This is a genomic window from Bartonella taylorii (assembly GCF_023920105.1).
In the GTDB taxonomy this organism is placed as follows: domain Bacteria; phylum Pseudomonadota; class Alphaproteobacteria; order Rhizobiales; family Rhizobiaceae; genus Bartonella; species Bartonella taylorii.
In genome coordinates this window covers 170,172-227,842 of record NZ_CP083693.1, presented here as the reverse complement: position 1 = coordinate 227,842, position 57,671 = coordinate 170,172, and the positions used below count along the sequence as shown (strand labels likewise).

Annotated in this window: 21 protein-coding genes, 1 tRNA gene and 1 pseudogene (1 of these 23 only partly in view); 13 read left to right on the top strand and 10 right to left on the bottom strand. The window is 38.8% G+C overall.

Annotated elements, in window-relative coordinates:
• A protein-coding gene (locus LBE40_RS00900; protein WP_004861057.1) for a hypothetical protein crosses the window boundary here: on the bottom strand, positions 1-61 show its beginning. 287 nt of this gene lie to the left of the window's left edge; only the first 61 of its 348 coding nucleotides appear in the window; it begins with the start codon at positions 59-61; its stop codon lies beyond the left edge, outside the window.
• Between the two features lie 715 nt (positions 62-776).
• On the opposite strand from LBE40_RS00900, the gene LBE40_RS00895 reads away from it, so the two are divergent.
• The 3 genes from LBE40_RS00895 to LBE40_RS00885 are packed head-to-tail and all read left to right on the top strand — an operon-like array spanning position 777 to position 3,543.
• The gene (locus LBE40_RS00895; protein WP_004861054.1) at positions 777-1,520 is read left to right on the top strand and encodes a creatininase family protein; all 744 of its coding nucleotides are present in this window, start codon (positions 777-779) and stop codon (positions 1,518-1,520) included.
• A 12-nt stretch (positions 1,521-1,532) separates the two neighbouring features.
• Positions 1,533-2,561: a CobW family GTP-binding protein gene (locus LBE40_RS00890; protein WP_004861052.1), complete on the top strand. Its 1,029-nt coding sequence runs from the start codon at positions 1,533-1,535 to the stop codon at positions 2,559-2,561.
• A gap of 10 nt (positions 2,562-2,571) precedes the next feature.
• Positions 2,572-3,543, top strand: coding sequence for a WD40 repeat domain-containing protein (locus LBE40_RS00885; RefSeq protein WP_004861048.1), 972 nt, complete (start codon positions 2,572-2,574; stop codon positions 3,541-3,543).
• 716 nt (positions 3,544-4,259) lie between these two features.
• Here LBE40_RS00885 and LBE40_RS00880 read toward each other — a convergent pair.
• The 7 genes and pseudogenes from LBE40_RS00880 to LBE40_RS00830 form a co-directional block, all read right to left on the bottom strand.
• Complete coding sequence (locus LBE40_RS00880; protein ID WP_252615233.1) at positions 4,260-7,520, bottom strand: autotransporter outer membrane beta-barrel domain-containing protein; 3,261 nt, start codon at positions 7,518-7,520, stop codon at positions 4,260-4,262.
• A gap of 155 nt (positions 7,521-7,675) precedes the next feature.
• A complete protein-coding gene (locus LBE40_RS00875; protein ID WP_252615232.1) occupies positions 7,676-10,861 on the bottom strand; it encodes an autotransporter outer membrane beta-barrel domain-containing protein in 3,186 nt (1,061 codons plus the stop codon).
• A 122-nt stretch (positions 10,862-10,983) separates the two neighbouring features.
• Positions 10,984-13,546 (bottom strand): annotated as a pseudogene (locus LBE40_RS08445) (autotransporter outer membrane beta-barrel domain-containing protein).
• A gap of 116 nt (positions 13,547-13,662) precedes the next feature.
• Positions 13,663-17,058, bottom strand: a complete 3,396-nt coding sequence (locus LBE40_RS00845) for an autotransporter outer membrane beta-barrel domain-containing protein (RefSeq protein WP_252615213.1) — start codon at positions 17,056-17,058, stop codon at positions 13,663-13,665.
• 477 nt (positions 17,059-17,535) lie between these two features.
• Positions 17,536-22,773 carry an autotransporter outer membrane beta-barrel domain-containing protein gene (locus LBE40_RS00840; RefSeq protein WP_252615212.1) on the bottom strand — a complete coding sequence of 1,746 codons (5,238 nt, stop codon included), beginning with the start codon at positions 22,771-22,773 and terminating at the stop codon, positions 17,536-17,538.
• Between the two features lie 477 nt (positions 22,774-23,250).
• Complete coding sequence (locus tag LBE40_RS00835; RefSeq protein WP_004861619.1) at positions 23,251-26,652, bottom strand: autotransporter family protein; 3,402 nt, start codon at positions 26,650-26,652, stop codon at positions 23,251-23,253.
• Between the two features lie 687 nt (positions 26,653-27,339).
• A complete protein-coding gene (locus LBE40_RS00830) occupies positions 27,340-34,524 on the bottom strand; it encodes an autotransporter outer membrane beta-barrel domain-containing protein (RefSeq protein WP_252615211.1) in 7,185 nt (2,394 codons plus the stop codon).
• Positions 34,525-34,761: 237 nt separating this feature from the next.
• Here LBE40_RS00830 and LBE40_RS00825 point away from each other — a divergent pair, with 237 nt between their 5' ends.
• From LBE40_RS00825 to LBE40_RS00805, 5 genes are all read left to right on the top strand, one after another.
• On the top strand, positions 34,762-35,700 hold the full coding sequence (locus LBE40_RS00825; protein ID WP_040297146.1) for a siderophore ABC transporter substrate-binding protein: 939 nt from the start codon (positions 34,762-34,764) through the stop codon (positions 35,698-35,700).
• A gap of 96 nt (positions 35,701-35,796) precedes the next feature.
• A complete protein-coding gene (locus tag LBE40_RS00820) occupies positions 35,797-36,753 on the top strand; it encodes an ABC transporter permease (protein WP_004861299.1) in 957 nt (318 codons plus the stop codon).
• Complete coding sequence (locus LBE40_RS00815) at positions 36,746-37,696, top strand: iron chelate uptake ABC transporter family permease subunit (RefSeq protein WP_004861296.1); 951 nt, start codon at positions 36,746-36,748, stop codon at positions 37,694-37,696. The genes LBE40_RS00820 and LBE40_RS00815 overlap by 8 nt, the downstream gene beginning before the upstream one ends.
• Positions 37,693-38,451: an iron ABC transporter ATP-binding protein gene (locus tag LBE40_RS00810; protein ID WP_004861293.1), complete on the top strand. Its 759-nt coding sequence runs from the start codon at positions 37,693-37,695 to the stop codon at positions 38,449-38,451. The genes LBE40_RS00815 and LBE40_RS00810 overlap by 4 nt, the downstream gene beginning before the upstream one ends.
• A gap of 87 nt (positions 38,452-38,538) precedes the next feature.
• A tRNA-Gln gene (locus LBE40_RS00805) sits at positions 38,539-38,612 on the top strand.
• Positions 38,613-39,370: 758 nt separating this feature from the next.
• Here the strand turns inward: LBE40_RS00805 and LBE40_RS00800 are convergent.
• Positions 39,371-40,501 (bottom strand): metallophosphoesterase family protein, encoded by a 1,131-nt coding sequence (locus LBE40_RS00800; RefSeq protein ID WP_040297145.1) that lies wholly within the window; start codon positions 40,499-40,501, stop codon positions 39,371-39,373.
• 493 nt (positions 40,502-40,994) lie between these two features.
• Here LBE40_RS00800 and LBE40_RS00795 point away from each other — a divergent pair, with 493 nt between their 5' ends.
• The 5 genes from LBE40_RS00795 to LBE40_RS00775 all read left to right on the top strand — a co-directional run bounded on the left by LBE40_RS00795 (position 40,995) and on the right by LBE40_RS00775 (position 55,971).
• Entirely contained in the window at positions 40,995-44,306 is a 3,312-nt protein-coding gene (locus LBE40_RS00795) for an autotransporter outer membrane beta-barrel domain-containing protein (protein WP_004861288.1), read from the top strand.
• A 723-nt stretch (positions 44,307-45,029) separates the two neighbouring features.
• On the top strand, positions 45,030-48,317 hold the full coding sequence (locus tag LBE40_RS00790; RefSeq protein ID WP_004861286.1) for an autotransporter outer membrane beta-barrel domain-containing protein: 3,288 nt from the start codon (positions 45,030-45,032) through the stop codon (positions 48,315-48,317).
• A gap of 700 nt (positions 48,318-49,017) precedes the next feature.
• Positions 49,018-51,327, top strand: coding sequence for an autotransporter outer membrane beta-barrel domain-containing protein (locus LBE40_RS00785; RefSeq protein ID WP_004861283.1), 2,310 nt, complete (start codon positions 49,018-49,020; stop codon positions 51,325-51,327).
• A 146-nt stretch (positions 51,328-51,473) separates the two neighbouring features.
• Complete coding sequence (locus tag LBE40_RS00780) at positions 51,474-52,721, top strand: autotransporter outer membrane beta-barrel domain-containing protein (RefSeq protein WP_004861279.1); 1,248 nt, start codon at positions 51,474-51,476, stop codon at positions 52,719-52,721.
• Positions 52,722-52,860: 139 nt separating this feature from the next.
• Positions 52,861-55,971: an autotransporter outer membrane beta-barrel domain-containing protein gene (locus tag LBE40_RS00775; RefSeq protein ID WP_004861275.1), complete on the top strand. Its 3,111-nt coding sequence runs from the start codon at positions 52,861-52,863 to the stop codon at positions 55,969-55,971.
• A 351-nt stretch (positions 55,972-56,322) separates the two neighbouring features.
• Here LBE40_RS00775 and LBE40_RS00770 read toward each other — a convergent pair whose 3' ends face one another.
• The gene (locus LBE40_RS00770) at positions 56,323-56,733 is read right to left on the bottom strand and encodes a hypothetical protein (RefSeq protein ID WP_004861272.1); all 411 of its coding nucleotides are present in this window, start codon (positions 56,731-56,733) and stop codon (positions 56,323-56,325) included.
• Positions 56,734-57,671: the final 938 nt, after the last annotated feature.

Below are 57,671 nucleotides of genomic sequence, written 5' to 3'. Positions count from 1 at the left end.
AACAAAGAATAAACGCTGTAAAAATACATAAATACAGGCGATTTTTAAATAATTTAAACATAGCTTTCTTTGCTCCTCTTTTCTTTACTGAAAAAGTAAAAAAATATTCAAAGCTATATGTATTTTAACATATATAATACAATACGATATGTTATATAATACATTATGTATTTCATGTAAATATACAAAAAACATAATTTTTAAAAGAAAAAGAAAATTAACTATAAACTATGAAGAACTCTACTAAAAAACTCGATTTCTTAAGTAAAAGCGCAAACAAAACAAGTTCTTTTGAAAAAATCAGAACATCATAAAAGACCTATATTGAAAAGAACTCAAGCATAGAAACCAAGTTCATATTATCAAAATACTACAGAATCAAAATAAACACTCTTGCTTAGCTATACAGAAAAAGGGATATTCGTAGCTTCATATGAGTTTGAATTTTTAAAAGACAAGTGAGAAGATTTATTTTCATGATGTGATAGAGTATTTAATATCTCTCAATATGTACTTTTAAAAACAGCAGCATTCATCAGAAAACCTCACAAAATATACCTACTCTTTGAATATTTATAACCTCATATTATATCAAAAATTGAGGTCATTTTTCTCAATGAGATCTTCACCGTTTTTAACAAATTCCTCACTTGTGTTGTACACATATTTGATGCAAAATGCTCTTGTTTGCGTTTTTCCTATATATAGCTTAAAATCGGGAAAAATGACTTTACAATTTCATATTGATTAACTTTTCTTTTTTGACAAATAAGTTTATGATATCCGATACGCCTTTCCTCGCTCTTTTGCCCTTGGGCGCGCACGAATATCACGGAAATCATCTTCCTTTTGAAACCGATTGGATTATTGCTGAAGCTTTTGCAAAAGCACTCACTTTACAAACACAAGAGCAATTTCATATAGCGCTCTTACCGGTGGAAAAAATTGGCTATTCGGTGGAACATATGGACGTCACTGGTACACAAACCCTCACCTTTTCTGAAGCAATAGAGCGCTGGATAAACATAGGTGAAAGCTGCTATCATAAAGGAATTAAACGCATTCTCCTTCTTAACGCGCACGGAGGAAATTCACCTTTAATGAGCATTGTCATCACCGAACTACGAAGACGTTTTTCAATGCTTGCAGTAGCGACAAGTTGGACTCGTTTTGGCTTACCAGAAGGCTTGATGAAACCGTCTCAACACCATCTTGATATCCATGGAGGATTTATTGAAACCTCCTTAATGCTTTATTTAGCACCAGAAAAAGTACACATGGAAAAAGCAGAAAATTTCCATAATAAGCAATCTGATATGATTGCCAATTATCGCTATTTACGCGCCTATGGTCCTCATGCCTTTGGGTGGACAATGCGGGATCTGAACACACAAGGAGCAGTAGGCAATGCAAGTGAAGCAACACCGCAAGCAGGTGAAGCAATTTTTTCTCATGTTCTTTGCGGACTTCGTGATTTACTTGATGATATCAACCGGTTTAAAATAAATGCATTACAATAAAAGGCGTAAACCATGGAAAAAAAACAAAAAACGCTCAACAAAATCCCCGTTACGGTTCTTACAGGCTATCTTGGCTCAGGAAAAACCACTCTTCTCAATCGCATTCTCAGCGAAAACCATGGAAAACGTTATGCCGTCATTGTCAATGAATTTGGTGAAATTGGCATCGACAATGACCTTATTATTGAATCAGACGAAGAAATTTACGAAATGAATAATGGTTGTGTTTGCTGTACCGTGCGTGGCGATCTTATTCGTATTTTGGAAAGTCTGATGCAACGCTCTCATCGATTTGATGCCATTATTTTAGAAACAACAGGACTTGCTGATCCCATTCCTGTTGCGCAAACTTTCTTTATGGATGATACTGTCCATGAAAAAACTGCTCTCGACAGTGTCATCGCAGTCGTTGATGCAAAACATTTTCCACTCCAACTTAAAAAAAGCCGTGAAGCTGAAGATCAAATTGCCTTCTCTGACATCATTTTGTTAAATAAAATTGATCTTGTTAGTGCAGAAGAATGTGCACATGTGCAATCACTTATTCTCGCAATTAATCCTCGAGCCATACTTTATGCAACAGAACGCGCCAATATCCCACTTAATAAACTCCTAGACCGTGGTTCATTTGACCTACAACGCACACTAGACAACGATCCCCATTTCCTCGATCACCAACATTCAAACCATGTGTGTGGTCCAGATTGCAATCATCATCACGTACATCACCATACTGCCACCATTCATGATATTACGATAAGTTCCATAAGTTTAAAAACAAGTGCTCTTCATCCAGAAAAATTTTTCTCTTGGATCCAACAAGTAACTCAGCAACAAGGCCCTGATATTTTGCGTTTAAAGGGTATTATTGCATTTCAAGGAGACGATGACCGTTATGTCATTCAAGGCATACATATGATCCTTGAAGGACAACATCAACGTCCATGGCGTGAAAATGAAAAACGTGAAAGCCGACTTGTTTTCATTGGTCGCAATCTTGATCCCGACAAGCTTAAAACTGGTTTTGAAAATTGTGCATAAGTGAGTGACAATGCCAAGCATTACCCATTACGATCTCCAAAGTTATTGCCTTTCCTGTGGCTTTATTGAGAATAAACCAACCTTCGTCTCCGTAGAAGGTTTAATTGTTTTTTTAGAATCTCCCCCCAAAACCATTAAAGTTCACCAAGGAATAATTTCAAGCCATTTTGCACATGATAACACAGCTATCATCACAGGTGGAGAAGATGGAAAGGTCTGTCAAACAACAGCAGATGGTCGTACAGAATTGCTAAGCAAACAAGAAAGCAAATGGATAAATAACGTTGCTTTTGGACCACAGAAAATTTATGCCTTTTCCTCCTCACGTCGAACATGGGCAAATGTTGGTAACGGACTACAAGAACTCCTCCATGAACGGTGTGTAGAAGGGCTTGCTTTCGCTCCAAAAGGTTTACGACTTGCCGTTGCCCATTACAATGGTGTGACCCTTCATTGGTTATCAACGCAAACAACACCAACTACGCTGGTATGGAAAGGAGCACATTTTGGTGTCACTTTCTCACCAGACAACCGCTATGTGATTTCTACTATGCAAGAAAACGCTCTCCATGGCTGGCGTCTCATTGATAATCAACATTTACGCATGAGTGGCTATCCGAGCAAAGTCAAAAAATGGTCTTGGAGTGCAAAAGGAAAATGGCTAGCAACATCAGGTGCATCAGCGGCCATTGTTTGGCCCTTTCATGCGAAAGATGGTCCCATGGGGAAAGCACCATTAGAACTCGGCACACAAGCAAATGCGCTTGTCAACACCGTTGCATGTCATCCAAATAAAGAAATTGTAGCAATAGGCTTCAATGATGGAATGATTTTGTGTGCATATTTTCACGATGGAAAAGAAGTCCTTCTAAAAGGTTGTGGAACAAGCGCCATCTCAGCTCTAAACTGGGATCAAACGGGTCACAACCTCGCCTTTGGAAGCGAAAGCGGTGAATGCGGTATTATCAACATCATTCTTTAAGAAAAGCACCAACAATAGCTATCATCGCAGATAAAAATAGCTGTACAATTCTCCAGAAACAATTAAGCACCAAAACTCTCTTTCTCTCTAAAGAAAAACTAAACACATCAAATAAGAAAATGTCTTTAAAATGTCTGAGCTGTTTACCCTTGAACGTTGCTATCTTATCCAGCCAAGAATAGAAGGATCCCACCCTAAACAAACCATAAGCGAATAACCCGTTCCTATAAAACCCGTATCATGCTACAGTCTTTCATAAAAAGCACAACCCCTTAACACTCTTTTGTTTAAGATCAGCTCAACAAAGTGGAAGAAAAATTTCATAATGCTTGAAAATAAGCCAGTAAAAAACGCGTAAAAGAGCTTTTCAAAAAAATCTTTGAAAAAATATCAAACATTATTCCAACTACAACGCCAGCACTTACTTCTCAAAATCTCTGGTTATAAACGCTCTCTTTTCCAACACTGTTATTTGAAAATGATGATTGCGACACGCAGTGCCTTGACATCTACAATTTGCAAAAAAGAAAAAACATAACTATAGAAACACAGTAAAGTATATCTTTTAAAACATCTTCAGCATAACTTTACTTAAAATTCCCTTCCCCCTTACTTAAAATACCAGTATTGCTCAAAAAAACAGCCAATTTTCAATTACAAATCAAAGAAAACCCATATTGTGACCTTTTTCACCAATGAAAGATACATCTGCCTTGTCAAAAAAGGTGCCGCAAACCAGCAGAGAAACTTGCTCCTGAAAACCCTCCTTTAGTAAGCCGATGCTGATAGGTGACATTTCCATGCAATACAAATTTCGCAGATAATCGGGTATTAAAACCAATCCCTGCTTCTAAGGAAGAACCAAAAGCTCCTAACTGGAAATCTTTTTTAAAAGAGACAAGCTGTTTATCTCCAAAACTATGCAAAAGATAAAGCTTACTATAGAAAGAAATAACATGCCCCTCTTCAGAGCCCGCAAACATCTTAGTCAAACGCCCACCAAAACGCGCCGTCCATTGATCAAATTTTCCCATATCAACATCAAGATCATCAACATCACGCACGCGATTAAACTGAAGATGCTGATAAACAAGCTGAACCTGCGGATCAAAAACAACACCATTATGCCCTATTATAAATGTTTTACCACTTGTCAAAGAAGTACTAAGCTGTTTACCTTTTAATGTTGCTGCCTTACCTCGTGCAAGAGTGAAAACATCACCCCTAAACAGACCGTAAGATAACAGCCCATCCATATAAAAACCCGTATCATGTTGCAGGCTTCCATAAGCAGAAACGGACCATTTATCAAATGTACTCTTTTTACTTTGCTCAACATTTAGAGGATATAGAGAAAGGTTTCCATAAGTTCCCGTGACCCCAAAGAATGTATGATTGTATAAATTCTCTATTTCTTTCAGCAAAACACCTGCTTCCAGCGCAGTATAATCAAGTTCGGCTCCATAGCCATATTCAAAAATAGACAGATTTGAAGCATAATGATGACTTCCACCATAACCACGAATAAAAAATGCTGGGTTCTCATCGCTTTTCAAAGAGTTTTGAGAAACACTTCGTATTGCCTCCAATTTCTTATTTTGAGTGCTAAGATCCAACAAACCAGCATGGAATAAAGCATTTGGCAGAAGGAGATAAGTTGGTAACTGCGGAACCACAGCCCTAATTCCCAGTTCTGGCTGAATATCAGGCTTAATAGGAACAGGCGGAGTAGGAGAAGGTGAAAGATCTGTAGGTATAGGATCACTTGGATCAGACGCAGAAGGCGTAGGTGAAACAAAAGGAGACGGAGGAGTGGGTGGTGGATCTGTAGGTGCAGGTTCACTCGGATCAGGCAGCACAGACGAAGAAGACACAGATGTAAATGGAGTGGGTGCTGGATCTGGAGGTACAGATTCACTTGGATCAGGCGGTACAGACGAAGAAGATGCAGATGTAAATGGAGTGGGTGCTGGATCTGTAGGTGCAGGTTCACTCGGATCAGGCAGCACAGACAGAGAAGATGCAGATGTAAATGGAGTGGGTGCTGGATCTGGAGGTTCACTTAAATCAGACGGCACAGATGGAGAAGATATGACAGGCATAATCTCAGAAGAATCTGATTCAGGATTAACATAGATACCTTCAAGACGGAAATCCCAAAACTTTCCATCACCTTCAACTAATCTTTGCGTAGCATCCGCTTCTCCAAAAGAAGAACCTGGTCCATAGCCACGAAGACGATATTGATAAGGAAAACCATTAACTGTAGTATAACTATTGGCCAGCTTAAAGGAATCTTCCTGTGCCATCCCAGAAACTTGAATCAATGAAAGGCTCTGATCTTTTCCATCACGTATCTCTTTACCTGAAGTTGTGAGAAAATTTTGCATATGAACAAGAGTCGTTCCAGAAACGTCACCATAGATCAAAATACGATCCGTTTTTTGAGGATCAAACAAACCCTCATCATCCAAAAATGCACTAAGCTTAACCTGAGCATTCCCCTCTGCACTATAAGCTTTTTTATAAGCTGACAATACTACTTTATCTCCTTCATTTATATCCGTCCTTTTTCCAATGCGCAGCGTTTGATAACCATTCGATATATCTTCATCATCAAAAATAAGTGTACTATCAGAAAGGCTTAGAGATGAAAGTGATGAAACAGATTCCTGTAAACCGTTGTATTTACTTTTGGTAAGATACCAAGTCGAACCATGCGTTAATTCTAATCTAGCAGTAGAGGTATCTTCAACGTGCATACCCCCTGTAAGGGAAGAAGCGCTTGCCTTCACCAATAGAGAAGAATTATTTTCAGCTTTTAGCAACAAATCACCAGAAATCTTTGTTTCATTCGATAATTCAAGAATACCTTCAGCCCTATAGCCTTTATCCCCCGTTGCATAAATCGCGATACCATCCGGAACTGTTATATTTGTCTGTGATAAAGAAACAAATGCCTTCCCCGTGATAACTGTTTGGGTATCTAAAATTTTTTCATCATCTCGTTGCCTAGTCATTTTAGCAAGCTCTTCTGGAGCTAAAACATTAAAATACAATCCATATACTCCCTCCCCTTTCACAGAAATATCGTTTTTTTCTATCTTAATACTTGTATTCTTAAAACCATCTGGTGAAACATATTTTTGAATTAATTTGCCATTGTTGTCCACATAACCTGAGAAATTTTTAATCAAGAATGCATGCATATTGTTAAGATGAATAAAACCTTTTTTCAAATAAACATCACCACCTTGAAAAACCTCAAAAGCTTCCGGCAATACCCCCATAGCTCCATCACCATCTGTTATAGATTCCTCTCTCCTTCCTTTCCCCGTAACAAACATAGTATCAAGAAGATAGCGCCCCCCAAACCGTGTTGAAAATGAGCCAATCTGGTTAAAATTAACGGTACCGTCTGACATTCTAACCATTGCATCAAAACCACTCATAATACCGATCCCCTTTGTCTTCAAATTATCTGGCTGAATATCGATATCCACACTCTCTAAAGCAATATCCGTTTCTCTCCCCCATGCATAAACAGCATGTGAAACGCCCTTAATTTCCCCTACTGTCATGCTAATAACTGCATTTTGAGCACGAAGACCCGGTATGTTCTTAAAATCTGCAAATGTTAGATTAAGTTTTCCACCATTTCTTACATACGCCCCATAGGCAGATATTTTATCTGGATTATCGCCATAAACTGTTATATGAGAGGCATTAACAATAGTGCCTGTTTTTTCTACATATATAGCTGCAATAGGCGCAGTACGAACAGACGCCTCCTGAGAATTTTTTAAGTAATAAACTTTATCTACGAGAAGGTGTGTTTTTCTATCATCGCGTTTATAAAATGCCTCTCCTGCATCACTTGAATTTCCAGCAGCTTCAAGATGGGCAATTTGCAAAAAATAAAGAATAGCTGTTGTAAAAGTGCATAAAAATGTACGATTATAAAATAAATTAACCATCATTCTTCTTAACCCTTATTTATTAATGAAGAACAATCGCATAATGTATATTATAATATTCCTAAAATAAAATAAATATACAATAAATAGTTAATTTAATGATTAATATAATGTATATATACTTATCTATAAATCATTCTATAATTTATAGATAACTAAAAATGATAGTGTAAGTTACCAGAAAAGCTTATTCCTGAAAACCCTGCTTTTGTCAGTCTATGCTGATAATTTATATCTCCATGCAATACAAATTTCGCAGATAATCGGGTATTAAAACCAATCCCTGCTTCTAAGGAAGAACCAAAAGCTCCTAACTGGAAATCTTTTTTAAAAGAGACAAGCTGTTTATCTCCAAAACTATGCAAAAGATAAAGCTTACTATAGAAAGAAATAACATGCCCCTCTTCAGAGCCCGCAAACATCTTAGTCAAACGCCCACCAAAACGCGCCGTCCATTGATCAAATTTTCCCATATCAACATCAAGATCATCAACATCACGCACGCGATTAAACTGAAGATGCTGATAAACAAGCTGAACCTGCGGATCAAAAACAACACCATTATGCCCTATTATAAATGTTTTACCACTTGTCAAAGAAGTACTAAGCTGTTTACCTTTTAATGTTGCTGCCTTACCTCGTGCAAGAGTGAAAACATCACCCCTAAACAGACCGTAAGATAACAGCCCATCCATATAAAAACCCGTATCATGTTGCAGGCTTCCATAAGCAGAAACGGACCATTTATCAAATGTACTCTTTTTACTTTGCTCAACATTTAGAGGATATAGAGAAAGGTTTCCATAAGTTCCCGTGACCCCAAAGAATGTATGATTGTATAAATTCTCTATTTCTTTCAGCAAAACACCTGCTTCCAGCGCAGTATAATCAAGTTCGGCTCCATAGCCATATTCAAAAATAGACAGATTTGAAGCATAATGATGACTTCCACCATAACCACGAATAAAAAATGCTGGGTTCTCATCGCTTTTCAAAGAGTTTTGAGAAACACTTCGTATTGCCTCCAATTTCTTATTTTGAGTGCTAAGATCCAACAAACCAGCATGGAATAAAGCATTTGGCAGAAGGAGATAAGTTGGTAACTGCGGAACCACAGCCCTAATTCCCAGTTCTGGCTGAATATCAGGCTTAATAGGAACAGGCGGAGTAGGAGAAGGTGAAAGATCTGTAGGTATAGGATCACTTGGATCAGACGCAGAAGGCGTAGGTGAAACAAAAGGAGACGGAGGAGTGGGTGGTGGATCTGTAGGTGCAGGTTCACTCGGATCAGGCAGCACAGACGAAGAAGACACAGATGTAAATGGAGTGGGTGCTGGATCTGGAGGTACAGATTCACTTGGATCAGGCGGTACAGACGAAGAAGATGCAGATGTAAATGGAGTGGGTGCTGGATCTGTAGGTGCAGGTTCACTCGGATCAGGCAGCACAGATGGAGAAGATATGACAGGCATAATCTCAGAAGAATCTGATTCAGGATTAACATAGATACCTTCAAGACGGAAATCCCAAAACTTTCCATCACCTTCAACTAATCTTTGCGTAGCATCCGCTTCTCCAAAAGAAGAACCTGGTCCATAGCCACGAAGACGATATTGATAAGGAAAACCATTAACTGTAGTATAACTATTGGCCAGCTTAAAGGAATCTTCCTGTGCCATCCCAGAAACTTGAATCAATGAAAGGCTCTGATCTTTTCCATCACGTATCTCTTTACCTGAAGTTGTGAGAAAATTTTGCATATGAACAAGAGTCGTTCCAGAAACGTCACCATAGATCAAAATACGATCCGTTTTTTGAGGATCAAACAAACCCTCATCATCCAAAAATGCACTAAGCTTAACCTGAGCATTCCCCTCTGCACTATAAGCTTTTTTATAAGCTGACAATACTACTTTATCTCCTTCATTTATATCCGTCCTTTTTCCAATGCGCAGCGTTTGATAACCATTCGATATATCTTCATCATCAAAAATAAGTGTACTATCAGAAAGGCTTAGAGATGAAAGTGATGAAACAGATTCCTGTAAACCGTTGTATTTACTTTTGGTAAGATACCAAGTCGAACCATGCGTTAATTCTAATCTAGCAGTAGAGGTATCTTCAACGTGCATACCCCCTGTAAGGGAAGAAGCGCTTGCCTTCACCAATAGAGAAGAATTATTTTCAGCTTTTAGCAACAAATCACCAGAAATCTTTGTTTCATTCGATAATTCAAGAATACCTTCAGCCCTATAGCTTTTATCCCCCGTAGCATAAATCGCGATACCATCCGGAACTACAAAAGTTGTCTGTGATAAAGAAACAAATGCTACTCCTGCAATGACTTTTTTGGCTTCTGAAGTTTTGCTATAGTGTAGATTCAACATTTTGGCAGACTCGTCTGGACCTGCCACATGAAAATACAAACCACGTGCCCCCTCTTCCTGTACAGAAATATCGGATCTTTCAATCTTAATATTTGTATTCTTAAAACTATAAGGTGAATCATAATTTTGAATCAACTTACCATTATCATCTGCATAACCTGAGAAGTTTTTTATCAAAAAACCACGCATATCTGTAAGCTGAATAGAATTGCCCCTCAAATAAACATCACTCGCTTGAAATACCTCAAAAGCTTGTGGTAACATAGCCGCATTTTTATTACCAACTATAGAATCCTGCTTTTTCCCTTCACCTTTAATGACCACACTATCAAGAAAATAGCGCCCTCCAAACCGTGTTGAAAAAGAACCAATCTCATTAAAAGTGACAGCACTATCTGACATCCTAACCGTTGCTCCAAAACCACTAACAATAGCAATCCCCTTTGTCTTCAAATTATCCGGCTGAATATCGATATTCACATTGACTAAACCAATATCTGCTTCTTTCCCCGATGCATAAACAGCATGCGAAGTCCCCTTAATTGACCCTCTTGTCATACTAATAACGGCATTGTGAGCACGAATACCGGGTGCATCCTTAAAATTTGAATCCGTTAGAATAAGCTTTCCTCCATATCTTACATATCCACCGTATGCAGATATCGTATCCGGATTGTCACCCAAGACAGTTATCTGAAACGCCTCAACAACCGTATTCTTTCTTTCTACATATATAGCTGCAATGGGAGCGGAATCAGAACGAACACGCCAAGAATTTTTTAAATGATAGGTTTTATTTTTGATTATGTGCCTTTTACCATCACCGCATTCATAAAACGGAGCCTCTGGATCACATAAATTTCCAGCAGCGCTAACATAAGCAACCTGCAAAAAATAAAGAATAGCTGTTGTAAAAGTGCATAAAAATGTATGATTATAAGATACATTAACCATCATTCTTCTTAACCCTTATTTATTAATGAAGAACAATCGCATAATGTATATTATAATATTCCTAAAATAAAACAAATATACAATAAATAGTTAATTTAATGATTAATATAATGCATATATACTTATATATAAATCATTCTATATTTTATGGATAAATAAAAATGATGGTGTAATTTACCAGAAAAGCTTATTCCAGAAAACCCTGCTTTAGTAAGTCTATGCTGATAGATGACATTTCCATGCAAAGCAAATTTTGAAGATAATTGAGCATTAAATCCCCCTCCAACTTCTAGAGAAGAGCCAAAAGCTCCTAATTGAAATTCATCTCCAAAATGCACAAATTGTTTTTCTCCAAAATTATGAGCAAGACGAAGCTTCCCATTGAAAGAAACAAAGCGCCCCGTTTGGGATGCCGTAAGAATCTTAGTCATACGTCCCCCAACACGCATCACCCACTGGTCATGTTTCCCCATTTCAATATCAAAGCCATCGATATTAGACGTTTTATCAAATTGCAGATTTTTATAAATAACCTGAACCTGTGGATCAAAAACAAGACTTTCGTACCCTGTCATCAACGCTTTACCAGAAGTCAATGAAGCGCTTAGAGATTTTCCCTTTTAATGTTGCCGTCTTTCCCCTTACAAGAGTAAGAACATCACCTTTAAACAAACCATAAAATAACAGACCACTTATCAAATGCACTTTTTTTGTTTTCAACAACATCTTGAGGCTGTAGAGAAATTTTTCCATACGTCCCCATAATTCCAAAGGTTGTTGTACGATGCGCGCTCTCAATTGCTTTTAGCAAAGCGCCTACCTCTACAGCATTATAATCAAGATTGCCTCCATAACCATATTTAAGAGCAGAGAGATCTGAGGTATAATGATGGCTTCCACCGTACCCGCGCATAAAAAAGGCAGAATTTTTGCTGCTTGCTAAAAAAATCTCCTGAAGCAATGCGTAATGCTTCCAACTGCTTGTTTTGATTACTAATATTCATAAAACCAGCATGAAACAAAGCATTTGGAAAGAGCAGATAGGTCGGAACTTATGGCACAATTGCCTGAATTCCCACTTCAGGATAAAAGATAGAAGCCTCAGAATCAGCTACAATGTAATTATGACCAACGCTAAATCCAATAGAACAAGGTATACGGCGACTAGAAAGATTGTTCGTCAACTGAGATGTTTTTAACTGAGAATGGCGAGAAGAACGCTGCATATACTCAGCTTCAAGGCGGAAATCCCAAAAATCTCCAGCAGTACTTTTAATCAATCTGTGCTTATCTTCTGCTTTCTTTTGATCTTTTGGACCATAAGCACGAAGACTATACCAATAAAGTGCTCCTCTTAGAGCTACGTAATTAGTCGCCAATTTAAAAGAATCTTCCGCCGACTTTCCATAAACCTGAACGACTGAAACACCACTGTGTGCATCTCTTTGCGCATCTTGACTACGGCTTTTTTTTCCTTGAATTTACTGAAAATTCCACGACATGCACTTTGGTTTTTCCATAAACATTGCCATAAATTAAAAGTTTATCTGCCCTTACCCTCTTATTTTGACTATCTGTAGCAAGAGATGCATTTACAAAAAGGCGCGCATCACTCGCAACATAAGTATAATCTAAGGTATCACCAGCTAATTTCCCGATATGAAGTGTCTGATAATTACCACCTGTTGCTTTCTTAAAAACAATAGAACTGTCAATGAGCCTCATAAATGAAAGCGACGAATCTGTAGATTTTTAGTTCTGCTGATTATTATTTCCTGGCGTCACAATCCATTGCGATTTATTAGACAACTCAAGTTCGACATAAGAATTCTCATCAACGTGTGCTCTCCCTACCAGAAAAGAAGCATCAGCTTCAATCCCGACATACGCGTTATTCTTAGTCTCTAATAACAGATCAGCAAAAATATGTGAGCGCTCCCGATACGATATAAGGGTATCTTCTGCTATCATCGATATAAATAGCCATACCATCTGGAACTTTAAAGGTGGTTTTCTTAAATTGAAACTCCCCTAACTTAACAAGTTGTTCTCCCTCCATACATCTACCCTCCGAGGAACCACCCAGAAAATACAAACCTCGAGCCCCACGCCCCTTAATGAGAATATCTGAATTCTCAACAACAATCTCAGACATATTTTGTGGAAAGCCATCATGAGAAAAAATTGCTGGTGCACTTTCTCCTACTAAACCATGCACATGATTAACATTAACCTTATTATCCTCAACAAAAAGAGAGCTACCTTGTTTCACCCAAAAAACTGCATGAGGTAGATCACCACTTCGTATCTTTTGACCACTTCCAATAACGGAAAGTTTCTTTCGAATAATCACAAAATCTAATGTAAACACCTCTGATGTAATCATTTTAGAGTTCTTAAATTGTAAAAGTCTTATCAGATATTGAATTTTTCTTCTTTCCAGACTCAATGACTATTTTCCTAGAATTTTGGAAGTCAGCAGCCAAAACAGAACCTGTATCAACGGAATGTATATGAAATCTGCCATCACCCCCCATGCTTCCCACCAAAACTACATGGATATGACTTAAAAAGGGAACTACACGAAGGCTCATCCTGTGCATGAACATCTATATTGGGTACAAATAAAAAAACAGACGTTGAAAAAGCACATAAACATACATGGTTTTTTAAGACTTTAATTATAATTTACTATAAACTTTCTTTTCTCACTCTCATTAAAAACCGAGGAAATACATCTACCTATTGTTCTATTATGTGTCGTTTTAGTAATTTGTTTTGGATTATACGTAAAGTAAAAATCAAAAATGATAGCTTAATCCGCCAGAAAAATGCGTTCCAGAAAAACCAGCTTTGGTAAGTTTATGCTGATAAATTAAATCACTGTGAAATGTAACCTTTGGAGATAGTTGTGCATAAACGCCAAAGCCAGCTTCTAGAGAAGAGCCATAAGCACCCAACAGAAAACTATCTCCCAAATGCACACGTTGTTTATCACTAAAATCACGAACAAAATGAAGTTTTCCATAGAAAGAAACAACATGCGCTTCTCTAATCACAGCCAGTGCTTTAGTTAAACGTCCCCCAATACGCATTACCCAATAATCCGGTTTTTTCATTTCAATATTAAAGTTGTCAACATCATGTGCCGTATTAAATCGGAGGTGTTGATAAACAAACTGTATCTGGGGCTCTAAAACAAAATTTTTACACTTCATCATAAACGCTTTACCAGTAGTTAACGAAACACTCAGAGGTTTCCCCCTTAATGTTACCGTCTTGCCCCGTGCAAGGGTAAGGACATCCCCATTAAACAGACCATAAGATAACAGACCATCCATATAAAAGCCTGCATCATGCTGCATGCTGCCATATGCTGTCACCGTCCATTTATCAAATGTACTTTCTCGGCTTTGTTCAACATTCAAAGGCTGCAAAGAGACTTTTCCATACGTCCCCATAACCCCAAAAGATGTAGTACTGTATGCACTCTCGATATTCTTCAACAAAGTTCCAGCCTCTATAGCATTATAATCAAGCTCGCCTCCATAACCATATTCAAGTACAGATAAGTTTGAAACATAACGATGATTACTGCCATAACCACGCAGAAATAAAGCAAAATTTTCATCGTCTTTCAAAGATCGACGAGAAACATTCCGTAGTGTTTCCAACCACTTATTTTGATTACTGATATCCATCAGACCAGCGTGGAATAAACTATTGGGCAAAAGGAGGTAAGTTGAAACTTGTGGGACAACAGCCCTCACATTTTGCTGAAAATGAGAAGAAAGCTCAGAAGCAAGAACAACCTTAGCTATAGCAGACACACGATCTCGCTCGGATCCAGCAGCCCCCTCCTCCGGCGTGACAAGAACAGATGCAAGAGTAGATTTATCATTTGGCACAGTAGTAAGAGCAGAAGGATGTTTCTTCACAGTATCAGTGTCAACAGGTCTAACGTATGGAGAAAAAGTAGCACTAGATGCAGTAGAAATAGAACGAGAAGCAGACGAATGACTCAAAACCTTAAGTTCATTGACAGCAGCTCCAACGGGTGTAACAATAGGAGAACTTGGTACAGTAGGAAGAAGAGGAGAAAGGCTTGAATTTTCAGAACTTTTCTCAAGTTCAACGAAAGTAGGCTCATCTCCGACAACATCAGGAAGCAAATCTGGAAAAGAAGAGGAAGTATTGTCAGGAGATGTAGGACGAGAAGCAGACGAATGACTCAAAACCTTAGGTTCATTGGCAGTAGCTCCAACGAGTGTAACAATAGGAAAACTTGGGACAGTAGGAAGAAGAGAAGAAAGTTTTGAATCTTCAGCACTTTCCCCAACTTCAACGAAAGTAGACTCATCTCCAACAATATCAGGAAGCAGATCTGAAAAAGAAGAGGGAGTATTTTCAGGAAGAGTATGACCAGACACGGGGAGATAACGAATAAGAAACAAATCCGTGGTATCAGAAGAGGTAGGCTGAATCTCTTCACTCTCTAAGCGGAAATCCCAAAATTCCCCTTCGCCCTTAAGCACTCTTTGAGATGAATTAGCTCCCCCTAAAGAAGAACTTGGGCCATAAGCATAGAGGCTATACCGATAAGGCGAACCTTGCGATGTAACATAACCACCATTTAGCTGAAAAGAATCTTCATTCGCTGTTCCATAAACTTGAATAATGGAAATCCCCTTGCTATTTCCCCGCTCTCCCGTATATTCCCCCCGACTCCCCAAAGCGTCTCGCACATGTACTGTCGTTGTTCCAGAAACGTCACCATGGACTAAAAGCCGGTCCGTTTTTTGATCCTGAAGAGCCCCCCCTTTATCCAAATATGTATTGAGATAAAGATGCGCATTGCCTTGCGCATGATAAACCTTGCCTGAACCTTTTCCAACAAGAAGTGTGTTATAAGTATCACCTGTTTTTAGTTCTTTAAAAAAAAGAGAACTATCAGAAAGATCTAGCGATGAAATAGATGAATATTCACCTAATTGAGGACCAGAAGAAGCAGAATCTTGCAGTTTTTCATATCTTGGTCGCAATAAAGTCCATTTTGAATTATTCTTTAATTGTAACGCAGCAGTAGAATTTTTATCAACATGAGTTCCCCCTATAAGGGTAGAAGCATCAGCTCTAATCTTTACAATGGAGTTTTCCTCAGCCCTCAGCAATAAATCTCCAAAAACTGTTGAACCTTGTGAGAGTTCAATAGAACTCTTAAATTGGCGACTATAAATAGCTGTACTTTCTGGAACCATAAAAGAAGCCTTTGTCAAATGGACAGCCCCTCGTCCAGACAAAACTGTTTTTCCCCCCCCATTAAATGCTGCTTCCCAAAAAAAGCGCATACCATTAAATGTCTGATTCCTTACCATAATAGTGGAGTTTTTTATATGAGCAGCATTATTATCATTCCCCTGGAATGAAAGACCATGTGCATTGGTAATATTAACTCTGCCTTTCTGAAAAGTAATAGAACCATCTCCTTGAAGCATTTGAAAAGCAGAATTTTCACTATGACTACCTGTATTTGTCGCCTGTTTTTCTCCTCCCGTAATAGAAACACCATCTAAAATAACTTTACCCCCTCCTGCTGTTTGAACCCCGATACCATTTGTAAAATCAATCTTCCCCGCTTTCATCTCAATCTTCGCATTACCTTGGCTAAAAAGACTTATCGCACCAGTACTTGTCTTAATTTCTGTATTGCTTAAAAAAATAAAAGATTGTTCACCGGCTACGCTGATGCCCATTCGGATTGCATTAATCACTCCGTCTCGCATCTCAAAAGCTCCCCCATCATCAACATCTGCACCTATAGACACATTATTTAAGATGGATTTGAATAGAGCAACACTTCCTTCCGTTGATGCTTTTACACCTGTTGTCCAAGAGCTTTTTCCTGAATGATCCTTTGCATACGAAACGCCATTAATGATTATACTGTCTGCCTCAATTACTGTATCTTCCCCTGATGCCTCTACGGCTGCACCATGACTTTCACCAGTGAGTTTATAAGTTTTTTGAGAGATTTCATGCGCTTTACCATCATTACACCGATAAAATGGCTCACTGTCGCTACATGAAAAATGATCCCTCTTAGAAAACGACATATTGGCATTAGCATTGTGCACAAAGAAAAAAATAATCGTTGTAAAACTACATAAAGAGAGATGATTTTTAGATATTTTGATCATAATTCTACTGAAAACTTTCTTCCCCTTCCTCTAACAAACAAAAATAGGCGTCCTGCTTAATTGCTTTGATCGCGCTCCACACGTAAAACACATTATGTATTTTATTAATCCGTTTTGTATCTTATGTAAAGCCAAAATGAAGAATATTACAATCTAAAATTGTAATATTCACAAAAAACACGTAAAAATACAACTAAAAATAAAGCCGTACAAAAAAGCAGTTATTTAAAAGCAGCTTACAAATGTGCACTAATCGGAAAAATCACCATAAAAACGAGAATTGCAAACGATGAAGTATAAAATCTTAATCTCATTTCGAAAAGGAGAACAAAGAAACCCAACAGGAAAGTATTTTAGCATTTTTAAGACATGTAAAGGACTTATTTTCAAAATTGCTCGCAAAACAACTGACAAAAAGCAAAAAGCCACAAGTATAACTTGTGGCTTTTTAAAGAATTGACCAAAAACGTGATTACACTAGAAACGATAGCGGATTCCGCCAGAAAAACTGGTACCAGAGAAACCAGCCTTATTGAGCTTATGTTGATAGACAACATCACCATGCAGAGAAAACTGCGAAGACAATTTGGCATTAAATCCTAATCCAGCTTCTAGCGAAGAACCAAAAGCACCTAACTGGAAAGCATCTTTGAAATGCACAGATTTATTCCCTCCAAAACCATGTGCAAAATAAAGCTTCCCGTAGAAAGCAACAGCATTCACTCCTTCAGATCCTGTAGGAACCTTGCTCAAACGCCCACCAACACGTGCTACCCACTGATCAAGCTTGCCAAGCTCAATATCAAAATTGTCAATATCACGGGCCTTACTAAACTGGAGATGTTGATAAACAACCTGAACTTGTGGATCAAAGACAAAACCTTCATATCCCGTTACAAACGTCTGACCACCAGTCAAAGAAACGCTTAAAGGATTACCCTTCAATGTTGCTGTCTTGCCCCGTGCAAGGGTGACAACATCACCTTTGAACAGACCATAGGAGAGAAGACCATCTACATAGAGACCCGTCTCATGCTGCAGGCTACCATAGGCTGTAGCAGTCCATTTATCAAAGGCACTCTCTTGGCTTTGTTCAACATCTTGAGGCTGGAGAGAAAGTTTGCCATAAGACCCCATAACCCCAAAGGATATGGCGTTGTCAGCATTTTCAATTGTTTTTAACAAGACACCTGCCTCTACACCATTATAGCTAAGATCACCTCCGTAACCATATTCAAGTGCGGACAAATCTGAAGCATAACGGTAACTTCCGCCATAGCCGCGCAAATACAAAGCAGGATTTTCACGAATTTCTACCATTCCACTGGAAGTAGTCCGCAATGTCTCTAACTGCTTGTTTTGATTGCTAATATCCATCAAACCAGCATGAAACACGCTATTTGGCAAGAGCAGATAAGTCGGAACTTGCGGAACAACAGATCTTACAACTTTCCTAGGAAGAGAGATAGTATCGGCCTTAGAAACGATATTTGCATCAAAACTCTCAGACTTAACATACTGATTCTCTAAACGGAAATTCCAAAATTCTCCACCGTCCTTCATAAACTTCTGTTGAACATGTTCTTGTTTCGAAGTCATTTCTGGACTGTAAGAACGAAGAGTATATTTGTAAGGTGAGTTCCCCAGCGCAACATAATCACTATCCAGCCGGAAAGAATCTTTTTCTGCCTTTCCATAAACCTGAATAACTGAAACACTATGTGCTGTTTTATCACTTCCGTTGTTTTCTCCTACACTTCCAGAAACGCTTCGCACAGATACTACTGTTTTTCCTTCAACATCACCATGGATTACAAGTCGATCACTTACTTGTCTATCACTCGGATCATTGGGGTTTAAACGTGCATTGAAGTGAATTGAAACATCGCCCTGCGCTTTGTAGACAATACCTTTTCCTTCTCCAATGCGAAGTGTCTGATACTCTAACTCTTCAGATTGCGAAGGTAAAAAATGAATATCACTATTTACAAGACTTACAGAGGAAATACACGAATCCACGCACTCTGAATCTGGAGCTCTCAAATTTTTATGCGCACTTCTTGTCAGATACCACTCTGAACGATTGGTCAAATCTAATGTAGCATAAGAAGTTTTATCAACGCGCACACCACCCATAATAGAAGAGTTATCAACCAAAACCGACATATGAGAATTACTCTCTGCTTTCAAAAGCAAATCACCAGTAAGATTTGTTCTATTTTCCAAAGAAACACGACCACCAGAATTATTACCATAAATAGCTATGCTTTTTAGAACTTCGAAATTAGTGCGTTTCAGTGAAACCGCCCCTGTTATGCTTACAGGAGCTTTCTCCTGTGGACGTACAGCACTTCGCTTAACAAGGCTTCCTGTTCCAGAATCCTCAACTGATGATCCTGAAACAATTTTTTCTGGGATTTTATTTTGACTCTGTTGATCTACGGCTTTCCGACCCGCCCCATCAAAATATATGCCATAGGAATTATCACTCTCCACTTTAATAGTAGAAAATTCAATATTAGCGTGATTCATAGAAGGACGAACGTCAGAGGATCTTCTTCTTCTAGAAGAGCCCTGCTCAATGTTGCCATCACCATCCCTAATCCACAAAGCATTAGCATCAGTAACAACATCACCATGAGTAAATTCAACAACGCTATTATTGTTCAACAGAATAGCTGCATGTTCAGACTTGTTAGCAGAATCCGGCTCTCTTGCTTCTTTTTTCGCAATAACGCTAACTTTGTTTAATCTAACATGTCCACCTTCTTCCGACTGAACCGCAACTCCCTTTTTCATAGTAATCGTTCCAGATTCCATGGTTATATCACCGCCTTTACTAACCAAACCAGCGGTAGCTGAATCCCCCTCCACATTAATTTGCGTGTTCTTTAAAGTAACAACAGCCCCCGTACCCGCCAAAGCAGCCATATAACGAGCATTGACTGTCCCGTTATCCATTTTAACCTTTCCACCACTTTTCGCCTCAAGCCCAATCACAGAAGATTGAATTATTGATTTATTCTCTAAAACAACTTCTGCATTCTCTTCTGCAAAAACAGCACTTACAGAACTCAATTTAGCAAGATCAACAGCATCTCTATTACCAGAATCCGGACCAATAATGGTGGCAGCGTTTAGCTTAATATTCGTGCCACTTTTTACATGCATAGAATGTTGTGTTGAATTATTTGCGTTCAGTGTAAGCTGCCGGACTGTATATGATTTGCCATCACTGCATAAAAGAGAGCCTTGCGATTGCCCAGCACCATTCCCCCCAATACCATTACATCCAGCAGGAGTACCTTCCTTACCTGCACTGCTAACACCTGCGACAGCGGGGACTCTAGATTCCTCAGAAGCCACAGGCTTTACAGAAATAGATTCTTTGGAACCTAACGTAGAGTTCGTGGAATCAGTAGACTTCACAGCAGAAGGCAATTTACCAGCCTGAGGTGCGGAGCTACCAGCCTGAGGTGTCAGGTTACCAGCCTGAAGTGTGGGGCTACCAGGCTCAGATGCGAGATTACCAGTCTGAAGTGTGGAACCACCAGCCTGAAGTGTGGGGCTAGAAGCCTTAGGTGCAGAGGCACCAGTAGAAACAACAGGTGGAGTTTCTCCTGCTACAGGTACTCCAGCTCCCTCATGCGTAATAGTCCTTACATTTTCAGATGCTTCATTAGATTGAACAGAAGAAGTTACACCGGTCCCTACAGGCGTACTAACAAGCTCAGATGCAGGGCTACCAAGCTCAGATGTAGGACCACCATCCTGAGGTGTCAGGTTACCAGCCTGAGCTGTGGGGTTACCAGACTCAGAGGCGGAGCTACCAGGCTCAGATGCAGGGCTACCAGCCTGAGGTGTCTGGCTAGCAGCCTCAGGTGCGGGGTCACCAGTCTGAAGTGTGGAACCACCAGCCTGAGGTGTGTGGCTACCAGGCTCAGACGGGGAGCGACCAGGATCAGATGCGGGTCTACTAGGATCAGTTACTATATGCACAGAATCTTCAGAAGACACAGAAACAGAAGGCGTTACAGATCCACCACTTCCTTTCTCTTCACCAGAACTACTTCCTTTATTTTTATCAGTAGCTGCATTATATCCAGCAATAATAGACTTAGATTTTTCGTCTTCTAAACGAAAATACCAAATATTTTTACTACTTGCAGCCAATTCTGGGACGAAATAGTCTATTTTTAGAGGAATAACTGGACCATAAGCACGAAGAACATACTTATAAGGAAGATTGCCCAGTGTAACATAACCACCATCTAAGATAAAAGAATCCTTCTTTGCCTGTCCATAAACCTGAATAATTGGAAAACTATAAGGCGATACCGACTCGTCTCTTTCATTTTTTGTATTTTCTGAAACACCACGCACACGTATCTTAGTTTGTCCAGAAACATCACCATGAATTACAAGCCTATCAGAGATCTGCTTACCACTCAAATCTCTAGAACCCAAATGCACATTGAAGTGAATCTCAGAATTACCTTGCGCCTTATAAACCTCACCTGATCCTTTTCCGATGACAAGCGTTTGATAATTACCAGCTTCGCTGGTGCCTGGTTGTGCAAAAAGAATAGAGCTATCAATAAGATCTATCAATGAAATCGATGAAACACCTATAGAGCCAAGACCTTGCAATTCTTTATTTTTCGGTCGCGTTAAAGTCCATTTTGATCTCTCCATCAACCCAAATTGAGCATCAGAACTTTCATCAATACGACCCCCCCCTACAAGTGACGATCCCCCCTCAGCTACAACTTTTACAAAAGAACTATCCTCAACCTTCAGTAATAAATCTCCAGAAAGTGTAGCGCCCTCCTTTAATGTAATAATACTACCAGATTTTTTGCTATAAATAGCCACACCATCTCGAACGGTAAAGCTGCCACCATGTAAACCAACCCCCCCACGCTTTAATACCTCTCCTCTCGGCAAACTATGGGATAAAAGGCCGTTCCTAAAAGAATAAGTCTCTTTTCTCTTATAACGCTCTTCTATATCCTTATTATATTGCTGCCCTTGCTTATCAAAAAGATAGACGCCATAAGATGTATTACCCTCCACTACAACATTGGAATCGCGTATATCAATACCGCCGGCAATTCCCATAAATGAAACGCCGTGAGCATTAGAAACCTTAACGTTACCTTTGACAAAATTGATATAGCCATAATCTTCGGATATCTGAAAAGCCGAATTTTCACTATTGTTATCTACATTCGCCGCCTGACTACCCGTTCCGGTAATGGAAACGCTCGTTAAGTAGACACTTCCATTACCACTTGCGTGAACTCCAACAGCATTTGTAAAGTCAATCGCCCCCGTTAATATGTTAACGACTCCCCATTTACTGGCCGCTACACCATACTTCCAAGAGCTTTTATCCAGACTACCACTATTCGCCCCCCCCTGAATAGTTATATTGTTCCCTATAATCTTTGTCCCATGTTTAGACGCTTCTATAGCTGCTCCTTCAGCATTGCGTTCACCAGTTTTTTGATAAGTTTTTTTGGAAATGAAGTACTCCCTACCACCATTGCACCGATAAAATGAGCCATTTTTATCACACGAAAAATAATTCTTACAATTCTGCACATCACCACTAACAGCAGCTTGTACTTGAGCATCTACATTGGACACGAAAAAAATAACAGCTGTTGTAAAAGCACATAATGAGAGATGATTTTTAAATATCTTGTTCATAGTTCCGCCATAAACTTTCTTTCCCCGCTCATTAAAAAAACACACTCTGTCAAAATACCTTGACGACGAGCAACACATTTAATACACTTTGATAACATATTTTGTACTTAATTAATATATTTTGTAGTTTATGTAAATGCATAATGAAAAAATCGCAAGCTAAGATTGTAATTTTTACAAAAAACTTATGAATATGCAGCTGAAAACGATGTGAAATTCTCTAAAAAAGCAGTTACCAAAAACAGCTTTAGTAAATTTATACAAATAGGATAAATCACCATAAAATAGGAAATTTTGAAATTATTGAGAACAAAAATCTGATCTCATTTTTCAAAAAAACTTCAAAGAACTAAAAAGCGCATTTTAAATGTGAAAATATTCTTTCAAAAATGCTAAGCAATAAAAACTTTTGAAGGAAAAGAAAAAGCCACAAGCTATGCTTGTGGCTTTAAAAAAATTGCCAAAAAACATGAAAAACTAGAAATGATAGCGCAGTCCACCAGAAAAACTAGTACCAGAAAAACCAGCTTTGGTAAGCTTGTGCTGATACATCAGATCACCGTGAAGCGCAAATTTTTGAGACAATTGGGCATTAAAACCTAATCCCGTTTCTAGCGAAGAACCAAAAGCTCCCAACTGGAAAGCATCTTTGAAATGTACAGATTGTTTACCTCCAAAACCATGCGCAAGATGAAGCTTCCCATAGAAAGAAACAACTCGTGCCTCGTCAGTTGCTGGAAGTGTCTTTGTTAAACGTCCACCAACACGCGCTACCCATTGATCAAGTTTTCTCATATCAATATCAAAGTCGTCAATATCACGAGTTTTATTAAACTGAAGACGCTGATAGACAACTTGAACCTGCGGATCAAAAATAAGACCTTTATCCCCTATCATAAAAGCTTTACCAGAAGTCAATGAAGCACTTAGAGGGGTTCCTTTTAATGTTGCAGTTTTGCCACGTGCAAGAGTAAGGACATCACCCTTAAACAAACCATAGGAGAGAAGACCATCAGCATAAAAGCCCGTATCCCACTGCATACCACCATATGCTGTCACTGACCATTTATCAAACATGCTTTTTTGACTTTTTTCAACATCCAAAGGCTGCAAAGAAAGTCTCTCGTAAGACCCTATCACCCCAAAAGAAGTAGCACCATATGCATTTTCAACTGTTTGCAACAAAACGCCTGCCTCTATGGCATTAGAATCAAGTTCACCTCCATAACCATATTCAAGAGCGGAAAGATTTGAAACATAACGGTAATTTCCACCATAACCACGCACAAAAAAGGCAGGATTTTCACGAATTTCTAACATGCCATTGGAAGTGGTTCGCAAAGCTTCTAACCGATTGTTTTGATTGCTAATATTCATCAAACCTGCATGAAATAAAGCATTTGGCAAAAGCAGATAAGTCGGAACTTGTGGAACAACAGCCTTGATTCCGGGCTTAGGATGAGGTTTTGGATCAGGTCCAGGAGCTGGCGCTGGTTCAGGTCTAAGATCAGGAGAAGGTTCTGGTTCAGGCCTAGGAATCGGGGCTGGTTCAGGTCTAAGATCAGCATCAATATATCCATTTTCGAGACGAAAATCCCAAAATTCCCCGCTACCTTTAACCAATCTTTGAGTAGGATCCGCTTCTCCCAAACCAGACGTTGGACCATAAGCATAAAGCCTATACTGATAAGGTGAATCTTTCAGAGCAACATAACCACCATACAACTGAAAAGAACGCTCTTTTGCCTCTCCAGAAACCTGAATAATTGAAATACCTTGATTATTTCCACCACTCCCAGTAGATTCCCCTGGACTTCCTGAAATACCATGCACATGCACTGTTGTTATTCCAAAAACATCACCATCAATCAAAACACGATCAGTCTGTTGATGATCAAGAGCGCCACCACTATTCAGATATGTATTAAGATAAATCTGAGCACCATCCTGCGCTCTATAAACCTCACCTGTTCCTTTTCCAATGCTGAGTGTTTGGTAAATGTAATTCTGATCAGGTTTTAATTGTGTAAACTTAATACTACTATCACCCATAAGGCTTACAAGTGAAATAGAAGAATCATGTGCAGCCTCATGTTGATCTTTTTGCAACGGTTGTTGTAAAATCCATTTAGAACGGCCTCCCAAATAAAGTTTGGCATTAGAATTTTTATCAACGTAAGTACGGCCTTCAAGAGTAGAAGCATCAGCCAAAACTGTTATAGAAGCACCTTCCTCAGCTTTTAATAAAAAATTCCCGGAACGAAGAGTGCTGTGCACCAACCCCACCGCACCAGAAATAATGTTTCTACCATAAAGAGCCGCATCGTCTAAAACAGAAAACTCTGTTTTATCCAAATTAACAACTTCTAATCGTGGTGGATTTTTTTCTTTCTCTGATGAAATTTCTTCTTTTTTGGCTTCACCTTCGCTCCATGGCTTCTCTCCCCGCAAGTAGATACCATAAGATCCCTTACCCTTTACGGTAACAGAAGAGGATTTCATATTAACTTCAGTCACAGGAATCTTTAAATCATAATCCTCATTTGATAAATCTGTAACTTCCTGCAGAGGAATAGAATCGACTGTAGTTTCTAATAATATACCATGGAGGCCCCCACCAGCACTAACAATACTACCCTCTAAATTAACAGCCCCCCCTGAATCCATATGTACAACCGCACGATCCTTGCCTTTGTCCGCCTTCCCAGTAATTTCAACATTCTCGAGATTTACTTTTCCACCTAACATCGAAGAAATCCCATGGCTGTTCATAAAATCAACTGATCCACCTGACATCCAAACTTCTGAATGCTCATAACTTAAAAGACTTGCGATCCCATTAGCAGTCTTAATTTCTGTATCTTCTAAAAGAACAAACGAATTCTCTGTTGCATCAACACCCTCATGACTTTTCTCAATCTTTCCATTTTTTACCTCAATCACTCCATCACTCGCACGAAGGGCTATAACTGTGCCTTTGAGAATCGGATCTTCCAAAACAATCTTACCGTTCTCTAATACATGCACACCTACTAGAAAAGTTTTATCAGCAACTTGACTACTAACCGTTACATTTTTCCCAATAACTTTCGTACCTATTCCTTTCACCGTTATAGCAGTAGGATCAGAAGGATAGTTGGAAACGTTCTCATTCGTAATTTTATAAAATTGATTATCAATTAGGCGGCTCCCGCAACCGTCACACACATAATATAAGCCATCATATAATGATTGCTTCTCACCATTATATTCGACATCAAAACGATTATACTCGATATGTCCATTATCCCCACTTTCTCCGCTAAGAGTACGATTCAAGTTATTCCCACCAAGAAGAACATGAGAAACTACACTACCAGATCCGCTGCCCACACGCTCCCCGCTAAAGCCATTATGGTGACTCTCACTAAAAAAGCGATTATGGCTGCTACCACTAATACTATTAGAGTCTAGAACTTCATGCCCGTTGATACCTATATATCCGTTCCCATCTGGCCCCCTATACGCGCTAATCGGAGTAGCTGGGTTGATTGAGTTGATCGAAGTAATACTGATATCGGTAGAATTGACACCAACAGACCCACTCTCCCCTTTAAGGCTATTATGTCTTCTACCACTAAGGCTATTATAGCCACCACTATATCCATATCCGCTAAAGCCATTATTCCCGTTATAGTCATACGTACCAGATCTGTTAGGAATCTCTCTAGGAGAACTAGAGAGGGTCACACTTGGGGGCACTGGAAAAACGCTAATATTATAAGATTTTCCCCCTTCTCTTCCAATATTTGCACCAACTGCTATTCCACTTTGTAGCAAAGAAAAGATAGCCGTTGTGAAAGTACATAAACATACATGATTTCTAAACACTTTAATCATAGTTCCCTCGAAACTTTTCTTCCCCTCTCATTGAAAACAAAAGCACTCGCGAAAACACCTCGGTAAACACCTCAAAATAAAAAGGCGAAACCAAAAGGATGCATCTATTGCTCATTTAACCCGTGCAATAAATTATCCAAATAAACTTGGCTGAAGATCTACGTCCAATACAACAACCACTTATGAGAGAATATTCATTTAATGCACTTTATAGGTGTATAATGCATTATGCATTTAGTGTAAAGCAAAAATAAAATCATAGCGTGTAATTAATTAAAGACACAATCTACCCTTGTGGACTTTAAAAATTGACCAAAGACATGTGTGAAAGAATTATCTAAATCAGTAAAAATAAATTCTAAAAACCAGCGTTAAGAAACATTAAGCATTATAGCGGATAAATCAGATCGCCATAAAGTAGCATATTTTAAGATATTATACACTAACGCAGCCCCCCCACCATTAAAGAGCCTCTATAAGTCAGTCACTGTATCGTGTCATTATCAGCCAAAATTTTAAGAAAATTTGCTTTAGCATAAAAAATGCTTTCACACGTAAAACAAAAAGAAAAATATTGTGACTTTCGTATCAAAAGGACTAGGATCTTTTAATAGCAACACAGATTGTTATAAAGCAAAAAGGCAGCATTATGCTGCCTTTTCGTAAAGATACGTACTGTAGCTTATCCTAAAACTGATAGCGGATTCCGCCAGAAAAACTGGTACCAGAGAAACCAGCCTTATTGAGCTTATGTTGATAGACAACATCACCATGCAGAGAAAACTGCGAAGACAATTTGGCATTAAATCCTAATCCAGCTTCTAGCGAAGAACCAAAAGCACCTAACTGGAAAGCATCTTTGAAATGCACAGATTTATTCCCTCCAAAACCATGTGCAAAATAAAGCTTCCCGTAGAAAGCAACAGCATTCACTCCTTCAGATCCTGTAGGAACCTTGCTCAAACGCCCACCAACACGTGCTACCCACTGATCAAGCTTGCCAAGCTCAATATCAAAATTGTCAATATCACGGGCCTTACTAAACTGGAGATGTTGATAAACAACCTGAACTTGTGGATCAAAGACAAAACCTTCATATCCCGTTACAAACGTCTGACCACCAGTCAAAGAAACGCTTAAAGGATTACCCTTCAATGTTGCTGTCTTGCCCCGTGCAAGGGTGACAACATCACCTTTGAACAGACCATAGGAGAGAAGACCATCTACATAGAGACCCGTCTCATGCTGCAGGCTACCATAGGCTGTAGCAGTCCATTTATCAAAGGCACTCTCTTGGCTTTGTTCAACATCTTGAGGCTGGAGAGAAAGTTTGCCATAAGACCCCATAACCCCAAAGGATATGGCGTTGTCAGCATTTTCAATTGTTTTTAACAAGACACCTGCCTCTACACCATTATAGCTAAGATCACCTCCGTAACCATATTCAAGTGCGGACAAATCTGAAGCATAACGGTAACTTCCGCCATAGCCGCGCAAATACAAAGCAGGATTTTCACGAATTTCTACCATTCCACTGGAAGTAGTCCGCAATGTCTCTAACTGCTTGTTTTGATTGCTAATATCCATCAAACCAGCATGAAACACGCTATTTGGCAAGAGCAGATAAGTCGGAACTTGCGGAACAACAGATCTTACAACTTTCCTAGGAAGAGAGATAGTATCGGCCTTAGAAACGATATTTGCATCAAAACTCTCAGACTTAACATACTGATTCTCTAAACGGAAATTCCAAAATTCTCCACCGTCCTTCATAAACTTCTGTTGAACATGTTCTTGTTTCGAAGTCATTTCTGGACTGTAAGAACGAAGAGTATATTTGTAAGGTGAGTTCCCCAGCGCAACATAATCACTATCCAGCCGGAAAGAATCTTTTTCTGCCTTTCCATAAACCTGAATAACTGAAACACTATGTGCTGTTTTATCACTTCCGTTGTTTTCTCCTACACTTCCAGAAACGCTTCGCACAGATACTACTGTTTTTCCTTCAACATCACCATGGATTACAAGTCGATCACTTACTTGTCTATCACTCGGATCATTGGGGTTTAAACGTGCATTGAAGTGAATTGAAACATCGCCCTGCGCTTTGTAGACAATACCTTTTCCTTCTCCAATGCGAAGTGTCTGATACTCTAACTCTTCAGATTGCGAAGGTAAAAAATGAATATCACTATTTACAAGACTTACAGAGGAAATACACGAATCCACGCACTCTGAATCTGGAGCTCTCAAATTTTTATGCGCACTTCTTGTCAGATACCACTCTGAACGATTGGTCAAATCTAATGTAGCATAAGAAGTTTTATCAACGCGCACACCACCCATAATAGAAGAGTTATCAACCAAAACCGACATATGAGAATTACTCTCTGCTTTCAAAAGCAAATCACCAGTAAGATTTGTTCTATTTTCCAAAGAAACACGACCACCAGAATTATTACCATAAATAGCTATGCTTTTTAGAACTTCGAAATTAGTGCGTTTCAGTGAAACCGCCCCTGTTATGCTTACAGGAGCTTTCTCCTGTGGACGTACAGCACTTCGCTTAACAAGGCTTCCTGTTCCAGAATCCTCAACTGATGATCCTGAAACAATTTTTTCTGGGATTTTATTTTGACTCTGTTGATCTACGGCTTTCCGACCCGCCCCATCAAAATATATGCCATAGGAATTATCACTCTCCACTTTAATAGTAGAAAATTCAATATTAGCGTGATTCATAGAAGGACGAACGTCAGAGGATCTTCTTCTTCTAGAAGAGCCCTGCTCAATGTTGCCATCACCATCCCTAATCCACAAAGCATTAGCATCAGTAACAACATCACCATGAGTAAATTCAACAACGCTATTATTGTTCAACAGAATAGCTGCATGTTCAGACTTGTTAGCAGAATCCGGCTCTCTTGCTTCTTTTTTCGCAATAACGCTAACTTTGTTTAATCTAACATGTCCACCTTCTTCCGACTGAACCGCAACTCCCTTTTTCATAGTAATCGTTCCAGATTCCATGGTTATATCACCGCCTTTACTAACCAAACCAGCGGTAGCTGAATCCCCCTCCACATTAATTTGCGTGTTCTTTAAAGTAACAACAGCCCCCGTACCCGCCAAAGCAGCCATATAACGAGCATTGACTGTCCCGTTATCCATTTTAACCTTTCCACCACTTTTCGCCTCAAGCCCAATCACAGAAGATTGAATTATTGATTTATTCTCTAAAACAACTTCTGCATTCTCTTCTGCAAAAACAGCACTTACAGAACTCAATTTAGCAAGATCAACAGCATCTCTATTACCAGAATCCGGACCAATAATGGTGGCAGCGTTTAGCTTAATATTCGTGCCACTTTTTACATGCATAGAATGTTGTGTTGAATTATTTGCGTTCAGTGTAAGCTGCCGGACTGTATATGATTTGCCATCACTGCATAAAAGAGAGCCTTGCGATTGCCCAGCACCATTCCCCCCAATACCATTACATCCAGCAGGAGTACCTTCCTTACCTGCACTGCTAACACCTGCGACAGCGGGGACTCTAGATTCCTCAGAAGCCACAGGCTTTACAGAAATAGATTCTTTGGAACCTAACGTAGAGTTCGTGGAATCAGTAGACTTCACAGCAGAAGGCAATTTACCAGCCTGAGGTGCGGAGCTACCAGCCTGAGGTGTCAGGTTACCAGCCTGAAGTGTGGGGCTACCAGGCTCAGATGCGAGATTACCAGTCTGAAGTGTGGAACCACCAGCCTGAAGTGTGGGGCTAGAAGCCTTAGGTGCAGAGGCACCAGTAGAAACAACAGGTGGAGTTTCTCCTGCTACAGGTACTCCAGCTCCCTCATGCGTAATAGTCCTTACATTTTCAGATGCTTCATTAGATTGAACAGAAGAAGTTACACCGGTCCCTACAGGCGTACTAACAAGCTCAGATGCAGGGCTACCAGCCTGAGGTGTCTGGCTAGCAGCCTCAGGTGCGGGGTCACCAGTCTGAAGTGTGGAACCACCAGCCTGAGGTGTGTGGCTACCAGGCTCAGACGGGGAGCGACCAGGATCAGATGCGGGATTACTAGCTTCAGGCGCAGGGCTACCAGAATCAGGTATGTGGCTACCAGGCTTAGTTGCGGGCTCACCAGTCTGAGGTGTGGAACCACCAGCCTGAGGTGTCTGTCCACCAAGCTCAGATGTGGGACTACCATCCTGAGATATTTGGTTACTAGGATCAGATGCGGAGTTACCAAACTCAGGCGCGGGGACACCAGACTCAGGTGTGGAGATACCAGCCTGAAGTGTCGAGGCACCAGCAGGAACAACAGATGGAGTTTTTCCTGCTACAGGTATTCCAGCTCCCTCATGCGTAATAGTCCTTACATTTTCAGATGCTTCATTAGATTGAACAGGAGGAGTTACACCGGTCCCTATAGGCGTACTAGGTGGAGTCACACCAGGTACACTTTTTATAACATCAATTCTATCAGAATTACTATCAAATGTTATAGGGTTACCACTTTCATCTGTTATGTTATACTCTACCATACCAGATTCTACCCCATAAGAAGCTTTATCCATTTGATTCAAAAGTACAATATCCACATCGCCTTTTGTCACTACTATATTTCCATATCTCTCTTGGTCAGATGTAGGAATTCCATACGAGAGAGATAGAGTATGTCCAGAAGGTCCACGTGAACTAGATACCCTCAAAGTAGAGGGATCTACATTATCTTTTTCAAGCGAACCAGCTTGACCAGATACTACAGGTATAGAGTTCTGAGACAATGAAGAGTCACGAACCTCCTGTATATGACCACCAACCTGAGATGTTTGGCTACCAGGCTCAGACGGAGAGCGCCCAGGATCAGATGTGGGGTTACTAGGATCAGATGCGGAAGCACCAGATGCAGGGCTACCAGCCTGAGGTGTCTGGCTAGCAGCCTCAGGTGCGGGGTCACCAGTCTGAAGTGTGGAACCACCAGTCTGAGGTATCTGGCCACCAAGCTCAGATGTGGGACTACCATCCTGAGATATTGGGTTACTAGGATCAGATGCGGAGTTACCAACCTCAGGCGCGGGGAGACCAGACACAGGTGTGGAGATACCAGCCTGAGGGGTCAAGTTACCAGCCTGAGATGTTTGGCTACCAGGCTCAGATACGGGATTACCAGTCTGAACTGTGGAACCATCAGCCTGAGGTGTGTGGCTACCAGGCTCAGACGGGGAGCGACCAGGATCAGATGCGGGAGTACCAGCTTCAGGCGCGGGAGTACCAGCTTCAGGCGCGGGAGTACCAGCATCAGGTGTGGGAGTACCAGCATCAGGTGTGCGGCTACCAGATGCATTAGGATCAACCTTCAATCCCGGAGAATTAACAGATCCGTCAGCTCCACCTTCCAATTTACTTTCTAAGTTGAATTTCCACAGCTGTGTACGTCCTGAACCGAGAATTGGATCAGAAGCGCGAAGGATGTACTGATAAGGCGAACCCTGCAATGTAACATATCCAGTAGCAAGCTCAAAGGAATCTCTGTTTGCTTCTCCCAAAACTTGAACAATTGGAATACTGTCAGGAATATTCTTATTTTCCTTTCCTTCAGCCTGATTTTGTATACTTTCACGCTGAACTTTTTCTCCATTTTTTAACTTTCCATTTAGGGTCTCAATGACAGACGAGTCGTTCACATAAACCTTAGTTTTTCCAAAAACATCACCATAAATAAAAAGTTGATCAGACAAAAGTTTAACGTTACCTGAATCGTCAGAAACAAAACTCGTATTGACATAAATTTTGGAATCTCCAGTAGCAATGTAAGCTACACCTCTACTGTCTCCAATATGCAGCATTTGATAACCTTCGTTTTCATCTCTTGGAGGTAAAAATGCAATCGCACTATTTGCAAGACCTACAAATGAAACACATGAATCTATACAATACTTATCTACTACCCTCCCCGTATTTACTTCTCCCCCTGTATTTACCTGTCCCAGATTTCTATTATTACTTTTTGCTAAATACCATCCCGATTCATCAGACAAATAAAGTCTAGCATGAGCATTTTCACTAATTTGAGAATCACCCATAATCGAAGATTTAAAAGCGTACACAGCCAGATTAGAAAAAGATTCAGCCTTCAAAAATGAATCACCAGAAAGAACTGTCCCCTCTCCTAAAAGGACAATACCATTCAAATTATTACCATAAACAGCTACACCTTCCGGAACAAAAAGAGAAGTCTTTTGCAAAAAAACCATTTGCTTGTTGGTATTAACCTCACTCCTTTCTTTGCGTTTCTGACCGTTTGAACTTATTCTACTTATTTTACCAAAAGATATCCCATAAGAATTTCTCCCCTCAATTTTAATATTTGATTCCTTGATATCAGCTTTAACCTTCAAAGCATCTACAGGACTATTAGAATCTACAATATTCAGATGGTGCGAGGTATTTTCATCACCTACAATAGAATTCATAGTAGTGATAACATCAGGATAAATACTATCCACAACGTGATGAACTTTATAAACTGGATTCATATTATGGTCACTACTTTCACTACCCAAAGAACGGTGAGAGAGAAAACCCGGTAAAGCATCAACATTCATTCGAAGAGAAGACGCAGTAATATCATCAGTTACCCACAAAGCAACTGCATCAGTCCCCGTAACTTCTCCATTATGAAAGGAAATAAGCCCTCCATCCGAAAGGAGGGCAAAACTTGTAACATCAGAAGTATCTTGCTTACCACTTCCCTCTTTAATTCTTATTCTAGCCCCTTCTAATTTAACAATTCCTTTATTCTCCGATATGACTCCTGCTCCGCCTTTCGCAAAGTTAATCTGCCCAGATTTCATCATTATTCTAGATCCATTAGAACTGTGCAAACCAGTTCTAACTTCATCAAAAACCACTCCATCCAAAATAACAAACGATCCCTGACGAGCCGCAGCACCTATATCAGTATAATAGACCGTCCCACCTTTCATGTAGATTCCCCCGTACTGGTGCGCATGAACCCCAACTGCAAACTTCTTAATATTCGAATTTTCCAACTTAACTTTTGAAAAAGACGTTGCTAATACCCCTGCCGCAAAAGCTTCACCATGATCACCAGCTGTTTTTTTAGCCACATCATCTAAAGCACCTTTTATAGGAGGCACCACTGCAATAGACGAAGGAGCCACCCCACTAATGGACATATTATTTAACACAATAGTTGTCCCTGAAATTACTCCTCCTACACCCAAACCAGAATCCTGACCACCCGCCCCATCAGTAACAGGCCTCTGTATTCCACCAGAAAGCTCCGATGAAGACTTAGTCGTTGCATACACAGCAATTTGATCAATTTTCTGCGTCTGAATAGCACCCCTTTTCATTACATGATTCCCACCATCATCACAGAACATGGAAGCAACGCTTTTATAATTCCCACCATTGCACGCAAAAGTGAGCTTTGAAGACCCTTTCCCCTGAACAGTTCCCGCACCTTGTTCAGCATTCTCACTTCCCTGTCCAACCTTCTCGCTCCCCTGCCCAGCCTTCTCGCTCCCTTTCACAGGATCACCGCTCCCTTGCACAGGATTACTGCTCCCCTGCACAGGATTACTGCCCTCTCCAGATTTTAAAGGTAGCGCTTGAGATTGCCCTCCAGATGGTGATTGTTCTATAGATGGCGATCCAGATGGCGTAGGTGGTGATGCAGGTTCTTGGGATCCGCTTCCCAACACGAAAGATGATAATTTTTGTACTGAGGGGAATGAAAACCAACCACTCCCCATAGACGCATCTACACCTTGTAAAAAGAAAAGAGTGCTCGTTGTTAGTGCGCACAAACGTGTACGCTTTTTAAATACATTGATCATTGTCAAACTTTCTAAATATAATTTGCAAAAGAATTAGAATTAAGCGGAAATAAGGTACATACACGATTTGTAACATATGTTAGTCTGCTTTACAACATATTGTTACTTATAAATATATCGTTTTGTACATAAAAATGCCTAAGTTAAATTTTTAACTGTGTAACCTCTTGTAACTTATGAAATAATGTGCAACCTCTTAATTTATAAAATATAAAGAAAGGATGAGATAAAATGACGATGATGAAATATCTAAAATGGGTAACTTTTGTTTTGGTTGTTGCAACCAGTTTTGCAACGTTTTCATGGGTAAATGCGAGTGTAAATGCAGCAAATGTGACCATTAACCATGTTTCAGGCTCCACTAGTGTTCCCACCTCTCCTCAAAAGGTTATAGTGTTCGATCTTGCAACGCTAGATAACATGAACCGCCTTGGTATCAAAGCTGTTTCCGGCGTACCTGAAGGAAAAAAACCTGCGTATTTGCAGCAATTTGATGATGCAAAATATGAAAAAATCGGTACCGTTTTTGAACCAAATTATGAAAAAATTGCTACCCTTCAACCCGATCTCATTGTCATTTCCTCACGCACCCAAACTAAATATAAGGATTTATCCAAAATCGCTCCAACTATTGATCTCACCGTAGGGAATGAAAACTCTCTTGAAGATATTAAACGGAATGTGTCTATCCTTGGGAAAATTTTTGGTAAAGAAAAAGAAGCAGAAAAGGAAATTGCACAACTCAATGAAAATTTAGCAAAAGTCCGTCAAAATACTCAAGGGAAAGGCACAGGACTCGTGCTCATGACCTCTGGTGGAAAAATCAGTGCTTTGGGTCCAAAATCGCGTTTTGATATTCTCCATTCCGCATTTGGAATTGCTCCTGCAACCGATAAACTTACCGTGCAAAAACATGGGCAGCTTATTTCCCCTGAATTTATTTTTGAAACCAATCCTGACTGGCTATTGGTTATTGACCGCGATGCCGCAATTGGGCGAGAAGGACAATCTGCCGCACAACTGCTCGATAATGATCTTGTTAAACGCACAACTGCTGGAAAACAAAATCAAATTATTTATTTAGATTCTTGGAGCTGGTATCGTGCAAGTGGTGGTCTCACTGGACTTAACGAAGCTACACAACAGATCAATGAGGCTTTTACAAAAAGTAAATAAGCATATAAATAGCTTGCTTGCTGTAAAAATAGAATTTAAGAGCAAAGGTTGTCTATAAGCAACCTTTGCTTTTTTTCTGTTGGAAAATGATTTAACGTGAAAAATTACCGGATAGCCATAACCATTCTTGCTCTATTATCTATCCTCAGCATTTTTGTTGGTTATTCTGATGTAACACCTTCTGACCTATTATCAGGCGATACTCATGCTTGGCTTATTTTTTGGCAAACACGTCTTCCGCGTACCATTGCAATCCTTTTAGTAGGTGCAGCACTTGCCCTCTCGGGCATGATCATGCAACTTCTTGCACGCAATCGCTTTGTTGAACCATCAACTGCTGGAACTGTTGAATCCGCTTCTCTTGGTATTCTTTTTGTTATGATTTTTCTACCCGACATTCCTGTGCTTGGAAAAATGATTATCGCTACAATTTTTGCCATGACTGGTGCACTCTTTTTTATGTTTTTATTGCGCCAAATTCCTCTAAAATCTGCCCTCATTGTACCACTCACAGGGATTATGCTAGGATATGTTATTGGCTCCTTAACCAACGCTATTGCTGATTATGAGATGTTGCTTCCTTCTCTTCAAGCTTATTTATTTGGCAGTTTTGCGATGATTCTTGAAGGAAAATATGAACTCTTATGGCTCTCTCTTCCCCTATGCATTATTGCCTATTGCACCGCAGACCGTTTTACAGTAGCTGGTCTGGGAGAGGACTTAACCAATAACCTTGGGCTTAATTATCGTACTGTCATGCTCTTTGGTCTTTTTATTGTTGCATCAATCACCGCTGTTATAGTCTGTACAGTCGGACGAATCCCTTTCGTTGGACTCATTATTCCAAACCTTGTTTCAAATTTTATGGGTGACAATATGCGCCATACCGCTCCTTGGGTAGCAATCAGCGGAGCAGAACTAGTTTTGATCTGTGACCTTTTAGGACGAATAATTCATCCTTCTCTTGAAATTCCCATCAGCACCATAATGGGGGTTATCGGTAGTTTTATTTTTATCATACTTCTTTTACGCTGGAGAAAGCGTCTTGGATAAAAAGAAAGCAACAACGCTTGTACTAACAGCACTTATCGTAATGGCGTGCACTGTAATCAGCCTTTATATGTCATGGAATATCAACATTTATACGTGGACATTTCGTTTCACAAAACTTGCTTCTCTTCTTCTCATTGCGTACGCAATAAGCGTTTCTACTGTTTTATTTCAGACAGTGGTCAACAATCGTCTTCTTACTCCTTCTATCATGGGATTTGATCAACTTTATATTTTAATAAAAACCATTACGATTTATTTTCTTGGCTCTCTTTCTTTGCCCTTTTTGAATGAAGAAGGGCAACTCATTCTTGAAGCTCTCATTCTTATTCTCTTTTCAATAAGCCTTTTTCGCTGGCTTTTTTCAGGGAGCGTCAAAGGACTTCATTTAACCTTATTAATTGGTATTGTTTTTGGAGGCTTTTTTTTCAGTTTACGCATGTTCATGCAATTGCAATTAAACCCAGACCAAATGATGAATCTTACTGACATTATGTTTGCAAATTTTAACAAATTCAATACGTCATTAATAGGCTTTGCTACAATGATTGTCTTTATTGTAAGTCTGATTGGGTGGCGTTCACGCCACCTTCTGGATATTCTTGCTCTCGGACGCGAGAACGCACTCAATCTTGGAGTTGATTATCACAAAAGTACTACAGCTATTCTTATATTTGTTTCCATTCTCGTATCCATTTCCACAGCACTGGTAGGACCCGTCACCTTTTTTGGGCTGTTAGTTGCCAACCTCTCCTATGAACTCTCGCCTCAGGCAAAACACAGTGTTGTTATACCGGTTGCAATATTATTGGCGATAATTTGTTTGGTTGGAGGACAATTTGTTTTAGAACAAGTTTTTAATATGGCAGGACGCTTAAGTTTTATTATCGAATTTTGTGGGGGAACTGTCTTCTTATTTTTACTGATGAAGGGGAAACTAAAATGATTGAAATCAATCATCTTTCCAAGGCTTATGGAGCACGATTGATTATCGATAATTTATCCCTTCATCTTCCTAAAGGGGGGATTATTTCTCTCATTGGCCCCAATGGTTCTGGCAAATCAACACTTTTGATGCTTATAAGACGTCTTTTACCACGCCATAAAGGTATAATTAATATCGACGGCATTGATATTGATAAAATGCCCCATGATGCTTTGGCTCAAAAACTCTCAATTCTACGCCAAGATAATCCTTTGTCTTTTCGTTTAACCGTACATGATTTAGTAAGTTTCGGACGTTATCCTTATTCAAAAGGTTGGTATAGTAAAGAAGACAAACAATTCATTGACAGTGCACTCCGATATCTCGGCTTACAAGATCTAAAAGACTGCTTTTTAGATGAACTTTCTGGCGGACAGCGTCAACGGGCTTTTATTGCAATGGTCATCTGTCAAGATACTGATTATCTTCTGTTAGACGAACCATTAAACAATCTGGACATGAAACATGCCGTTTCCATGATGAAACAATTACGCCGTACAGCTGATGAACTCAAAAAAACTATTCTCATTGTCATGCATGATATTAATTTCGCGTCATCTTATTCAGATATGATCGTTGCACTCAAAAATGGAAAAGCAGCTTATTGTGGAACACCACAAGACATTATGCAGCCAGAAATTCTTAAAGACATTTATGATGTGGATATTCAGATCAAAACAATTAACGGCATACCTATCGCCCTTTATTATCAATGAATTTACCTCACCTATCAATAATCATAAAAACTCTTTTTGTACTTGTGTACACTGTAAAATCTGCTAAAAACAACCGCATCTGCATACTGGGGAATAGTTTAATGGTAGAACAGCGGACTCTGACTCCGTCAATCTTGGTTCGAATCCAAGTTCCCCAGCCAAATTCGAAACAATCCCCCAACTAAATTCGACACAATCAAGACATGAGAGAAAATTTAGGAATTTTAATTCCATTTATTCCATTGAATTTGTTTTTCATCACTCTTGAGCTTTTTGACCACATTCTATGATGTATTTTATAATCTAGCATAACGCAGTATAGTAAGGCATATTTTGTCTTTTTTTCAATTAAAAAGCACCTTTATTTGCGAAACTGTTGTGCACAAAACAGCACGTATTGCCCTATTTTCTCAAAACCATTTGCTAATTTTTTGTCCCTCATAATTGAAAAAACCATTTAAAGCTCTCAAAAACACCCATCCACTCCTCAAAAAACATGACTTTTTACCACATCAGAGTAAATCTATTATACTTTGAAGAAAAACACCAATATTTTGAAAAATATGAAATGTACAAACCAACCACAAAAACTTCTATAAAATAAGTATCTTAAAGAATCTTTTTAAAGTACCATTTTATACTTCTCTCAAAGCAAACAAAAAACTCTCGATACGCAACTGTACCAGTCACTTAATATAAACTACGGAAACATAACAAATTAAAGGCCCCGCAAGTGCATCACGGCCCATACTACGCTAAGAGAAGAAGAAAAAATATGGCAGCTTTATAAAAGATAGAAACGACAAGATGCCCTGTTCTTTTAATACAGTTCTGAGAGCGCCTATATTCCCATCACTTTTCAAATTTGTAATACAGCATGCTTTTCCTCTTATGCTTTTAAAGTAAGAAAAAAATCTCACTATAACTGACTACAACTTGCGGAAAATTCTGTATCTTCTCCTATAATACCGAGATCTTTGATCAAAAGAGGGCTTCCTATCTCTCCATTATAGGCTTTAACGTGAATAGTCTTCCCCTTAACATCTATAAGGTAATAATCCCCATTAAAGAGCGCACCGGCTGTATAGACAGGAATATTGCCAAAGACCCTATCATTTTTTGCACGGCAATAGGATTGATAATGCGTGTGCCCCACGAATATTGCTTTGACATTATGAGAAGTGATGATTGACTTAAATACCGACAAATCTTTAACATTCTTTTTACGAATAAAGAAGGATTCACCATCAATGGAAGCTGGGCGAGCATCATGAAAATTGATGATTGTAATTTTACCTCTAGCATCAGCAGCAGCTAAATCTTTTTTAAGCCAATCCAAAGACTTATTGATTTGCGCCTCCATAGACTGCCCCTTCAAACGCACCGTATAACTTGGGTAATTGTGAAGCTGCACATAGTGAACATCTCCATAATCCCAAGAGTAACTCAAACTCCCTTTGATGACATGAATATTTCCACCCGAAATAGAAAGTGAACTTTCAGTAACATCTGCACTGAAATAAGAGAACTGGTTACGATATTTTTTGATTTCTGACACCATTCTCGAAACAGCACTAAGAGCACACGCATCTTTATAAAAGTTAAATGCTTCAGGAATTGTACACTTTCCAACATTATTGGCATAATCATGATTGCCTAACCCCTCATAGACAGGAGTACCAAAGCTTTTATAGACATTCTTATAATCGTTATAGTTTTTTTGTTGGCCAAACTCTGTCAAATCACCATTAACAATATGAAACGCAGCCTTTTGCGCTTTTATGACACGAGCAACCTGCTCGTTTATTTTCAACCATGGTTCCCTATTTGATACGCCATTAGGATCACCAGAATTCAAACGCCACGGTTGCGGATCAGCCATGATAATCGCAGTATAATTTTTTGCAAGAGACTTTTCTTTCATGGACCAATCCATGAATGCACTATGGAACTTCTCGTCTTTTTTTATTCTTTCAGAAACGAGATCAAAACAACCAGAGAGAGTAAAAGCAATCATGGTGATTGCCATATATCCAATTTTATATCTCATAAACACACGACCATAAACACATTGCATGTTTTACTGTATTATAAAAATTTCTGAAAAACAATTTTTTAGATTTTTTTGTCAAGAATGTGTCAAAAACTCAAAATAATGATCCTTCAATGAAAATGTGATTTAATAATATATTTCAAGCTTTCCCTTGGAAGTAATTCATTAATTAAGATTCATTAGCTTGAGATATGCTTGCTAAAAATTAATATAAAACAAGAAATATTACAAAAACTATTATACTATTTTATACTAATTAATATTAGTAAATATATTTTACTGTAAATGCATTATGTTGTAAACATAAATACATATTCTGTTTTAATATAGATTAATTTTAATTTTTGACAAACAAACAAAAATACATTACCAAAGTGATAAGTTATCAATACTAATAGGTTTAGGTTAAAGACAATTATCCATTTTCTACTCTTCTTATGAAGTTCGCGGGGGAATGAATATTTGGGGCTTCTATAAAAGGAGAGTACTAGTGTATAAAAAATCCCTTTTATCATATACAACGACAGCAGCTATCATACTGTTTAACATCCAATTCAATGCACATGCTAAAACCCTTGAAGTTTCTCAAGAGAAAAAAGAAATCGCCAACGAAACCTATGAAATTATTCATGCAAAAAACGGTGGCCAAATTATTGGCGACCATTTAACTGTGCTGGGAAATAAAGATACAAGCCAGATCTCAAACAAAAGCGTTTTTGCTGTAACCACTGAAGGCAATAACAGTGCGATTAAATTAAATAACACGACCATTCAAGGCACCGATTCTGTCATTTCCTTAGGTATTGAAGCAAAAGAAGGCGCTATACTTCAAATGACTGGAGGAACCATTAGGGTTTCTAACACTGGTGTTTACTTCTCTAACAGCCAGAACGACAAAAATAACCTGAAAGATGTAGTGATAACGAGTAGTGAAAATAGCACGCCACTGATCAATGGAATAAAAGCAGACAAAAGTATAGTCGCTTTAAAAAATGTAAAAGTAACTCAAGCCACCGCCGGTATATTTGCAAATGATCACTCGACAATAACAGTCTCAGGAGGGTCATTTAATGTACGCGAGGTAGGAATAAATGCCCAAACCGGCAGTACGATTATCTTAAATAATGCTAAAATTACATCATCTAATAACAATGGACTCCTTGCAAACGGTTCAGGATCTGAGATTAAAATGACGGGAGGGTCCGTAACCGCGAACCAAACAGCATTGTATGCAATCAACGGTGGACAGATTGATACCACAGATGTTGCCCTAACAACAAATGGTAAGGGAAGTGGTGCAGTTGCCCTTGGCTCTGGTAGTATAATAAAATTGCATGGACACACAACAATCGACAATACTGTGAACGGTCTTGGAGCAGTTGGTGGGGGCAAAATTACTAGCGAAGAGTTAACAGTCATCGGTAGTAAAGCAATCAATTCAGACCCGGACAGAGAACGCTCTGGTGTATGGACAGCGGACGCTGGTAGTGAAATTCACTTAACAGGCAAAACAACCATCGAAAATGTTGACGAAGGTTTTTATGCAGACGGTGGGAGTAAAATTGTTAGTGGAGATTTAACAATAACCGGTAGTGAGTCCGAAAAAACCACCGGTGTGGGAGCCTATGAACCGAACAGTTTAATTGAATTAAACGGTAAAACGATCCTTCAAAACTTTGATGTTGGTCTTGCTGCAGCCAATAATAGCACAATTAAGATGATTAATGGCGGTATTGATACAGTTGCAAGCAAGATAGCAGCAAAAAAAGTTGCACTATCAGCACAAATTAACGGGCACATTGATCTTGCAAATGCTTCTGTAACAACAGAAGTCGTTGGTTTGCATTTCATGTCTTTCTCTACAGAGAATCTACAAAAAAATCAAAGCAGTGAAATCAATCTAACCAATGCAGATGTTCATGTTGAAAATGGAGCCGGAATTCTCGTCGGAGCTATTGTTGAAAAGAGCATTGAAAATCATGCTGCTCCATCAATTGGTACAGTTAATCTTAAAAATTCAAAGATCCATGCCGATGTTTTATTAGATGACGGTATTTTGTCGAACAAAATTTGGAGGAAAGATGAAAGTTGGTGGGGTGGTAAAGATGTTAAGGAAATATTCAACGGTACCTTCACATTAAACGCAGATCATTCCACTTTAGAGGGCAGAGCAAAAATTGCACAAAAAAGAAATGTACTCTTTGATTTAAAAAACAAGACAACATGGACCTTGAAGAATAGCACAAAAGAAAAAGACGATGAAGGTAATCTGCTTGATATCACTCAAAGATCACGTTCTGATATTTCTGTGCTTAACCTCAATGACAGCACTATTTCTTTTAACCGACCAACAGAAGAGCATTATCACACATTGCATATAGGTTCTGGAAAACCAGACACGCAAGCAGTTTACAACGCCTCTGGCGATGCAAAGATTTATTTCAACACTGCATGGAGTGATGGCGATGCCATAGCTGATCAAAAAACTGATAAACTTCTGATTCATGGTAATGTCTCAGGCTCCACAACAATTTATATCACAAGCGATTTAGGGGATAAAAATAGTGTAGTAAATGCTTCTAATCCTTCTAATACAGGTGGTCTTTCGCTCATCCAAGTTTCTGGAGAAGCGAAAGAGGATTCTTTCAAATTAGCCAAGGGCTATACCACGATAGGGGGAGAACCTTATAAATACACGCTCACTGCCTATGGACCAACATCAAGCCATGGTAACGCCGATATTGGGCAAAACCTCTTTGATGAAAAGAATAAAAATTTCTGGGATTTCCGCTTACACAAGGCATTTCTTGACACAGGTTCAGGCTCTGGTATCGTATCTGCCCCCGTACCACAAATGGCAAGCTATTTGGTCATGCCAAATACTCTCTTCACTACGGGCTTAACCGATATGGCTAAGCAAAACGCGTTTTTAGCCGATATGAGAACATCCGTCTTAGGAAGAGAAAAAAACAAACAAACCGGTTTCTTCCTTTACACTTACGGAAGCACAGGAACCTTATCTTCTGAGCGTGGCCCTTTCAAATATGGTTATGGTGCTGATATTCGTTATGCTGCTCTACAAGCCGGTGTTACATTGGCAGCAATTGAGGACCAAAACGTAACCACACGTTTTGGTCTTGTAGGAACCTATGGGCAAATATCTTTCACCCCAAAAGATATGCAAGATGCTGGGAAGAGCTCACTGGATAAATGGTCACTTACAGCCTATGGCAGCATACAGCATGACAATGGATTCTACATCGATACACTTTTATCCTATGGGATAATAAAGGGAGATATCACCAATGCCGTCATTGGCAAAACTGCAAAATTGAAAAATGCCAAAATGTTGAGCATCTCCACCACCGTTGGCAAACAATTTGCAACTGGAATGGAAGGCTTAACCTTCGAACCCCAAGCACAACTTGCTTATCAACATTTGATGTTTGATACCATTTCAGATGCCGATAATCTTACCATTGATATGAACAATCCCCATCAATGGTTGATCCGAGTTGGTGGACGTTTGACAAAAACTGTTGTCACAGCTGAAAATGGCCATTCTATTTCCCTATACGGCAAAGTAAATGCGGTCAAAACTTTTGGCGACGATGAAGCAATACATATTAATAAAAATTATCAACGTGATCCTTTGGGCTCTTTTATTGAAGGCGGGCTTGGTATCAGTGCGCAACTGTCTCCAAACATCTCTCTTCATGGGGATGTCAGCGCTCAACAAAAGCTTCAAAAAACTGGTATAACTGGAGCAAGTTTTTCAGGCGGAATACGTTATCAGTTTTAAAACAAAATTGTAACAATAAGTGTATCGTTATCTGTACAGTTTATCAAAAAAGGCAGTACATTGTGCTGGCTTTTAATTTATAAATCCGAATTGCCTCATCAAAACCCTCCTCCCCTTTTATTTTCAATGTAGAAAAAAGGCACACTCATAAATTACTACAGTTAATAGTAAATGGTATGGATGTTTCTATAATATAGAAACTCTGACGAAAAGAAAATTTCTTGTTCCTCTCATAATAAGTTTTAACTGAATATCCTGTGCGAAATCTTGTTATTATAAATAAATATAATTAAATAAATTATATTTATTTATTTCTTATCCATAGCATAATCTATTCTTTAATGTGTGATTTTCACTCGTTTATTTGTCATGAAACACTATGTATGCGCAAACAAAAAATTGAAAAATGATAAAAAATAGAATACCCCTTCTCTCAGCAGTTAAACTGTTAAGAAAGTAAAAAGAATAACATACAATGACATGATCAAATTTACCTGCTTTAAAAAAGCATGGAATAAAAAAACAATTTATAAAATTAAAACTCTCTAAAATATCAATACATATAAATTAAAAAACAAAAATTTAAATATAAGTATTTTATTTTAATAATATAATTTAATTTTAAACTTTACTTAAAAATTTAAGTACGATAAAATACTCTTTTATCATCTTCATTAAACTTGAAAGATGACATGCGAGACTTATAAGTTCAGGTGATATTAGATGTATAAAAATACTCTTTTATCATACACGGCTATAACAGCGACAATATTATTGAGTGCTCATTCCAATGCACACACCCGCTCCTTTTTTGCTAATAAAGGGGCAGATAAAATTGCTCCAACTGGAGAAAACTACGAAAATGTCTATGCACTGGCTGGTGGTAAAATTCATGGCAAAGATCTCACAATCAGTGGACTTCCAGTACAAGAAAGATCAACAATAAAAGCCATAAGTGGTGTAGAAGCTAATCAATCCGGTAGTATCATTGAGTTAGAAGGAAACACAACGATAAAAAACGTTGCAACCGGTTTGTGGGCACATGAAAGTGGTAGGATTAAGATGACTGGCGGCTCCATTCGTCCAAAAAAGGTGAACATACGGATACCGATCGGTGTAGAAGCCGAAACGAATGGTAGCATTGAACTAAAAAATGTAGCGATTGAAGTAAGCAATCAAGACCAAAATACAAAGACACCCGATAGAACTGAGATAATAGAAGGGGTTGGAACGAGTATAAAAAGCGGAGGAACATTGAGTATGTTCGCTAGCTCCATTAAAGCTAACCACCTAGGTGTCGCTTTTGAAGAAAGCCATAATGATAAAAACGCGTTAGAAAATGTTAAAATTGATATCATTGGCCCTCTCATTGCCTTCAAAGAGAGCATAGGGATAAGTGCTATCAAAAAAAGCAAAGTTTCTTTAAAAAATATAACAATTACGCATGCAAGAACCGGCATACATGCAAATGATAACTCTCAAATAACAATATCGGGCGGCTCAATCCAAGGGAACAATATGGGCATATATGCCGAGAAAGAAAGTACAATAACCCTAGAAAATAATATTGAAATCTTATCCAATGACTACGGGCTCTCAGCCAACGGTTTACAGTCGCAAATCACCATGAAAGGAGGAACACTTACCACCGCTGGTGCTCAACCTGCAGTCCTAGCTAATTCTGGCGGGAAGATTTATCTTACAGACGTCATTGTACATACCAATGATGATGGAACACTGACACAAAAACCACAAGAAGAAGATGAGATATTAATGACGCAAGGACTACAAGCACAATATGCGCAATCGAAAGTCATCATGATAAGGGGATCAATGACCACAACGGGCTTGCAACCTGCTGTTTTAGCTGGTTCTGGAGGACAAGTCGATCTTATCGATGTTTCTATGAACGCACGCAATGTTGGATTACAAGCACAAAATGAGCAATCAAAAGTCACAATGAAGAGAGGAACAATTACAACGTCGGGAGAAACATTGTCTATAACCAGAAGAAATCCTGCTGTTTTAGCAAGTTCTGGCGGACAAATTGATCTTATCGATGTTTCTATAGAAACCAATGATATAGGGCTACAAGCACAAAATGAACAGTCAAAAATCACTATGAAAGGAGGGGCACTTACCACAACGGGGTGGCGATCTGTTATTTTTGCAACATGTGGTGGGCAAATTGAGCTAGTAGATGCTCACATACATACCGATAGCAATGGACTCACAGTACGAGGAAACCAATCAAAAATTATACTCAAAGATTCAGAAATCCGTGCCAACATTTTATTAGTAGGCCGCCCAAATCAAGGTGATTCTGGCGAATCCAGCGTAATCGCAAACCACTCTATTTTAGAAGGGAGTGCAAAAGATTCAGAGAGAAACCCTACCCAAACAGTCTTGAGTTTGATCAATGGCACAACATGGTATTTAAAGGCCAGCACAAACAACAATAACAACCAACCATTTGATCTGACAAAGAAATTACATTCCACAGTTTTTATGCTGAATCTCAACGATAGTACCATTGTTTTTAAGGAACCAACGCAAGACCAATATCAAACATTACATATAGGGACTAAGACACCTAACACCATAAATAACACCGTAACAAACAAAACAGTCTACAGTGCAACAGGCAGTGCAAAGATTTATTTCAATACCCAATGGAGTGATAGTGCACCAACAGAACAACAAAAAACGGATAGGCTTCTTATTCATGGCAATGTATCAGGTACTACAACAATTTATATCAACAACCTTTCGAAAAATGAAAGCAAAAAAGCAAAAAACTCTGTTCCTTGGAATAGACGTGGTCTCTCGCTCGTTCAAGTTTCTGGAAAAGCAGAAGAGACTGCTTTCAAACTTGCAAATGGCTATACTACAATAGACGGTTTACCTTATAAATACGTGTTGAACGCCTATGGCCCCACATCGAGCAATGGAAAAGCTGATGTTAGCCAAAGCCTCTTGGGAAAAAATGAGAATTTTTGGGATTTCCGTCTGCAAAATATTCACCTTGATCCTGAGGAAAAAACCAGAGCACTTGTACCACAAGTAGCAAGCTATTTGGTGATGCCTAATGCTGTATTCTCCGCTGGATACGCTGATGTAAACAATCAAAATACACTATTAAACAATACACAAATAAGAGTGTTTTATCCTGAAACGCGCAAAAAGAAAGGAATTTTCTTATCCTCCTATGGTAATAAGATCATACTATCTTCTAACCATAATCCACTACAATATGGCTATGGCGCCGATGTTCACTATGCTGCCTTACAAGCAGGAATCACATTAGCTGCACTAGAAAATCAAAACCTCACTACAGAGTTTGGTCTTTTGGGCACATACGGGACACTAGCTTTTACTCCAAAGGATATGGAAGGCTCTGACAAGAGCACGCTGAATAAATGGTCACTCACTGCATATGGTAGCGTTCATCATAATAATGGCATGTATGTCAATGCATTCTTCTCCTATGGAGCTCTGAAGGGAAATATCACCACAGCTCTGATCGGAAATACTGCAAAGGTCGATAATACAGAAACATTGAGTGCATCTGCCATCGTTGGTCAAAAAATAATAACTGGTATTGAAAAATTAATCTTTGAACCACAAGCACAACTTGTTTATCAGCGTCTCATACTCGGCTCCTTTTCAGATATCGATGGATTTAAAGCAAACATGGGCAATCCTCAACAATGGTTGGTAAGGATTGGCGGACGTTTAACGCAAACTATGCTCCCTATTGAGGGAGACCATACTGTTTCTTTCTACGGTAAATTCAATATACTTAAAGCTTTTGGCGACAAAGGCACGATACAAGTTGGTAATACGTTCCATCTTGACTCTATGGGAGCGTCCCTTGAAGGAGGACTCGGCGTGAATGCGCACTTATCGCAAAATATTGTACTTCATGGTGATGTCAGTTATCAACGTAATATTCAAAAATCGGGCATATCTGGAACCAATTTTTCTGGTGGAATACGCTATCGGTTTTAATGTAAAATTATGAATAACAAGCGTATTTTTTGTCTGGTTTAGCAAAAAGACAGCATAGTGTGCTGTCTTTTTTATTTTAACCTGTCATGAAAATACTCGTCGAATTACTGTTTCTTTCTTCATATCTTTCTTACATCATCTATCTTGAGCGAATTCACTTCACTCATCCCAATGTAACAAAATACTTCGTCTTTAATTTATACAGAACTCCCAAAAAAGTTGCCTTTGTGTTTTATAAAAATCGAATGACCTCAAAAATCTCTTTTGTATTAATTAAAAATTTAAAGTATTTTATCTTTTTATGTTTAAAAACACATAATATGTCCACTTCTTTTCCTACAACAGAAAAAACCTGCTGCAAATTTTTAGCAAACGCATAAAGCAATATCCATTTCAACTCTATAGAATTTTATGATGACAATTTTTGATCCATGAACAATTTTTCAAAAGATCATGATTCACAGTGTTTCTTGAATATAGCTTGACCAAGCGAGGTTTTCCAAAATTCGTTTTTCCACTGATTAATGCATCACTCTTTTAAAAGATTTTCTGAAGCAAATCTTCAAACTATAAAGAATACCATTGTATAATTTGTTTTGTTCTTTACAATAAAGACATAATGATATAAATAATCTCGAAACTTGCGCCATCAGGGGAATGAAGTAAGCATCAAAAGCATATCAATATCAAGGATATATCTATGTATAAGAAAAATTTTTTATTGTGTACAATTGCTGGAGCTTTCGTTTTTTCTCATTTTAATTCGGCTTATGCAGAAAATTCCCCTCGTGAAATCCCTAAAGTTAATGTTACTAAGGGAGAACAGACTTTTAACAACGTTATTATTCGCGATAGAATTAGCACTGTGAACGCGAAAGGCTCAAAGACTGTAGTCACGATTAAAAAAGCAGATATGACCTCAGAAATGGTTTCATTTAATGCAACAAAAGGTGCCCGCATTAATGCTAAAGAAGTAGATGCAAAGACGCTGATAACAGGGTTGGAAATTGCAAACGGTATAATCAATCTTGAAGATTCTGTTGTAACCGTCAAAGGAAACCATGAAAGCTATGGTATTAAATTTGATTTCATTACAAAATTTGTTAAAAATGAAGGTGAAGAAGTTGTCAATCAGGCAATTCTTACCAATACGAAACTTCTTGTGAAAGATGGTATTGGTATTATAGGGCCCTTCTCAAATGGTGAGATTAAACTTAAAAACTCAGAAATTCGTGCTGATGTATTATTAAAAAATAAAAGCATGCTAGGAACTGCCCCTGTCATTCTTACATTAACTGCTGATCATTCAATTTTGGAAGGAAGAGCAAAAACATTACAAAATAACACAACAGCTTTTACTTTGAACAATGACAGCAAATGGCTTCTAAAGATTAGTAAAAACGAAGTAGATAATGATAGCATTATTAAACTGTTTAACTACTCACTGCTTGATATTAATAAAAGAGCACATTCTAACATTTCAGTCCTTAATCTTAACAATAGTTCTATCGTATTCAATACGGAGGATCATTATAAAACCTTGAGTGTAGGAAGAAAGCCACAAGCTGAAGAGCCTAAGCCGCTGGAAAATAAAGTTCCCAATATAGCGGAAGTTTACAATGCAACAGGCAGTGCAAGAATTTATTTTAATACCGAATGGAGTAATGGTTTAGCAAAGGAACAACAAAAAACTGACCGTGTTCTGGTTCATGGTGATGTTTCAGGCACCACAACAATCCATTTCAACAGCCTTTCAAAGAGTGAGACATCAAAGGCAGAAAGTTCTGCTCCAGACAATTCTATTCCTTTAAATACACGTGGTCTTTCACTCGTGCAAGTTTCTGGAAAAGCAGATGAAAATTCCTTCAAACTCGCAAATAGCTACACCACGATGGGCGGTTTACCTTATAAATATACGTTAAATGCCTACGGCCCCACATCAAGCAATGGAAAGGCTGATGTTAACCAAAGCTTCTTGGGAGAGGATGAGAATTTTTGGGATTTCCGTCTGCAAAATGCTACCCTTGATCGTGAAGCAAAAATCAGAGCTCTTGTTCCTCAAGTAGCAAGCTATTTAGTAATGCCTAACGCTGTATTCTCTGCTGAATTTTCTGATGTAAACAATCAAAACACGCTGTTAGACAATATGCGAACAACAGCAGTTAGACCAGAGGAGAATAAAAAGAAAAGGATTTTCTTATCTACTTACGGCAATAAAAGCACATTATCTTCCAGTCGTAGTCCCTTAAAATATGGCTATGGTGCTGATGTTCGCTATGCTGCATTGCAAGCAGGCATTATGTTAGCAGCGCTAGAAGATCAGGATATGACCACGAGCTTTGGTCTTTTAGGCACATATGGAAAACTGGCTTTTACCCCAAAGCATATGGACGGCTCTGACAAGAGTACATTGGATAAATGGTCACTCGCTGCATATGGTAGCCTCGACCATAACAATGGCATCTATGTCAATGCGCTCTTCTCCTATGGAGTTCTGAAGGGAAACATCACCACAGCTCTCATCGGAAATACAGCAAAATTGCATGACACTGATACATTGAATGCATCGGCCACTATCGGACAAAAATTAGCAACTAATGTTGCGGGATTGGTTTTTGAACCCCAAGCACAGCTTGTTTATCAGCATCTTATGCTTGGCACTCTCTCAGATGTTGATGGTTTTAACGTACATATGGGCAACCCTCATCAATGGTTAGTACGCGTTGGAGGGCGTTTAACGCAAACAATGATGCCTGCTGAACAAGGCTGCGCCATTTCTTTCTACGGCAAACTGAATATGATAAAAGCTTTTGGTGATAAAAGGACAATACAGATTGGCGATACTTTCCACCTTGATTCTATGGGATCTTCAATTGAAGGTGGACTTGGTGTTAATGCGCACCTCTCTGAAAATATCGCCTTTCATGCTGATGTGAATTATCAACATAAACTGCAAAGAGCTGGTATATCTGGAATTAATTTGTCTGGTGGAATGCGCTACCGCTTTTAAAAATCTTTGATTTCTATTTCTGAAATAAATGCAGCGCTGAAATATAAGCAGCGCTGTTTATGTCTGTACATTACAAAAAAGTGTAATGCGTCAAAAAATTATTAAATTTCTATCAAAAAGAAGAAAAATATATCAGGAGCCTCTTTATGCATAAAAAGAATTTATTATTATGTACAGCCGCTTATGCTTTGTTTTTTTCTTATTTTAACCTCACTTATACAAGTAATGCCTCTAATACCTCTGGTGGTATTGTTTCAAGTGCCAACACCACTTCTTCAACACCGCAAACCACTCTTAACACATCACCAGAAGCTCATGTGAACCTGCCCTCAAAAGTTAATGCTGCCGCCCCATCTGCTGCGGATACTGAGAAACCGTCTAAGCTTGCAGACACTAAAGAAATCACAACTTTATCCCATGCCCCTCTCGATTCTGAAGTAAAAGCCAAAGCTCTCACACCACAAGTGGCAAACTATTTGGTAATGCCTCATGTGATGTTCGCCATTGGACTTGCTGATGTAAACAATCAAAATGCGTTGTTAGACAATGTACGAATAACAATGTTTGAACCAAAGGATCATAAAGAAAGGGGGATTTTTTTATCTACTTATGGCAACAGACTCATGTTTTCGAGCTCTAATCCATCACAAGATAGTGCTAATGCGGATATGCACTATGCTGCATTGCAAGCAGGTCTTACATTAATAGCGCTAGAAAATCAAAATATTAGCACAGATTTTGGTTTTTTTGGAACATACGGGAAATTAGCTTTCACCCCAAAGGACATAGAAGGCGCTGAAAAGAATATGCTTGATAAATGGTCACTCACCGCATATGGAAACATTCAGCATGACGGTGGTATCTATGCGAGCACATTCTTCTCTTACGGAATTCTCAAAGGAGATATCACCACTGCTTTCATCAAAAACACTAAAATAGCAAATGACGCAAAGACATTAGGGGCTTCTGCTACCGTTGGACAGAAATTGCCAAGCATTATTGAAGGCGTAATACTTGAACCCCAAGCACAACTTGTTTATCAACGTCTCCTGCTAGGCATTCTCTCAGATGCCGATAAGTTTAAAGTAAATCTAGGTAATCCCTACCAATGGTTGCTCCGTATTGGCGGACGTTTAACGCAAAACAAAGGACATGCCGTTTCCTTCTACGGCAAAATGAACTTTATCAAGACTTTTGGTAAAAAGAAAACCATACAGATTGGTGAGAGTTTTCAACTTACGTCTATGGGAACCTCTATTGAAGGTGGCTTAGGTGTTAATGCGCACCTATCGCAAAATATCACGCTTCATGGTGATATCAGTTATCAACATAAACTCAAAAAAACTGGCATATCTGGAGTACATGTTTCCGGTGGAATGCGTTACCGCTTTTAAAAAATACTTTGATTTACATCTTGAAATACAACCAGTACCACATATGTTTCATTTTGAGCTTTATAAAAATAACATATTGAATTAAAAATCTATCAAAATTTTTATTAAAGAGCGGGGATAAGCATTTAGGAATATATATATGAAAAAAAGTTTATTACTATGTACAGTTTCTGGAGTTCTATTATACTCTTATTCCAACCTGTCTTATGCCCTTAATGCAACAACTACTCCACCATCAACTGGAAATTATACACCTGGAAGCTCAAAAGCTCAGCCTGCATCTACAATCACAACACCTACAGGAAAAGATAATCCTACAAGCTCTTTTTCATCTAAAGAGAATCCTCCTACAACTGTACCCTCTAAATCTTCCCCCCTTGAAAAACCTGCAAGTTCTATGAAGCAAACGTCTGGAAATTCTACGTCTAAACAAGGAAGTTCTGACGCTCCAAAGCCTGAAGCAAAGTCTCCATCTAAAGAAATTGTGGCAACAGATGAGGTTGCTGCTTCTGGAACACCGCGTACGCTTACTCAAACAAGTGGAGACTCTGCAACAACCTTAAAAGCTCAAACTACAGCGAATGTACAATCTACACCTATAAAGCCCCAAAGTACAGGAAATGATGTAACAAGATCTACTACTAAAGGGCCTCAAGAACCCACAACTACAGATATCAGTTCTCCCGCTGGTGAAACGCTTCAACTTGCTCAAGTGGGAACAAAACCTACAGAGACTGGAACAGGAGCAAAATCTAGAAGGCGACAAGGTGCAGAAGAATCTCCTTCTACAAAGCCTTCCACCAAAGAAAACTCACCTAATTTTCCCGTATCTTCCACACAATCAGAGCCTAAAAAACCAGCAACAGGGGTACCACCAACACTTGTGAAACAAGTGACCGAACAACCAGTAGCTGTAAAACCAGTGCTTGAAAAAAAGGTACCGGAACAGCCGATAGCTGCACAACCTGAAAAACCAATGCAAATTGAAGAGGTGCAATCTGGAATTAGGGCTGTAAACGGTGAAACTGTAGCTCTGCATAACGCTAAAATTTATGACAGAAACTTGGCTGTAATTGCAGAAGGAAAAAATTCAGTAATCAAAATAGTAGAAGGGACAGTTACAGCAAATTTTATTGCACTTGCTGCATCGGATGGTGGAGCTGTTTATGCCACAGGTGTTGCTGTAACAACAGTATCAGCTGGTTTGGTAAATACAAATGCTACAATCAATCTTAAGGATTCAACTGTACATGTCACAGGTGATTATGCAGCTAGTGGTATTATTTTTCTGAGCAATCCTTATATACCCAGAGAACGTTATACACGTAGCGCTGAAAAAAAGGCTAATGCCGACAATGCCATTCAAGAACAAAACCTTGCCAATCAAGTAAACCTGAATAATACAAAGCTTTTTGTTAAAAATGGTGTTGGTATTAGTATTTATGGAGCAGACATGAGTGCTGAAATCAGCCTCAAAAATTCAGAAATCCATGCAGATGTTTTATTAAAAAATACAAAAGAGAAAGGAAACTCTGCGCATCCCTTTACGTTGACTGCAGATCATTCCTTTTTAGAAGGCCGAGTAAGAACATTAGCAGAAAACAAAACAGTTTTTGATCTAAAAAATCATACGAAATGGTTTTTAAAAGAGGATAAAAACGTACTAGACGATGATAAAAATCAATCTAATTATAAACAATTCGGCGTTAACGAAAAGTCGTACTCTAACCTTTCTAGATTGAGCATCACAGACAGCAGCGTTGTTTTTGACAAACCAATTGCAGGATATTATCAAACTTTGTTTGTAGGACCTAAATCGCAGCAAGGAGGTGAAACTTCCAATAAACCAGTAGCTTATAGTGCAACAGGTACTGCAGAGATTCATTTAAACACCAAATGGAGCAGTCATTCTCCGGTGAGAGAACAAGAAACCGATCGTGTTGTGATCGATGGCGATGTATCAGGGAGCACCATTGTCCACATCAATCTCCTAGAGAAAGATCAAAAAATAACTGATAGCAGTTCTATTTGGGGAGAACACATGGCTTCACTTCCTTCAGAGACGCATGGAATTTCAGTTATTCAAGTTTCTGGAAAAGCTAATGAAAACTCCTTCAAGTTAGCAGGGGAATATATAACAATGGGTGGTTTACCTTATAAGTATGTACTCACTGCCTATGCACCAGGGGCATCCCATGCTAACCAAAACCTTTTTGGTAAAAATGATAACAACTTCTGGGATTACCGGTTGCAGAATGCCTACATTGATAAAGATAAGAAGATCAGAGCCCTTTTACCACAAGTAGCAAATTATTTAGTCACGCCCAGTGCTTTGTTTTCTGCTGAGTTTTCTGATGTGAACAATCAAAATGCACTGTTAGATAATATGCGAGCAACAGTTTTTGGAGCAGAGAATAATAAAAAGAAAGGCATTTTCTTCTCCTCCTATGGTGAAAAAGTTACCTTATTTTCCAACCGTGATCCACTGCATTACGGCTACGGCGCTGATGTAAACTATACTGCTTTGCAAGGAGGTGTGGTATTAGCAACCCTAGAAAGTAAAGATATCAGCACACATTTTGGTCTTGTAGGAACATACGGAAAACTTGCTTTTACTCCAAAAGATATGGAAGATTCTGAAAAGACGGCGCTTGATAAATGGTCGCTTACAGCTTATAGTGGCATTCAACATAGCAGTGGCCTATACGTAAATACACTTCTTTCCTACGGAAAACTGAAGGGAAATATTACCACAGCTCTCGTTGGAAATGCTGCAAAACTAGATGGTACTGAAATGCTTAGCGCATCTGCTACCGTGGGACAAAAATTAGCAACCAGCTCTAAAAGGCTAATGTTTGAACCACAAGCGCAATTAGTTTATCAAAATCTCTTGTTCAATGTTTTCTCAGATGCCAATAATTTGGAAGTTGATATGGGCAATCCGCGTCAATGGCTAGTACGCCTTGGCGGACGTTTGACACAAACTCTCACCACCACAGAAGAAAAAAATGCTATTTCCTTGTACGGTAAGCTGAACGTACTCAAAGCTTTTGGTGATGGCGGAACGATAAAAATTGCTGATACATTTTATCTCGATCCTACCGGATCTTCAATTGAGGGTGGCATTGGTGTCAATGCTTATCTCTCTCAAAATATTGCATTCCATGGTGATATTAGCTATAAGCAAAAACTTCAAAAAGCCGGTGTATCGGGAACCAATTTCTCTGGCGGAATACGTTATCATTTTTAAAACAGATCCAGCATCAATTTTATTACAAAGCAGCATCAATTGCTGCTTTGTATTGATTAAATTTCTATTTTCAAAAAATCTTATCGGAAATATTAAAAAGCCATTCGATATCAAAGGAAAGCTCCTCCCAATCAACAAAATAGGAATACACACCCCTTCCCTTTCTTTAAAAGCACTCTCTTACAGCCAAAGAACAATTTTTTCGTAATGCGGAATCAAAATTGCATAAATGACGAAGCAAAAGACCAAGATATCCAAAAGAAGTTAAAACACACACCCTCGCTAGAAAAAACAATATACTAGAGTAATTATTTTAATCATTTAGAACATCCAGTATTGACTGAAAATGCCTCACCAGTTCCCCTCTGCTTCTTTTGTCCGAGCAGCTATTTGAACAGCTTGTGAAAGATCATTTACTGTATTCAGATGCGTTTGAAGCAATTCACTATTACGCTGTAATTTTTCTTGTAACTCCGATAACAAGCTTTCAACCTCACTCTCAATATCTTCATTCATGTAGCGCTTTACATCGCCCATAGACTTATTAAGATCACGTAAGCCACGTATTTTACATGAATTGATCTCTTCATAATCTGGAACACTATTGCTTTCTAGCATATTACTTTCATAATCAAGCACCTGTGCCAATCCTTTAACAGCAGCTACAAACTTTGTCATCGCCCAATCACGATCAATAAGATTGTTATCAAGAATTTTTGCTTTTGATGCAAAACTATCATCACCATATGACACTACAGACATTTTTTCCCCTTCAACGGTATTGTTCAATCTTGCTCTCAAATAAAATAAGGGAGATTAAACAGCTTCTCTTCAATGCTGATACACTCAATTGAGTTCATAGTGCGAATATTGCTCCGACAACAGCACGACAATACTTAAAAGCGTATACCTGTTTAACTTTCTAACACATTATATGGAAGACTTTTTCTTTTGCTCCAAAACCACCATTGGCGTAATACCAATTCCAATTCATCAAAACGCTGCAAATCCTCAAACTAATGCGCAACAGAACAATGTGGAGCAAATATCAAAACTTCCCAATTTGTTCTGCCTATATTCAACTAAAAACCATAATGCATTGACAATACCATATGCCAACAAAAACTCGTAGCATATAAAGATTCAAATTCCTTAAAGATTCCAGCATTTTACCCTCCATAGCACTTGGCTTTTTACGCATCTTAATTTTGCATGACACTCGGCACTAGACAGGATCAACTTGCACCAATCCAGAAAAATCCCCTCTTTTTACATGCTCTCTTCTGCACGCATGCAGCATTCCGCACAAAATATAAGAAAATTATTTTCTGAACATAGCCACGCTATAATATCAAAAAGATAACTTAAAAAAACCATAGATTTCCTTTTTCAATTACTATTCGCTTTTCTTTGCAATAAGCGACTATATAGTATTTCTTTAACCCTTTCAAGGGTTCTCCAAAAAACGTAAAATCCTATAATCTTTCAATATCATACGCCCTTAAAGCTATGGCCATTGAAATTTTTAGCCTTTATCTTTACAATATGATCTTCTCGCAGATCATTTTATAAAATAACGCACAGTTAGTTCACTGTTAATATCACTTCTTTACGCTTACTTAATACGTAAAAGAAAAAGCATAGAAAAAATAATTTCCCCTGCACAAATAAAGCCTCTGTTGCAAATGCCATTTATTATT

Coding starts and splice junctions, on each gene's coding strand:
- LBE40_RS00875 (WP_252615232.1), bottom strand. CDS start 10,861: ATGGTTAATGTATCTTATAATCATACATTTTTATGCACTTTTACAACA.
- LBE40_RS00785 (WP_004861283.1), top strand. CDS start 49,018: ATGTATAAGAAAAATTTTTTATTGTGTACAATTGCTGGAGCTTTCGTT.
- LBE40_RS00790 (WP_004861286.1), top strand. CDS start 45,030: ATGTATAAAAATACTCTTTTATCATACACGGCTATAACAGCGACAATA.
- LBE40_RS00825 (WP_040297146.1), top strand. CDS start 34,762: ATGATGAAATATCTAAAATGGGTAACTTTTGTTTTGGTTGTTGCAACC.
- LBE40_RS00800 (WP_040297145.1), bottom strand. CDS start 40,501: ATGAGATATAAAATTGGATATATGGCAATCACCATGATTGCTTTTACT.
- LBE40_RS00835 (WP_004861619.1), bottom strand. CDS start 26,652: ATGATTAAAGTGTTTAGAAATCATGTATGTTTATGTACTTTCACAACG.
- LBE40_RS00810 (WP_004861293.1), top strand. CDS start 37,693: ATGATTGAAATCAATCATCTTTCCAAGGCTTATGGAGCACGATTGATT.
- LBE40_RS00840 (WP_252615212.1), bottom strand. CDS start 22,773: ATGAACAAGATATTTAAAAATCATCTCTCATTATGTGCTTTTACAACA.
- LBE40_RS00775 (WP_004861275.1), top strand. CDS start 52,861: ATGAAAAAAAGTTTATTACTATGTACAGTTTCTGGAGTTCTATTATAC.
- LBE40_RS00880 (WP_252615233.1), bottom strand. CDS start 7,520: ATGGTTAATTTATTTTATAATCGTACATTTTTATGCACTTTTACAACA.
- LBE40_RS00890 (WP_004861052.1), top strand. CDS start 1,533: ATGGAAAAAAAACAAAAAACGCTCAACAAAATCCCCGTTACGGTTCTT.
- LBE40_RS00895 (WP_004861054.1), top strand. CDS start 777: ATGATATCCGATACGCCTTTCCTCGCTCTTTTGCCCTTGGGCGCGCAC.
- LBE40_RS00830 (WP_252615211.1), bottom strand. CDS start 34,524: ATGATCAATGTATTTAAAAAGCGTACACGTTTGTGCGCACTAACAACG.
- LBE40_RS00770 (WP_004861272.1), bottom strand. CDS start 56,733: ATGTCTGTAGTGTCATATGGTGATGATAGTTTTGCATCAAAAGCAAAA.
- LBE40_RS00885 (WP_004861048.1), top strand. CDS start 2,572: ATGCCAAGCATTACCCATTACGATCTCCAAAGTTATTGCCTTTCCTGT.
- LBE40_RS00780 (WP_004861279.1), top strand. CDS start 51,474: ATGCATAAAAAGAATTTATTATTATGTACAGCCGCTTATGCTTTGTTT.
- LBE40_RS00845 (WP_252615213.1), bottom strand. CDS start 17,058: ATGATCAAAATATCTAAAAATCATCTCTCTTTATGTAGTTTTACAACG.